The following is a 57,172-nucleotide window of genomic DNA, read 5'->3' as shown; positions in this document are numbered from 1 at the left end:
CTCACGAACATCGCTGTCACTCCGTAGCCCTTTACTAACTGGAAAGTTTACTTAATATTAGGCGGCAGTTACGCACCTCACTCCTCGGACCTTGGAGAAGCTCCTTGCTGGTTCGTCGAACTCTGACCAGATCCTCGGTGATCGCCGCCGCGCTCGTCGCGACCGCGGCCGCGATCGTCGGGCTCCCTTTGAACTCCGACGCCGCCGCCACCGACCACAGCGCCTGCCGTCCGGACGGCATGACGCCGACCGCCGGTGTCGACACGCCGTACTGCCTGGCGTACGACACCGACGGCCGCGAGACGCTCGGCGCCGACCACGGCAGGCGCATCATCGGCTACTTCACCGGCTGGCGCACCGGCGCCAACGGCCAGCCGTCCTACCTGGCCAAGGACATCCCCTGGCAGAAGATCACCCACATCAACTACGCGTTCGCGCACATCGACGGCCGGAACAAGGTTGCCGTCGACAACGCGGCCACCGGCTTGACCTGGCCCGGCGTGGCCGGCGCCGAGATGGACCCGGCGGTTTCGTACCAGGGCCACTTCAACCAGCTCACCAAGTTCAAGAAGCAGCACCCGGACGTCAAGACGCTGATCTCGATCGGCGGCTGGGCGGAGACCGGCGGCTACTTCGACGCGTCCGGCGCCCGCGTCGGCAGCGGCGGCTTCTACACGATGACCACCAACGCCGACGGCTCGGTCAACCAGGCCGGCATCAACACGTTCGCCGACTCCGCGGTCGACTTCATCCGGACGTACGGCTTCAACGGCGTCGACATCGACTACGAGTACCCGAGCTCGATGAAGGACGCCGGCCACCCCGACGACTTCGCGATCAGCAACGCGCGGCGGGCCGGCCTGAACCGCAGCTACAACGCGCTCATGAAGACCCTGCGCGAGAAGCTCGACGCCGCCTCGGCGCGGGACCAGAAGTACTACATGCTCACGATCGCGTCGCCGTCGTCGGGCTACCTGCTGCGCGGCATGGAGAACTTCAACTCGCTGCAGTACCTCGACTACGTCAACGTCATGTCGTACGACCTGCACGGCGCCTGGAACGAGTACGTCGGCCCGAACGCGGCCCTGTTCGACGACGGCAAGGACGCGGAACTGGCCGCGGCCAGTGTCTACTCGGCGCAGCAGTACGGCGGCATCGGCTACCTCAACACCGACTGGGCGGCCAAGTACATGCGTGGCGCCATGGCGGCCGGGCGGATCAACATCGGCGTGCCGTACTACACCCGCGGCCACAAGAACGTGAACGGCGGCACCAAAGGCCTGTGGGGCCGGGCACGCGCCACGGGCACGTGCCCGAAGGGCACCACGGCCTGCGGTGACGGTGCCCGCGGCATCGACAACCTGTGGCACGACCAGGAGGACGGCAAGGAGGTCGGCGCAGGCTCCAACCCGATGTGGCACGCCAAGAACCTGCAGAACGGGATCAACGGCAGCTACCTGGCCTCGTACGGGCTGACCCCGGCCACCGACCCCGAGGACAGACTGACCGGCACGTACACCCGGCACTACGACTCGACGCTCGTGGCGCCGTGGCTGTGGAACGCCGAGAAGAAGGTGTTCCTCTCCACCGAGGACGAGCAGTCCCTCGCGGCCAAGGCCGACTACGTGGTCGACCGCGGCCTCGGCGGCATCATGATCTGGGAACTGGCCGGCGACTACCGCCTCGACAGTGCCAAGGGCGAGTACGTCATGGGCGACACCCTCACCACCACGGTCTACGACAGGTTCAAGACCGCCGCGAAGTCGAACGTCGTCAAGGCCACCCGGGCGATGCCGGCCCAGCGCCTCGACGTCAAGATCGAGCTGGTCGAGTACGCCCTTGGTGACAACAACTACCCGATCAACCCGAAGATGCGGATCAGGAACAACTCCGCGGTCACCATCCCGGGCGGAGCCGAGTTCCAGTTCGACTACCCGGTCGCCGCGCCCGCCAACATGAGTGACCAGTCCGGCGGCAACACCAGAATCATCAGCAGCGACCACACCGGCAACAACATCGGCGGGCTCAAGGGCAGCTTCCACCGGGCGTCGTTCACGCTGCCCGGCTACCAGAGCATCCCGGCCGGCGGCACGATCGACATGGCGATCGTCTACCAACTGCCGATCTCCGGGCCGTCCAACTACACCCTGACGTTCGGCGGTACGTCGTACGCGCTGACGACCGACAACCCGCGCGGCGCCGGAGCCGGTCCCACCGGCTCGCCGTCGACGTCGGTCAGCCCCAGCGTCGCGGCCTGCACCGTCGCCGCCTGGAACCGGGCCTCGGTCTACACCGGCAGCCAGCAGGCCTCCCACAACGGCCGCAAGTGGACCGCCAAGTGGTGGACCCAGGGCGACGAGCCGGGCGTGGCCGCCGTCTGGGCCGACGCCGGAGCCTGCGGCGGGGGCTCACCGTCCGCGTCACCGTCGGCCTCGGTATCGCCGTCGGCCTCGGTATCGCCGTCGGCCTCGATCTCACCGTCGGCTTCGGTCTCACCCAGCGCCAGCGTCTCACCGAGCGTCCCGGTGACCTGCACGATCGCCGCCTGGAACCGGGCCTCGGTCTACACCGGCAGCCAGCAGGCCTCCCACAACGGCCGCAAGTGGACCGCCAAGTGGTGGACCCAGGGCGAGGAACCCGGAGTGGCCGCCGTCTGGGCCGACGCCGGAGCCTGCTGACCGTCCTTCACACCACCATCGGCTGGGCGCGGGCCTCCAGGTTCGCGCCCAGCCGCCAACATCACTCCGGGACCGCGGCGACCGTTCGCTCCACCGACAGCCGGATGATCACAGCCCGTCTCGCGTCCCCGGATCGCCGCCTCGGTATGGCGCGTCGATGCGCATCGCCGTCAAGGGCCGCCGGGCAGCTGTTCGGAGAAGATCGCCGCCGGCATCGCGCGGCGCGTGGACATCCCGATGATCGCGATGGGACAGATCGTCAAGGACGCGATCCGTGACCGCACACCGGCCGCCGGCAATGCCCACCGCCACATGCTCGCCGGTGCTGGTGGGCGTGGGTCACCACACAGCCCGGACAGGACGGTTCGTGTGGTGACCTACGGCCCGCGGATGGGCGTGGGTCACCACACAGCCCGCGCAGGGCGACTCGTGTGGTGACCTACGGCCCGCGGGCGGACGTGAATCACCACGCGGTCCGGGAATCACGGGTTCAGCGCGTCAGAATGGCGAAAGTCGAGCTGCGGCTCGCGGTTTCGCCATTCTGACGGCCGAGGCTCCGCAGGTCAGGGCCACATCCGAAGTGAATTTTGCATCTTTCCTGGTCATGGCGAAGCCCAAGAGACTCCGGCGTGATCGCTGGGAGACAGCGTGACCTGGGCCGACGTCCAGAGCCGTGCAGACCCCGCCTCCACCTACTCCGGGGCGCCCACTCGGGCCGGCAAGGTGCCGCCTGTGGCGGATTCACGAGCCGCAGCTGAGCCACCTCGAATGGGCCGCAGCTGAGCCACGAGACGGCGATGGCACCTTCGCGGCTCGGCTACGGCTGACGGACCTGGACTCCTGCTGACTGGTATGGGTCGTGGTAGCGGGCCGGGCCCTGCCGACGAATTTCGGGCTCGGGTGAACGGGACTCGGGCTGGTGTCGGGCCCGGGTCCTGGTGGCTCAGTCCTTGCGGGGAACGAGGGCGGACAGGATCTCGTAGACGGTGTGCGCGGCGGCGATACCGGTGATCTCGGCGTGGTCGTAGGCCGGGGCGACCTCGACCACGTCGGCGCCCACCAGGTTCAGCGAACCGAAACTGCGCAGCACCGCGAGCAACTCCCGGCTGGTCATGCCGCCCGCCTCCGGTGTGCCCGTGCCGGGTGCGAACGCCGGGTCGAGCACGTCGATGTCGATGGACAGGTAGACGGGGCGGTCGCCGACGCGGTCGCGGATGCGTTCGGCGATGCCTCGCGCGCCCAGGTCGTCGATCTCCACGCTCGGTACGACGTGGAAGCCCAGCTCACGGTCGTCGTGAAGGTCGCGACTGGAGTAGAGCGGGCCCCGGGTGCCGACGTGCAGGCAGCCGGACCGGTCGATCAGCCCTTCCTCCGACGCCCGCCGGAACGGGGTGCCGTGCGTGTGCGCGGCGCCGAAGTAGGTGTCCCAGGTGTCGAGGTGGGCGTCGAAGTGCACGACGGCGACCGGGCCGTGCTGTGCGGCGACGGCCCGTAGCAGTGGCAGCGCGATGGTGTGGTCGCCGCCGATCGTGATCAGGCGGCCGGCGCGTTCCAGGACGGCCCGCGCGCCGGCCTCGATCTGTGTGATGGCCTCGTCGATGGCGAACGGGTTGACCGCCAGGTCGCCCGCGTCGGCGACCTGCTGGCCGGCGAACGGCGACACGTCGGCGGCCGGGTTGTACGGCCTCAGCAGGCGCGACGACTCCCGTACGTGCGCGGGGCCGAACCGGGCGCCGGGACGGTAGGAGACGCCGGCGTCGAACGGGACGCCGAGGACCGCTACGTCGACGTCGGACACCTCGTCGATGCGGGGCAGCCGGGCGAACGTGGCCGGGCCGGCGAACCGGGGGACGACGGTCGCGTCGACCTGGCCGACGCGACCGTCGTGGATGATGCGGGGAACGGACATTGCTCCTACTCGTTGGTGGCGCGGGCGCTGACCCGGTGTGCGGAGGCGGCGTGGTCGTCGACGACCTCGGGCATCGGCTCGTCGGTGGTGGGTACGCCGCGCGGGCCGCCGGGGCCGAACACGTACCGCGGCTCCGGGAAGGCGAAGATCATCGCGAGGTAGACGACCGCGGCGGTCCCGATCGACACCGGCAGGCTGATGTCGACGCCGCCCGCGACGTTGCGGAACGGGCCCTCGATCAGCGGTGGGTAGTTGGCGAACAGCAGGCCGGCGATGGCGGCCGGGATCCAGGCGGCCATGCCCCGCCAGTTGACCCCGCCGGTGAACCAGTAGGCGCCGCCCGTGCGGCCCTGGTTGAACACCTGCAGGTCCTTCTCCCGGTAGTGGCCGCGCCGGACGAAATACCCGATCGTCATGATGACCATCCACGGGGTGGTGCAGATGACGATCGCGCCGACGAACGCGTTGACGCTGCCCAGCAGGTCGAACGCGAGGCGCCCGACGAGGATGAACACGAACGCCAGGCTGCCGATGAACAGCGACGCCCGCACCCGGCTCAGCCGCGGGAAGACCGAGGAGAAGTCGAGCCCGGTGCCGTAGAGCGAGGTGATGCCGGTGGACAGTCCGCCGAGGAACGCGACGACGATCAGCAGCAGGGCGTACCACGCGGGCGAGATGTTGATCAGCGCGACGATGTAGTCGGCCTCGCCCGCGACCAGGGTGGCGGTGAAGACGCCGAACAGGAACGGCACGAGCGTGGCGAGCTGGGCTGCGAAGGTGGCGGCGAGCAGGCGTACCGGCTTGGTGCCGGCCGGGATGTAACGGGACCAGTCGCCGAGGAACGCGCCGAACGAGATCGGGTTGCCCATCACGATCAGCGCGGAGAGCACGAACGTGGGCCAGAACGAGCCCAGGGCGTACGCCTCCGGGCCGGGGTTGTAACCGAGGTCGAGGGCACCGCTGTAGGCGAGGGCGCCGAGCAGGATCAGCGCGGTGTTGCCGAAGACCACGATCTTGTTGACCAGGAGCATGAACGAGTACCCGTAGATCACCACGACGATGACCAGGGCGCCGAGGATCGCGTAGACGACACCGCGCAGCAGGTCGGAGTCCTGCACGCCGGCCAGCCGGACCAGCGCGCCGACGACGGCGTCGCCGCTGACCCAGACCGAGATGGAGTAGAACGCGATGGCGGTGAGCAGGGACAGGAACGAGCCGACGATCCGGCCGCGGACGCCGAAGTGCGCGCCTGAGGCGACCGCGTTGTTGGTGCCGGTGAGTGGTCCGAACAGGCCCATCGGTGCGAGGAAGACCGATCCGACCAGGACGCCGAGGACGGTCGCGGCAATCGCCTCGGTGAGCGAGAGGCCGAGGAGTACGGGGAAGGTGCCCAGGATGACGGTGGCGAAGGTGTTCGCCCCGCCGAACTGGATGCGGAACAGGTCGAGGGGACGGGAGTGCCGGTGTGCCGCCGGGATGGTGTCGATGCCGTGCTGTTCGACCTCGGTGATCGCGGGCCGCTGTATGTCTGCCATGGCGCATGTCCTTCACGGAGGAACGCTGATGCGGGGAGAGTAGGCGTAAGTTTCACCACACGCAACGACTGTTGCTCATGGGGATACCGAAGGGAACAACATGCGTGTCCGCCGAATCGTCGATCTGTCCGTGCCGGTCGGCCCCGGGACACAGGTTTATCCAGGCGACCCTGAACCCCGGCTGAACGTGCATGCCACCGTGCCGAGGGACGGTTTCAACCTGCTGCACGTCGAGATGGGTTCGCAGACCGGCACGCACGTCGACGCGCCCTACCACTTCCGCGACGACGCGCCGCGCCTGCACGAACTCGACCTGTCGCTGTTCGCCGGTCCGGGCGTGGTCCTCGACGTCCGAGGACTGGCCGCCCGCACCCCCATCACCTGGGACATGATCGATCCGGCCGGGCTGGGTCCGGGCGTGATCGCGCTGATCTGCACCGGATGGTCGCGGTTCTACGGCACCGAGGCGTATTTCGACCACCCGTACCTGGACGCCGACGCCTGCAAACGGATGCTCGGCCTGGGCGTGCGGACGTTCTGTGTCGACGCCCTCAACATCGACGAGACGCCCTCCACGATCGGCTATCCGGTGCACCACCTGATCGCCGAGGCCGGCGGCGTGATCGGCGAGAACTTCCGCAACCTCGAGCTGATCGACTTCCCGGACCCCCTGATTTGCTCCCTGCCGATCGCCTTGGAGAATGCAGACGGGGCGCCGGTACGGGCGGTGGCGATGCAGTGGGAGGGCTGAGCATGGCTGGCCAGGTCCGGCGGGTGGCCCAGCCACCGGCCTCCGGCGCGGCGATCGGCGGCCGTCTGCGGGCCGCCCGGCAGGCCCGCGGCCTCACCCTGCAGCAGGTCGCCGACGCGACCACGCTCAATAAGGGCTTCATCAGCAGGCTGGAACGCGACGAGGTGTCCCCGTCGGTGGCGTCACTCGTGGCGATCTGCGAGGTGCTCGGCATCCGGGTCGGCGAGCTGTTCGAACCGCCGGCCACGTCCCTGGTCCGTGCCGGTGAGGGCCGTCCGATCAACTTCGGCGGCACCCGGGTCAGCGAGCTGCTGCTCACCCCAGGCACCCAGAACCATCTCCAGGTGATCCACTCGACCGTCGAGCCCGGTGGCGGCGGAGGCGACGAGCTGTACACCTTAGACTGCGAGGTCGAGTTCGTCTACGTGATCCGCGGCCGTCTGGAGCTGCGCCTCTCCGACGAGACCGTTCAGCTCGGGGCCGGCGACGCCTTCACCTTCCCCGGCCGCGAGCCGCACACCTGGTCGAACACCGCCGAAGCCGACGAGTGCGAGGTCGTCTGGGTGCTGGCCCCGGCGCCCTGACGGTCCCCGCCCGCGCACGGGGGTAGCCGACCCTTCGTTGACGCCTACCGGCTGCGGGCGAACCATCACCCCATGCGATCTCTCATGTACCACCGCAAACGTCGCACCATGGGCACGCCCCGATCGCCGGCCGGCCGCTGGTCCACCGGCGCCGCCGTGCTGGCCATCGGGTCCCTCGCCGGAGCGTTGACCGGGGTGGCTCCCGCGCAGGCCCGCGCGTTCGGGCTGGACCCCTCCTTCGGCACCGCCGGTACTGCCGGCACGGACTTCACCGGGTTCATCGACGAGGGTTTGGCCCTGCTGATGCAAAACGACAAGCCGGTCGTCGCCGGTTCGGCCGGGCGGCTCGTCGACGGAGTGGGTGTGACGGACTTCGGCCTCACCCGGTACACCGCCGACGGTGACCTCGATCCGGGCTTCGGCTCCGGCGGGAAGGTGACGACGGACTTCTTCGGATCATCCGACGACGCCTACGCGGTGGCCGGACAGCCGGACGGCTCCGTGGTGGCGGCCGGCCGAGCCTTCACCGACGACACCGGTGACGCCGACTTCGCCCTGGCCCGCTACCGGCGCGACGGCACTCTGGATCCCGCCTTCGGCAGCGGCGGGAAGGTCAGCACCGACTTCGGCGGTACGTCCGACACCGCGAAGGCCATGGTCCGGCAGCCCGACGGCAAGATCGTGGTCGCCGGGAACACCCAGAACTATCCGGTGAGCGACGACATCGCGCTGGCCCGCTACCGCGCCGACGGCACGCTCGACACCAGCTTCGGCTCCGGCGGCAGGGTGGTGACCAGGTTCGGTGGCAACAGCTCGGCGGCCGCTCTGGTGCTCCAGGCCGACGGCAAGCTCGTCGTCGCCGGCGAGACGTCGGCCGACGGCATAGACTTCGCCCTCGCCCGCTACCACCGTGACGGCACGTTGGACACGGGCTTCGGCGGTGACGGCATGGTGGTCACCGACTTCGGCGGAGCCGACCGCGCCTCCGCCCTGCTCGTCGACCGGCTCGGCCGGATCCTCGCCGTGGGAGGCAGCGGTTCGCCGCTGAGTTCCGCGGTCGCGCTCGCCCGCTACCGGGGTGACGGCAGTCTCGATCGCACCTTCGGGACCGACGGCCTGGTGACCACGGAGATGGACAACGCCGTCGGCGTCGCCGTCGTGGCACAGGGCACCAAGCTGCTGGTCGGAGCGGCCGGTGGCGCGTTCACCCTGGCGCGTTATCACCGTGACGGCACACTCGACCGGGGTTTCGGCACCGACGGCGTGCTGGCCACCTACTTCGGCTCCAGCAGCACCCAGCTCGCGGCACTGGCCCTGGATCGCCGCGGCCGGGTGGTGGCGGCGGGAACCACCGCCACCGATCCGTACTACTGGGGCGACTTCTTCGTCGCCCGCTACCGCTGATCGGCGGACGACGGGCGGCGAGGACGTCCGGCGGCGCCGGGCGATCCTGGAGTCGGCACTCACCACCGGCCCGCCTGAGCCACGATGGCGGGTCAGTGGGACTCGCGGGAGACCTGGTCGCCGCTGGCGCCGAGCAGGAAGTCGCAGTCGGCGCCGGTGTCGGCCTGGCCGACCGTGTCGACGTACAGGCGCTCCCAGCCGCGCAGCGGGGCAGCGTACGCCTTCGCCGCCTCCGGTGACGGCTCGCGGGCTGCCCACTCGTCGGCGGGAACGTCGGCGTCCAGGCGGCGGCTCGCGATGTCGAGGATGATCATGTCGCCGGTGCGGACCTTGGCGAGCGGACCACCGGCGGCCGCCTCGGGAACGACATGCAGGACCACTGTTCCGTACGCCGTGCCCGACATCCGCCCGTCGCAGATGCGGACCATGTCGCGTACGCCCTGTTCCAGCAGTTTCGCCGGCAGCGGCATGTTGGAGACCTCCGGCATGCCGGGATAGCCCTTCGGACCGCAGCCGCGCAGGACCAGCACCGAGTCGGCGGTGACGTCCAGATCCGGGTCGTCGAGGCGGGCGTTCAGGTCTTCGACGGAGTCGAAGACGACGGCCGGGCCGCGGTGCCGCAGCAGGTGGGGTGACGCGGCGGCGGGTTTGACGACCGCGCCGCCGGGTGCCAGGTTGCCGTAGAGCACGGCGATCCCGGCGTGCGGCTGCAGCGGTTCGGCGCGGGGCCGGATCACCTCGCGGTCGTACACGGCGGCGGTGTCCAGGTAGTCGGTCAGGGGGCGGCCGGTGACCGTGATCGCGGCCGGGTCCAGCAGGTCACGGACCTCGGCGAGCACCGCGTGCAGGCCGCCGGCGCGGTGCAGGTCGTCCATCAGGAAGCGGCCGGCCGGCAGCAGGTCGACCAGCAGCGGCACCCCGGCGCCGACGGTGTCGAAGTCGTCCTGGGTGAGTTCCACGCCGAGCCGGCCGGCGATCGCGAGCAGGTGCACGACGGCGTTGGTGGAGCCGCCCAGGGCGGCGAGCGCGACGATCGCGTTGCGGAACGAACCACGGGTCATCACGTCGCTGGGGCGGCGGCCCGCGTCGACCAGTTCGACGGCGAGCACGCCGGTGGCGTGGGCGGCCTCGAGCAGGCGGCTGTCCGGGGCCGGGGTGCCGGCGACGCCGGGCAGGGTCATGCCCAGCACCTCGGCGAGCAGGCCCATGGTCGAGGCCGTACCCATGGTGTTGCAGTGGCCCTTGCTTCTGATCATCGACGACTCGGAGCGCTGGAACTCGGCGTTGCTCAGGGTGCCGGCCCGGACCTCCTCGGACAGCTTCCACACGTCGGTGCCGCAGCCGAGCGGCACGCCGCGGAAGGTGCCGGTCAGCATCGGGCCGCCGGGCACCACCACGGCGGGCAGGTCGACCGAGGCGGCGCCCATCAGCAGCGCCGGGATGGTCTTGTCGCAGCCGCCGAGCAGGACCACGCCGTCGATCGGGTTGGCACGCAGCATCTCCTCGATCGCCATGGCGGCCATGTTGCGCCACAGCATCGCGGTGGGCCGGACCTGTGTCTCGCCGATCGACACGACCGGCAGGTTGTGCGGGATGCCGCCGGCGCGCTGGATGCCGGCGGCGACGCTGCGGCCGACCTCGTCGAGGTGGGCGTTGCAGGGCGTCAGGTCGGAGGCGGTGTTGGCGATGGCGATGTGCGGGCGTCCGTCGAACGCGTCGGCCGGCAGGCCGCGGCGCATCCAGGCCCGGTGGATGTAGCTGTTGCGGTCGTCGCCGCCATACCACTGCGCGCTGCGTCGTGGATTCATCCCCCACCTCCGCGACTCACCATGGCATCGATCAAGGTGACATGACAGTGGTTTCATTTATCGGAACATCGGTCTACGATCCGGAATCGTGACGCTGCAGGACGACGAGACGCCGGACCGGCTGGTCGGCGCCGAGCGGGTCCTGGCGGTGCTGGCCGAGCTGGCCCGGCGCCCCGACGGCATCGGGCTGGAGGAGATGGCCCGCGCGGTCGCCAGCGCCAAGCCGACGGTGCACCGGGCGCTCGCCTCGCTGCGCCGGGCCGGTTTCGCCCATCAGGACGGCTACGGCCGGTACGTACTGGGCGACGAGTTCCTGCGGCTGGCCTTCGCACATCACGAGCGGCGTCCCGACCACATCCGGGTGATGCCGATCCTGCGGGCGCTGTGCGACCGGTACGGCGAGACCGTCCACTACGCCACGCTGGACGGCCGCTGGGTGGTGTACCGGTCGAAGCTGGACCCGGCGGTCGGCGCGGTCCGGCTCAACTCGGTCGTCGGCGGCCGCAACCCGGCCCACTGCACGGCGGTCGGCAAGATGCTGCTCGCCGGCCTGCTGCACGACGAGCAGGCGGTCCGTGACTGGATCGGCGACCGGCCCCTGGACCGGCCGACCGAGCGGTCGGCGAGCGACGCCGGGGAGTTGCACGCCGCGCTCGAACAGGTGCGCGCCGACGGGTACGCCGTCGACGACCAGGAGAACGAGCCCGCGATCAACTGCTTCGCCGTCCCGGCCTACCTGACCTCGCCGACCGTGCCGAGCGGCGCGATCAGCATCAGTGGCCTCGTCTACCGCATGCCGGTCCGCAAGCTCGCCGACGACCTGCCGGCCATCCGCGCCATCGTGGCCGGCGCCACGGAGCTCCGATGATCACGCGATACACCGCCGAGCCGGCAAGCGACAGCGGCTACTTCCTCGGTGAGGGGCCGGTGTGGGATCCGGCGCGCGGGCGGCTGCTCTGGGTCGACATCATGGCGGGCCACGTTCACGAGGGCCGGCTCGGCGACCGCATCGAACCGGTACGGACCTGGTCGTTCGAGCAGAGCGTCGGCGCCGTGGCGGTCACGGAGGGCGGCGATCTGCTGGTCGCCGAACGCGAGACGCTCACCCGGGTGCATTGCGACGGCAGGCGAACACCCGTCGCGCGCGTGCTCCCGGAGGGCTCCCCCGGCCGGTTGAACGACGGTGCCGTCGACCCGTCCGGGCGGTTCCTGATCGGCAGTCTCGGCAACGAGCGGGAGGTGCTGGTCCGCTTCGAGGGCGGCGCCTGCACCACGATCGACGACGACCTGACGCTCTCCAACGGCCTGGCCTGGAGCCCGTCCGGCGACCGGTTCTACAGCGTGGACACGATGTCCCGCACGGTGTACGTGCGCGACTACCCCGCCGGCGAGCGCAGCACCCTGTTCACGGTCGCCGACGGCTATCCGGACGGGCTGTGCGTGGACGCCGCCGGGAACCTGTGGCTCGCCGTCTGGGGCGGCGGCCGGGTCGAGTGCCGCTCGGCGGCCGGTGAGCTGCTCGCGGTCGTCGAGGTGGACGCTCCGCACACCTCCAGCGTTGCCTTCGCCGGTCCCGGCCTGGACACGCTGGTGATCACCACCGCCACCCAGCACCTCTCCCCCGCCGATCTGGCGAAACATCCGCTGTCCGGCCGGCTGTTCACGGCCCGCGTCGCGGCGTCGGGGCTGCCCACCCCGTACTGGATTCCTGCACTTTAGACAGGTTCAAGCACCGCATCTCCGGTCTTGACCGGCCGCTTCCGCGCGCATAGATTCCTGTCAACGCTTCCGGAACAATTCCGAAACTTTCAGTCCTCGCCACAAGGAGTTCCCCCGTGGGTCGTCCCTGGCTCCTCCTCTCCGTCACCAGCGCCGCGGCGCTGCTGGGCGGGCAACTCGCCTTCGTCGGGTCCGCCACGGCGGTCCCCGACCTGGTCGCCGACCGGCCGTCCGCGGCCCCGGCCTATCCGGCCGACTCGCTGCGGGCGCTGGGCGCGCGCACGGGTCTCAAGATCGGCACCGCCGTCAACATGGACCAGCTGGGCAGCAACGAGAAGTACACGCAGATCACCGCCGAGCAGTTCTCCAGCGTCACCGCGGAGAACGTCATGAAGTGGGCCGAGGTGGAGGCCGTCCGCGGCACCTACACCTGGGAGAAGGCCGACCAGATGGTCGCCTTCGCGAAGAAGAACAAGCAGCTGGTACGCGGACACACGCTGCTCTGGCACAACCAGCTGCCGGCCTGGCTGTCCAGTGACGGCTACACCACCACCCTGTCCAACGACGAGGTGAAGGCCGTCCTGAAGAAGCACGTCTTCGCCCAGCTGCGCCACTTCAAGGGCGACGTCTGGCAGTGGGACGTGGTCAACGAGGCGTTCGACGACAACGGACAGCCCCGCGAGACCATCTGGTACAAGGCGTGGGGCGGCACCGGCTACATCGCCGACGTGTTCCGCTGGGCGCACCAGGCCGACCCGAAGGCACTGCTGTTCTACAACGACTACAACCTCGAGTTCACCGGCCCGAAGAGCAACGCGGTGTACGAGCTGGTCAAGTCGCTGAAGGCGCAGCGCGTGCCGATCCACGGCGTCGGCTTCCAGGGGCACCTGTCCACCCAGTACGGCTACCCCGACCTGCAGAGCAACCTGGAGCGCTTCGCCGCGCTGGGTCAGAAGGTCGCACTGACCGAGGTGGACGTCCGCACCTTCACCCAGGCCGACGCCGTCAACACGCCGGTGAACCCGCTCGCCTCGTACGCCCAGGAAAGTTATTGGTCCCGGAGCCTGAAGGCCTGCCTGGCCGTGCGCGCCTGCATCTCGTTCACGCCGTGGGGCTTCGGTGACTCCTACTCGTGGGTGCCGGGCTGGTTCGACGACCCGCAGGAGGGCGCCGCCCTGATCTACGACGAGCAGCTGAACCCCAAGAGCCAGTACTACGTCCTGCAGCAGGATCTGGCGCTGGCCGCCGGCGCTCCGCGCCGCTGAGCGGATGACCGGGCCGGCGCCCGTCCACCCCGCGCCGGCCCGGTTCCCATCCCCTCGAGTTCAGCCCTTGACCGCTCCCGCGGTGAGCCCTTCGGTCAGGAAGCGCTGACCGAAGGCGTACATGACCACCACCGGGATGCTGACCAGCAGCGACGCCGCCGCGAGCTGCCCCTGCGGCACCACGTCCCCGGCGATCATCGACTGCATCCCGACCGGCAGCGTCTTGTACTCGTCCTTGGTGATGAACACGAACGCGAACAGGAACTCGTTCCAGGCGTTGGTCAGCGTGAACAGCGCGACCGCCAGCAGGCCGGGTTTGGCCAGTGGCAGCACCACCCGGCGGAACGCCTGCACGCGGGTGCTGCCGTCGACGAGCGCCGCCTCCTCCAGGTCGACCGGGATCGACGCGAAGTAGCCGGTGAGCAGCCAGGTGGCGAACGGCAGCGTGAACGTCGGGTACGTGATCGCCAGCGACCACAGCGAGTCGGTGAGCCGCGTCTGGATGAGCAGCTGGTACAGCGGGATGAACAGCAGCGCACCCGGCATCACGTACGTGAGCAGCACCGTGACGGTGAAACCCTGCGCGCCGCGGAACTTCAGCCGGGCCAGCGCGTACCCGCCGAGCGCCGCGCAGAGCAGCGCCACCGTGGTGGACGCCGCCGACACCATGAGCGTGTTGAGATACCAGCGGCCGAACGGCTGGTTGGTGAAGAGGGCTCCGAACTGCTCGATCGTCCACGGCGTCGGCCACAGGTCGTTGTCGCGCATGACGACCTGTGTCTCCGATTTGAAGGCCGTCACGAAGATCCAGTACATCGGGCCCAGTACGAAAGCGAGCAGACCGGCCAGTGCCAGGCCGGAGCCCACGCGCGTCACCACCGCGGAGGCGTGCCGCCCCAGCGTCGAGACCACCCGGGCGAACCCGGCCACGATCAGCGCGATCACCGCGAGAACCACCGCGGCCTTCCAGAAGATCTGCGGCGACGCCCAGAACAGCAGGACGGTGAACAGGCCGGTGACGACCCAGGGCGCCGCCGTGCGCGACGGCCCGGTCCACCGTGGCGGCCTGCTGTCGGCGTCCTGACGCAGCAGGCGGACCAGCACGAACACCAGCCCGGCGATGATCGGCAGCATGACCAGGGTGACGGCCGCTCCGGCGCCGTACTGCAGCTGCAGGATCGCCTTCGAATAGGCCACCAGCACGTACGGCGCGGTGACGTCACCCGGGCCGCCCTGGGTGAGCAGCCAGATGAGGTCGAAGTTGTTGAACGTCCAGATCGACGACAGGGTGACCGTCACCGTGATCACGTGACGCAGTCCGGGCAGCGTGACGTGCCGGAACTGCTGCCAGGTGGAGGCGCCGTCGATGGTGGCGGCCTCGTAGTGCTCGGCCGGGATGGCCTTGAGCCCGGCGAGGAAGCAGACGGTGAAGAACGGGACCCCCTTCCACACGTTGACCAGGATCACCGACGGCATGGCCAGCGCCGGGTCGGACAGCCAGCCCGCCGGCCAGCTGTCGACCAGATGCAGGCTCGCCAGCAGCGGGCCGATCCCCGAGTCGGTGAGCAGGGTGTTGACGCTGCCGAAGATCGGGTCGAGCAGGGCGCGCCAGCTGAACGCGGTCACCACCGTCGGCACCACCCACGGCACCAGCAGCAGGCCGGTCAGCAGCGCCCGCCCACGACGCATCCGGTGCAGGAGCAGGGCCGCGGCCAGTCCCAGGACGACCTTGAAGATCTCGGCATAGGCGGTGAAGACGAAGGAGTTCTTCACGCCGGTACGGAACTGCTGGTCCCCGGGCAGCGACAGGTAGTTGTCGAGACCGACGAAGACACTCTCGGCCCCGTGGCGCTCGGTGGTGCTGGTGATCATCGACTGGACGATCGGCAGGAGCACCAGCACGCCGACCAGCACGGCGGTGGGCGCCAGGAACACCACCGCGAGACGCCAGTCGCGGCCGAGCCGCCGCTGGACCGGCGTGAGCGAGCCCGGTCCCGGCGGCGAGGGGGCCGTCGGCGCCGGGGCCGGTGGGGTCCGGACCGAACTCACTGCGGCAGCCCCTGCTGGGAGAAGATCTGCACCATCTTGGCGTGGGCGGCGGTGACCGCCTGCGCCGGAGCAGTCCCCTGCACGACCTGCTGCATCATGTCGGTGAGCACGTAGGCCGCGACCACGGCCTGCTGCCCTGCACTGGCCTTCTGCGGGAAGGACAGGCCGTTCTTGGTGGGCAGCGGCAGCGGCTGCTGGGACATGTTGCGCAGCATCGGGAACGCGGGGTCGCCACTGGCGAAGAACGGGTCGGCGTCCCAGACCTTCTCCCACGCCGGCATCGCCAGGCCCGGCGCCTCCTTCGCCACGCCGACCAGGGCGGGCGCGGTGACCAGGTACTGCGCCACGAGCTTGGCCAGGGCGGGGTTCTTCGCTCCCTTGAAGACCACGAAGCCCTGCGACTGGCCGAGCAGCAGCGACTTGTCGGTGGCCGGGCCGATGCAGTCGGAGAAGACGTGCGTGTTCCCGTACACCGGATTCTTCTTGGTCTTGGAATCGGCGTAGACGCTGAAGCTGTTGCGCGTGTAGCCCAGCACGCCGGCCAGCCAGTTCTCGTTGTTGCTGGTGTCGGTCCAGCTGTCGACGCCGGGCGGGAGCATCGGCTTGTACTTCGGGTTGGTGTAGATGTCGCCGAGGAACGTGACCGCCTGGACCGTCTCGGGCGTGTCGAAGGTGACCTTCTTGCCGTCGTTCGAGGCGATCGCGCCGCCGTAGGAGTTGATCAGCGCCTCGATCATGCCGTTGCCGTCACCGGAGCGGTTGACGGTCATGCCCCAGCCGAACCGCCGCTTGCCCGGGTCGGAGATCGACAGGCAGACGTCGCGCAGCTCCTCCCAGGTGTAGACGTCCTTCGGCGCGATTCCCTTCTCCTGCATCCAGTCCTTGCGCAGGAAGGATCCGATCCCGATGAAGTGGTACGGGATGGCGAACCACTTGCCGTCGAACACGCAGAAGTTCTTGGCCTCGGCGCAGGGCTCGCCGTACTTGGCGGTGAGCGCCGTGACGATGTCGGTCACGTCCTCCAGGTCACCGAGGGCGTGGAACTGCGCGACGAACCGCGAGTCGGTCATGAACGCCAGGTCACGGGCCACCCCGCCCTCGACCTCGGCGTGGATCTTGGCGACCACGTCGCCGGCGTCGGCCTGGACGAGGCTGTTCTCGATCTTCGTGCCGGTGGCGTCGGCGAACTTGCGGATCGAGGCGTCGAGCTGTTCGTTCGCCGCGGTGGAGTAGAGCTTCTGCGACAGCATGCCCATCGCGGAGCCCTTCATCGCCGCCGCGGCATCGATGAGATCCTGTGGAACCTCCGCCACCGCTTTGGGCGGCGAGCTGGAGTCGGCGCCGCACGCGGCCAGACCGGCCGCACCGAGCACCCCCACCCCCATCCCCAGGAATCCGCGCCGGGACCACACCGGATTCTGTTCCATCGCGCTCTCCCTTGTGTTCGAAATTTCGGACGTGGTTCGATATACCGAACCGAGTGGACGCGACGCTAGGACAGAACCGAGAGGGGTGTCAATGTTTTCCGGCCGGTTAACGGCGCTGCGCCTGATATCCCATCCGGGCGGACAAACCGGCCGCGCCGTCGCGCACCAGTTCGGTCCAGACGGGCTGCACCTGCGGGGTCCAGCGGATGATCGGCGCCGAGACGCTCATCGCGGCGACCATGGCTCCCGAATGGTCCCGGACGGCCGCGGCGACACAGCGCATGGCCGAGTCGGACTCACCCATGTCGACCGCGAGCCCCGCGGTCCGGACCTGCTCGAGATGCGCCCGCAGGCGCTCCGGGTCGGTGATGCTCTCCGGCGTCATGCCGGCGAGCGGACCTTTGGTCAGCACGGCGTCGAGCTCGGCCCGGCGCAGGCCGGACAGCAGGATCTTGCCGACCGCCGTGCAGTGGGCCGGGAGACGCCGCCCGACCGCCGACACCATCCGCACCGGGTGCGTACTGTCGACCTTGACCAGGTAGACGACGTCGGCCCCGTCGAGCACCGCCACGTGCACGGCCTCGTCACAGGCCGCGGCCACGTCCCGCGCGACGATCTGCGCCTCGCGGACCAGATCGAGCCGGCCGGCGAACGCGGCGCCGAGCTGGAACAGGGGCATGCCCAGGCGATAGCGCACCGGCTGGCCGGGCACGGGGATCAGGTACGACCGCTCGACGAGCGTGACGAGCAGCTCGTGCACGGTGGTGCGGGGCAGGTCGAGCCGCTCGATCACCTCGCGGGCCGACATCTCCGGCCGGTCCAGGAACAGTTCGAGGATGTCCAGAGCGCGGATGACCGCCGGTACCACACGAGCCACGTCGATTGTTCCTTTCGATCTCACGACAGGTTACTGGAGGGTCACATGCCGATCTCCCTACACCACCTGCGGGCCGGCGAGCGGTCACGCTGGGCAGTGTGCCAGGACGGCCGGTGGACCGGACTCGATCACACACTCGCCGAGCTGCTCGCGCTGCCGCTCGACCGGGCCCGCGCCGCGGTCGAGGCGGCCGCCGGGACGACCGGCCGGGACGTGAGCGCCGGAGAGTCGCTGCCACCGGTCGACCGGCAGGAGGTGTGGGCGGCCGGGGTGACGTACCGGCGCAGCCGGGACGGACGCAGGGAGGAGTCCGGGCACGGCTCGCTCTACGACGACGTCTACGACGGTGAGCGTCCCGAGATCTTCCTGAAGGCGACGCCGTGGCGCGTTGTCGGCGACGGGGACGCGGTGGGGATCCGCGCCGACTCCGGCTGGGACGTGCCCGAGGCCGAGGTGGGCCTGGTGCTCAACGCGGCCGGTGAGCTGTTCGGGTACACCCTCGGCAACGACATGAGCAGCCGGTCGATCGAGGGCGCGAACCCGCTGTACCTGCCGCAGGCCAAGATCTACGACCGGGCCTGCGCGCTGGGCCCGGCGATCGTGCCGAGCTGGACGGCGGGACCGGGGCCGTTCGAGATCGGGTTGCGGGTGCTCCGCGGTGACCGCGAGGTGCACACCGGCACGACGTCCACGTCGGCGATGACCCGCGATTTCGAGGACCTGGCCGGGTGGCTCTTCCGGGCGCTGAGCTTCCCGTCCGGGGTGATCCTGCTGACCGGCACCGGCATCGTGCCGGACGCCGCCTTCACCGTCTGCCCCGGCGACACGATCGAGATCACGTCCCCGGGACTCGGGACCCTGACCAACCACGTCGTCGCGGTCGGGACCGACGGCGTCACGCGATCCGGACGGCTGCCAGACCCGCGGTGATCAGCAGGCCGAGCCCGTTCGTCGCCCAGTGCAGGGCCGCGGCGGCGAGCAGGCTGCCGCTGCGCCGCCGCAGCTCGCACAGCAGCAGACCGGCCAGCGCCGTGAAGCCGACCGCCCCGGCCACCGCGAGGACCTGGCCGGTCAACCCGGTGCCGAGGACCGAACCGACCGCGTCGTTGGCGCGGTTCAGCCTCAGCGACGGCAGGATGTGCCAGAGACCGAACAGCACCGACGAGGTGAGGCTCGCCCAGACGGCGCCGCGGTGCCTGTTGACCAGACCCATCAGCACGCCCCGGAAGGCGACCTCCTCGAGCAGGACCGTGCCGAGCGGCACCACCACGAACGCGGTGACGAGGGCGGCGCTCAGGTGCAGGTGGTAGCGGACGTCGTGGAAGGCGGGCCGGGTCGCCGGGATCGCCGCGCCGATCGCGTAGACGACGGCAACGGCCGCCACGGCGCCGAGCGCGTACTTCAGGCCGGGCAGCAGGGTGTGGCGGGAGAGTCCCAGGTCGTGCCAGCTCAGTCCGGCGCGCCGTCCGAGCAGCACCAGGATCAGCGCGACCAGCGGGCCCGCGACCAGGCCGGTGCCCGACGGGCCGTACTTGTTGGCGATGTTGACGACCGTCAGGATCGCCACGACGGCACCGAGGACGAGGAGCAGGCGGCGGTGGGTCACGAGGAACAGACCCTACCCGGACGGCGGCCCGGAATCCGGATGATGGTGACGGCGTGTGAGGTTCGACTCGCTACGGAAAGAAACGAGCAAATCGCTCGGTGTTGGCTCGTCGGAGTTCGCGCAGGTCAAGGCCGATCAGTTCGCCGTCGCGCTTGACGACCCGGCCGTTGACGATCACGGTGCGTACGTCCCGTACACCCGCGGTGGTGACCACCGCACCGGTGACGCCGGTGTCACCCGGAAGGTGGGCGAACCCGTCGAGGAGCACGAGGTCGGCGGCCCGGCCCGGCTCGATCACTCCGGTCACGCCGCCGAGGCCGATGGCCCGGGCGCTGTCGGAGGTGATGGTCGTGAGCAGGTCGCCGGCCGGGTGCATGCTCCCGGTGTCCATCCGGTGGCTCCGCAGCGTGTCGCGCAACGGCTCGAACAGGTCCGAGGGCGCGTTCACCATGACGTCGGTGCCGAGCCCGGCACGCCCGCCGGCCGCCGCGAACGTGCTCCACGGTGACCGGCCGTGGCCCATGGTGGCCTCGACCACCGGCGTGACCGTCACCCCCGTGCCGGTCTCGGCCAGCAGCTTCGCCTCGCCGGGGGTCATGGCGTTGACGTGCACGACGTGCAGGTGCGGGCCGAGCAGCCCGGCGTCGCGGAACCGCCGGATCTGGTCGCCGCCGCCGGCTGCGTGCACGGTGGCGATGACACCCTCGTCACGGGCGAGGCGGATCTGCCGGGGCGGATCGGCGAAGACCGCGATCGCCGGGGTGACGAGCCCCGCGGTCGCCGGGATCGCTCCGTGGCCGAGGACCGCGCGGATGCCCGCCGTGGCGTAGGCGTCGAGGACCGCGTCGTTGTGCTCGGGCGACGAGATCACGTTGCTGAAGTCCAGGACGGTGGTGATGCCCGCGTCGAGGGCCTCGGCGGCACCGAGCAGGGTGGCGAGCCGGGCGTCCCCGGCGTCCAGAGCCGGCGCGATGCGGCCGAGCACCTCGTCGAGGTAGGCGGGCAGGGTCATGTCCGCGCCGAGACCGCGCAGCGCCGCCTGCCAGACGTGGCGGTGACCGTCGGCCAGGCCCGGCATCACCACCAGACCGGTCGCGTCGATCACCTCCGCGGCCCCGGCGCGCGGGAAGGAGCCGACGGCGGCGATCCGGCCGCCCTCGATCAGGATGTCGCGGCGAGCGCCGTCCAGGAAACGGCCACCGGTGACGAGAAGATCCATTTTCACTCCCAAGAAAGCTTTTCCAAAAGCTAAATGGAAAGCTTTCTCGGCGCAAGTAGGATGGCACGGTGGCCAGAGACGTGGTGGACGAGATCGCCGGAGCGTGGAGCGCCGAGCTGCCGGGGGTGGTCGGCGACGAGCTCGCCGTCAGCAAGCGGGCCGCCCGGGTGTCCGCCCTGCTCAACGCGCCGGTCGAGGCACGGCTGGCCCGGCTCGGGCTGACGAAGGCGGAGTACGACATCCTCGCCGTCCTGCGATCCGCCGGCGACCCCTACCGGCTGCGCCCGTCGGTGCTCACCCAGCGTCTCGCGCTGACCTCCGGCGGCACCAGCAACGTGCTGCGCCGGCTGACCGTGGCCGGGCTGATCGAACGCGACCCCGACCCGGCCGACGCACGCAGCTCCTGGGTACGCCTGTCCCCCACCGGGATAAACAAGGCCGAGGAGGCGGTCCGCGCCGCCAGCGCCGCCCAGTCGGCGCTGCTGCGCGACGTACCGCCCGGGGTGACCCGCGCCGCCATCGACAGTCTTCGCGACCTGCTGCTGGCCCTCGGCGACACCGCGGACTGAACCGGCCCGGGCGTCGCTGACACGCTCGGTCATTGATTCATCGCGGATTTGAACCGTCCACGCTACGTGTCCGTACCTTCCACGGGGAATCACATCGAGGGGTAACCGGGAGACAGGTGTGGAGCGGACAGGCGCCGGAGACGGCCAGCGCCCGAGACTGCGGATCGCCGGGTACGTGTCGGGGCACGCGGAACCGCTGGCCGACGAGGAACCCGCCCCGATCGCCGATCCCGGACCCACGCCGCGACCGCTGCCGATGCGGCTGCCGAACATCTCCGACTACTGGCCCGACACCCCGCAGCGGCTGCGCCGTACGTTCCGGCCGCCGGACGCCGACACCCCGCAACGCCGCCGCGGGCGTTCCGTGCTGCTGACCGGGCTGCTCGCGGGCCTGGTCATCACCGGAACCCTGCTGCTGACCCGCCAGCAGACCGAGCGGCCGCGCAACGACATCGCCGCGCCCCCACCGGTCGTCGCCACGACGGCCCCGGCGACGACCGAGGCCCCCGCGAGCGTCGCCCCCAGCGAGAGCCCCTCGACGGCGCCGACGACGAAGCCCGCGACCACCGCACCGCCACCACCACCGCCGCCCAAGCCACCGGCGGTCACCGAGGCCCGCTTCGAGCTGGTGACCGGCGTCACCGAACTGTCCGTCCGGACCGCCGACCTCGACGGCGCCGCGTTCCGGGTGACCACACCGAAGAACTCCGGCCTCGATGTGGACGCCGACTTCGACGACGGCACCCTGACCGTCAGCGCCGAACCGGACGGCTCCGGCTCCGGCAGCGGCCGCGTCGACGTGGTGCTCGGCAAGGACATCGTGTGGCGGCTGAAGATGGGCGCCGGCGTACACACCGCGTCATTCGACCTCGACGGTGGCGCGGTCCGTGACCTCGACCTGGTCGGCGGGGCACAGACCATCGACCTCGAGCTCGGCCGCCTCGCGGACACCCTGCCGATCCTGATGGCCGGTGGCGTGCACACCTGGCGCATCAGCACGTCCGGCAAGGTCCCGGTGAAGATCGCGCTGGGCAGCGGCGCGGGCGGGATCACCCTCTACGGCGACGACAAGGGCGGCGTGAGCGGCGGCGAGACGATCCGTCGCGGCGACTTCGGCGACGAGCCGGGCCTCGACATCGACGCCGAGGCGGGCATCGGCTTCCTCGACGTCGCCCGCGACTGAGAACCTGTAGCGTCCGGACCGTGACCACTGTCCTGGACGGCCTCCTGGTGGCCGATTTCAGCCGTGTCCTCGCCGGTCCGCTCGCCACCATGACCCTCGCCGACCTGGGCGCCACGGTCGTCAAGGTGGAACGCCCCGGCAGCGGCGACGACACCCGCAGCTGGGGTCCGCCCTGGACGGCAGGCTCATCGGCGTACTTCGACGGGCTCAACCGCGGCAAGTACAGCCTCGCCCTCGACCTGGCCCTCGACGACGACCGGGCCGCCGCCCGGGAACTGGCGGCCCGCGCCGACGTGCTGGTGCACAACCTGCGCCCCGCCGGGATGCGCGGGTTCGGGCTCGACTACGAGTCGGTCGCCGAGACCAACCCGGCCATCGTCTACTGCACGGTCACCGGATTCGGGCCCGGCACCGACCTGCCCGGATACGACTTCCTGGTGCAGGCGGTCGGCGGTCTCATGAGCATCACCGGCGACCCGGGCGGCGAACCCGCCAAGGCCGGGGTGGCCCTCGTCGACGTGCTCACCGCCAAGGACGCCACGATCGCCGTCCTTGCCGCGCTGCACCGCCGGTCCCGTACCGGCCAGGGCGACCACGTGCAGGTCAACCTGCTCTCCAGCCTGCTCGGCAGCCTCGTCAACCAGGCGTCGGCCTACCTGACGACCGGCGTGCCACCGGGCCGGATGGGCAACCGGCACCCGTCGATCGCCCCCTACGAGACACTGCGCTGCGCGGACGGTCCCATCGCGGTGGCCTGCGGCAACGACCGGCAGTTCGCGCGGCTCTGCGCCGAGCTCGGCGTGCCGGCGCTGGCCGGCGACGAGCGGTTCACCGACAACCCGTCGCGCGTCACCCACCGCGACGCCCTGGTCGCCGAGCTCGAGAGTGCGCTCGCCAAGGACACGGCAGCGAACTGGGAGCAGCGCCTGACCACGGCCGGAGTACCGGCCGGGCTGGTCGGCGACATCGGCGACGCCATCGGCCGGGCCGGCGCGTACGGCTTGAAACCGCTCATCACGCTGCTGTCCGGGTCCACCCAGATCCGCCATCCGATCACGTGGACCCGGGCGCCACTGGCGGAACCGGCCTCGCCGCCGGGCCTCGGCGAGCACTCCGCGGCCTTGCGCGCGTGGCTGGCCGATCCGTCCGGCACACCGCTGCCTCCGCCCGCGCCGGGCGGCCGTCCGGTCTAGAACTCGGTGACTCGGGGCGCCTGGCCGGGGCACGACGTGTCGATGGCGAGCTTGATGACCTCGTTCGCGGTGGCGTAGTCGATCGGCACCCCGTCGCGCGAACCCAGCGAACGGGTCGCGTCGACGACGTCCTCGCTCTTGGCGTCCTTGGCCAGCGCGTTGCAGATGACGTCGGCCATGGCCTGGACCTCGTCGTCGCTGCGGCCCTCGCCGAGCTCCGGCAGTTTCTCCCGGACCACGGCCACGAAGGCGTACACCGGCTCCCCGGGCTCCGTCGTGGCGGGTGTGTCCGCGGGCGTGGTGACCGCGGGCCGGGTGGCGGGCGCCGTGGCGTCCTGCTCCGGCACGTTCACGTTGACCGTGCATCCGCTCAGGGCGATGATCGCCGCCATCACGGTCACTGTCGGCCAGCGTCTCGGCATCGTGTTCCCATCTCAAGATCTTCGGTGGTCGGCGAGCCAGAGAGTAGACGACGTACGCCAGCGCGTGGCACAGCCGATCGACGATTTTCAGTGGACCCGTACGGTCGATCCATGGGGCTGAATGACGCGGTCCGCGAGCTGCTCGCCGTGGGCTGCCTCGCCGGGGCGGTCCTCGCCGCGCCGTGGTACATCGCCGCGACGAGGGGCGAGAGGTACGCCGTCACGGAGCTGGAAGTGCTGGTGTGGTCGCCGTGGGGGGACGAGACGTCCTGCGCGATCACCTGGCGGGACGTGCTGCGCATCAAGGGGGTGGGAGATCACCTGGCGCGACGCCGGGACCTGACCGGTCGCGGTGGTCGACGAGGCTGACCGTGGATCAGGACAGCGGCATGCGCCGGATCGCCTGGTGGGCGGCGAGCGCCACGCTGGTCACCACGGTCGCCAGCCGGACGGCGAAGAGCCGGGGCCGCGGCGGCCCGTGACGGTATGGTCCGTCGATGGAGATCGATCGCCACCTGGATTGGGACGGCTGTCTCAACGTCCGGGACCTCGGCGGGCTGCCGACCCGTGACGGCCGGGTCACCCGGCGCGGGGAGGTGGTGCGCGCCGACAGTCTGGACCGGCTCACGCCCGCCGGCTGGGCCGCCCTGCACGCGCACGGTGTCCGGACGGTCGTCGACCTGCGCGAGGCCGACGAGCGTGCCGACGGGATCGTCCGTCCCGCCGGGATCACCGTGGTGACCGTGCCGCTGGACGACAACGACGACAGCGACTTCTGGTACCGGTGCATCGACGACGACATCGACGGCACCCCGCTTTACTACCGGCCGTTCCTGGAGCGCAAGGCCGACCGCTGCGTGGCGGCGGTCCGTGCCGTTGCCCGGGCCGCGCCGGGCGGGGTCGTCGTGCACTGCGGGATCGGGCGTGATCGTACCGGCCTGGTGTCCCTTCTTCTGTTGTCCCTCGCACGTGTGACCCCGGAGGCCGTGGCCGCCGACTACGCGCTCAGCGGGGAGCGGCTGCAACGCTACTTCGCCGACGGCCGCCCGGAACGGGGCGACCCGGTGGTGGAACGCCTGGCCGAGCGCGGGACCACGATCGCGCTGGTGCTCGGCGAGCTGCTCGCCGGATTCGACACCGAGACCCGGCTCATCGAGGCCGGGCTCGGCGACGGCGACGTCACCGCGGTGCGATCCCGGCTCGTCGACGGTTCGCATGCGGAAATCGCGGGTACTGACATAGGCGTACATCCGTGATCTGGAGGTGTCGCGATGTCGTTCGACGACAAGGTGGACAACAAGGCCGAAGAGGTCGGTGGCAAGGTCAAGGAGGGCGTCGGCAAGGCCACCGACGACGAGCGTCTGGAGGCCGAGGGCAAGGCCGACCAACGCGCCTCGAACCTCAAGCAGGCCGGCGAGAAGATCAAGGACGTCTTCAAGTCCTGACAGACCCTGACACGGCCCGGCCACGGCAACCCGCCGTGGCCGGGCCGTCTCACTATGCTGTCCGGCATGCCGCTCCCCGTCGAACTGCAGAAACGCCTGGACACCCCGGAGTTCTGGCGCGCCTATCTGTTCCAGGAGAACCACCTGGAGGATTCGGACGAGGACTGGGACGACGAGGACGTCGAGGACGACACCGAGGACGAGCCGATCGTCGTGGAGATCCCGGTGGGTGGCGGCTACGCCCTGGTCCTCGACATCGGCGGCGAGTTCGACATGGTGGACCTGGGCATGCGCACGCCGGATTCGGCGGAGATCCTGGAGATCGGCTGGGACGACCAGGCGCACCGGCATCCCGACACGCTGCGCTGGGCCGAGCTGGACCTGATCGCCCGCGCCGCTGCGGTCGTCGATCCCACGCTGCGGCATCCGGGTCCGGTCCTGGCCCTGGCCGGCCGGTTCGTGATCCTCGGGCCCGCCGACGACCTGGACGCGATCACTCCGCTGATGGACGCCGCGTACGGCCCGCCGCCACCGGGCGCCGGCTTCTGGCCGCGCACCCGTGACTGGCTGGACCGGGCCGACGGCCGTCCGCACGGCATCGCCTGGCAGCGCAACCCGGACGGCGACTGGGCGGTCGACCAGGCCGGGACCGACAACCCCGGCCGCGACCTGTACAGCGTGCGCCGGTCCGGCAGCGCGTTCCCGTTCGCTGCCTGGCGGCACCTGCTGGCCGCCGCCGAGGCGACGCTCGCGGCGGTCCGCTGACCTGATCCTCGGACCGCTGCCGGCCGCCGGGTAATCTTCGCCTCCGGCAACGAAGGAGAGCTCGCACCGATGACCGATCAGGACCCCTTGCGCCCATCCGGCACCGTCTACGGGCGCGGCGGCCTCGACGTGCGCACCGACGAGCGGGCCGGGCTCCCCAAGGCCATGATCATCGGCGTCGGGGCGGGTGCCGTGGCAGTCCTCGGCCTCGGTTATGCGGCCTGGAGCAGCACCGGCGGCGCCGATTCCGAGCCGGCCGCGGCGGCGACCGCCCCCACCCCGGCGGGCACGCCACAGCCGGACCCCGCCGCCTCGAGCCCGGCGAAGGCGCAGCTCGCCGCCGGTTCCTGGCTGCTGTCCCCGCTCGGCGACCCGGACACCTACCTGACGGTCAACGGCGACAACGCCAAGATGTCACCGGCCGACCCGGCCACGCTGACCGTGCAGGCCGGGCTGGCCGACGACAACTGCTTCTCGTTCCGGCTCGAGGACGGCCGCTACCTGCGTCACTACGACTACCGGCTGCGCTTCGACGCCGCCGAGGACGCCGACCTGTTCCGCGCCGACGCCACGTTCTGCCAGGAGGCGGGCACCGGCGCCGGGACGGTCCGGCTGCGCTCCAAGAACTATCCGGAGTACCTGCTGCACCGCCGCGACGACGACTCGCTCTACATCGACAAGCCCGAGGGCTCCGGTTTCACGGCGGAGAGCTCCTTCATGGTGCAGGCCGCGTCCTGAGCACGCCGGGCTGGCTGCCGGAACGGGTGGCCGCGGCCGAGCGGGCGGCCGGCGGTGGTTTCGACCTGACCGCGTGCGTACGGGAGCCGATCCATCTGCTGGGCGGCGTCCAGTCGTACGGCGCCCTGATCGCCGTCCGGGCCGGGGTGATCGCGGTGACCAGCGCGAACGCCGAGCGGATGCTCGGTGTCACCGATCTGGCCGGCGCCCCGGCGACCGACCTGATCGACGCGGCGCAGCTGGCGGCGCTGGAGGGTCTGGCCGACGCGGACACCGGGCAGAGCGCCATGATGCCGGTGCAGACCATCGGCGGGATCCGATTCGACGTGACCGTGCACCGCTCCGGCGACATGCTGGTGCTGGAGTTCGAGCCCGCCGGGTCGCCCGCGGACTTCGCGACCATCTACACACCCATCCGGCAGGCCCTGACCCGCCTGCAGTCGGCCGGCACCGTGGTGGAGGCGTACCGGGCCGCGGTGCGCGAGGTCCGGGCGATCACCGGGTACGACCGGGTCGTCGCCTACCGGTTCGAGAGCCACGACGGGCCCGGCGAGGTCGTCGCCGAGGACGTGACCGACGAGTGGGAACCGTGGGTGGGCCTGTGGTTCCCGGCCACCGACATCCCGCCGCAGGCCCGCCTCCTCTATGAGCGCAACTGGATCCGGGTGATCGCCGACGTCGACGACACGACCGCCGGCCTGCTGCCACCGGTGCTCCCGGAGACCGGCGAGCCGCTGGACCTGTCGATGTCGGTGCTGCGGACGGTGTCGGAGTTCCACCTGGAGTACCTGCGCAACATCGGCGTCCGGTCGTCGATGTCGGTGTCCCTGCTGTCCGGCGGACGGTTGTGGGGCCTGATCGCCTGCCACGGCCGTGACGTCACCACGCTGGGCCCGCAGGTCCGGGCCGCCTGCGAGTTCTTCGGCGTGGCGCTGTCGCTGCATCTGGCCGCGCTGCGCGAACGCGACAGGGCGGCCGCCCGGGACCGGTCACGGCGGATGATCGCCCGCCTGCTGGAGGGCGCCTCCACGCGAGAACCCGGACCCTGGCCGGTGGATTCGGCCGGGCTGGCCGCGGTGATCGCGTGTGACGCGGTGCTGGTCACCGTCGGCGGGCAGGTCGTGGTCCACGGCATCGACCCGGGCCCGGAGGCGGTGGCCGCACTGCTGGCGGCGCTGCCGGACCTGCCGCCCGGCGAGTTGTGGCACAGCGACCGGCTCGGTGAGGACCTGCCCGCCCTGGCCGGCCTGTCCCCGCGAGTGGCCGGTGCCCTGGTGCTGCCGTCCGGCCCGGACCACGACCGGATCGTCTGGCTGCGTGGTGAGCGCACCGTTTCCCGGCGCTGGGCCGCCGACCCGGCCGAGCCGGTGAAGCTCGGCCCGCACGGCCGGCGGCTCACCCCGCGCGGGTCTACCGCCGTGTTCCTGGCATCGGTGCGGGGCCGCAGCCCTGCCTGGTCGGACAACGACGTGGTGATGGCAGCCGAGCTGGGCCGCGCCGTGGTCGGGATCGCGATGGCCAACGCCCGGCGGCTGTCGGCCCTGAACGTGGAACTGACACGCAGCAACGTGGATCTGGACTCGTTCGCGCACGCGGCCGCGCACGATCTGAAGGAACCGCTGCGAGGCATCGCGAACACGGCCACGTTCATCGCCGAGGACGCCGAGGGCCTGGACCCGGTGACGTCGCGCCGGCTGGCGTCGATCCAGCGGCTGGCCGGGCGGATGGACGAGCTGCTCAACGCGCTGCTCTACTATTCGCGGCTCGGGCGTACCGAACCGTTGCGGGAACCGCTCGACCTGCGGGCAGCGGTGACCCGGGCCCTCGATGTCGCCGGACCGCGGTTACGGGAGGCGGACGTCACGGTCGAGCTGCCCGAAGCGGGGGCCGCCGTGTCGGCGGACCCGGTGATGTTCGAACAGGTGCTGGTCAACCTGCTGGTGAACGCGGCCAAGTACGCCCGGCCGGACGGCCCGCGCAGCGTGACGGTGACCGGCGGACCGGACCTGGTCGTCCGCGACAACGGCATCGGCATGCCGGCGCACCTGCGCGAGCAGGCCTTCCAGCTGTTCCGGCGGCTGCATCCGGCGGCCGGCGGGCACGACGGATCCGGCGCCGGGCTGGCGATCGTACGCCGGATCGTCGAGCGGCACGGCGGTCAGGTCTGGGCCGAGGACTCCCCGGGCGGGGGCACCACCATCCGGGCGACGTTCCCGGACCGGGGCCGCGACCTCCAGTAGTCCAGGGTCTGGCTCAGCACGCTCTGGAACAGGGAGAAGTTGAGCGGCTTGAAGATGTAGCTGTCCGCCCCGGCGGCGTTGCAGGCGTCCGTCTCGGCCTGGTCCTCCGACGAGCTGAACACGACGATCGTCAGGTCGTCGAGGGTCCGGTCGGCCCGCGCCCGGCGGAGCACGTCGATCCCGCTCTCACCCGGCATGTTCAGGTCGAGCAGCATCAGCCACGGCCGTACCGGTCCCGGCTCCGCCAGACGCGCCAGCACCTCGGCCCCGGAACGGAAGAACTCCGGGCGCAGCCGCGGGTGGGAGCGGCTGATCGCCCGCTCGATCGCCTCGACGTCCTCGTCGGTGTCCTCGACCACGAAGATCAGGTCATTCATGCCGTTCGCCTCGTTCGCAGTTACCGGCCCGGATCGCCAGGACGGCGATGTCGTCGGTGCGTGCCCCGCCGAAGGCGGCGGAGGCGGCGGCCAGTTCCCGCACCAGTTCGTCGATCGGACGTCCCCGCAGGCGGTCCAGAGCCTCGTCGAGGGCGTGGTCCTCGAACATGACACCGTCCGGGCCGCGGCTCTCGGTCAGCCCGTCGGTGAAGATGATCAGGGTGTCGCCGGGCGCCAGGACCAGTCGTGACCCGGCGATCGACGGCAGGGCCAGCACACCCAGCGGCGCGCCGCCGCCGTCGCCCCGCTCCGGAGGACCGGCGTGCCGCAGCACGACCGGCGCCGGGTGCCCGGCCGAAACCCAGTCGACGACGACGCCACCGGCCGAGAGCCGCATCGAGGCCACCCCTGCCGTCACGAAGCGCCACGAGCCGTCCAGGCGCAGCCGCGCGTTCAGCCGGGTCATGGCCCTGGCCGGGGTGGCGCCCTCCTGCAGCAGGGCGGCCAGGGTGTGCCGGGCCATCCCGGTGAGGGCCGCGGCCTCGACGCCGCGGCCGCAGACGTCGCCGATCAGCGCGGCGGCGCTGCCGTCCGCGGCGGCCACCACGTCGTAGAAGTCGCCACCCACCTCGATGATCCGATCGCCGACCAGATAAGCGGCGGCCGCCTCCAGCCCGTCGATCTCGGGCAGCCGGGTCGGCAGCAGGTGCTGCTGCATCGTCACGACGTCACGGCGGCGACGTTCGTACCGGCTGCCGTTGTCGATGGCCAGCGCGGCCCGGGCGGCGAGATCGCGCAGGAACGCCACCGGGGGAATCGCCGCGTCGTCGCGGTCGAAGAGGAACACCATGACGCCCACCACCTCACCACGGGCCCGCAGCGGCTGGACGTCGGCGGCCCGGGTCGCCAGCAGCGCGGCGTCGGCCGGCAGCCCCACGCCCTTGAGCGCCCCGTCCACCAGCTCGGTGAGGTGGGCGGTCACCGCCGGGTCGCCGAGCAGGCCGGACAGCCGGCGCATGTCGACGTGCACGGAACTGCGCAGGTGCGGACGACCGTCCTCGACGACGTAGACAAGACAGCCCTCGGCGATGGCCGGGACCGCCATCCGCGGAATCCGCCGCAACGTCTGTGTGGTGTCGAGAACCGCGTCCATCTGCAGCGACGCCTCGGCGAGCAGTGCGTCGCGGGTCTGCTGGGCGTGCTCGGCGCGGCGCTGGCCGAGCTGGCGGATCGCCTCCCGCGTCACCTCGATCACCTGTCCGAGGCAGGTACGGATCACCGGCACGTCGGCGGTCTCGTCGACGGCCACGAGAATGGTGCCCGCGGCCTCACCGTCGAGATCGAACCGGTCCCGGAGGACCTGGGCGAAGCCGAGTCCGGCCAGGCCGGGCGGGGTCAGCCCGGCCGCGGCGGCGCGGGCCAGATCACGGCGCTCACCCTCCAGCGGCACACCGGTCCAGCGATACTCCAGGACGCTGTCGTCGGCGGCGTGCCGGAGGCCCCACACGGCGACGACACCGGGCAGCGCCTGCAGCGGCGGCAGGATCAGCTGGGCCAGGTCGTCGCGGGCGGTGATGTGACTGACGGAGCTCCACATCCGGTGCAGGGCAGCGGCCCACCCGGCATCGGATTCCCGCACCTGTCCCCTCCGATTCCCCGGTGCCCGCCACCGGCCAGCCAGTGCTCCTGTTCCCACCGGGGGCGGCAACGAACCGTCGCGATCACGTTACGGGCGGCGGCGCCTCGCCGGTGATGCGGGTGGGACCCGCCGGCCGCCGGAGGACTCCGCACGCCGGTGATGGCCGCCGCCGCGACGGCCGCGGCGGCGTCCGGTCGCGAGCAGGACCGCCACGAATCCCACGGCCACGGCGGGCACGGTGACGAGCAGGACGGGCGAGAGACCGGTGGTGGCCGAGGCAGGCGTGCGGGGTGCGGCCTGTGCGGACGCCTCCGGCGCGGTGGTCGTACGCCCGGAGCCCTTCCCCGCCTTCGACGGTGCCGGCGCGGCTGCCAGATCGTCTTTGATCACCGACCGGACCCACGGGGCGATGGCGTCGACCCGGGTGGCGATGTCCGGCCCCGTGTGCGGGCAGTCCGGGCCGCGGCTGACCACGCCGATCAGGGTCGCCGTGCCGCCGCTCTCGGTGAAGTAGGGCCCGCCGGAGTCGCGTTCGCACGGGCTGGTGTTGCTGCGCGGCGCGATCCCGGACAGCCCCATCTCGGTGGCGGCGACCGAGGTCACCTCGAAACGTCCGGTGCGCAGCCGGTCGGGCGTCTTCGTGGCGCCGGGGCTCGTGAAGCCGTACCCCACGAGTCTGGCCCTCTGCCCGTCGGCGGGTTTCGACCGGTTGAGCCGCAGCGGCGCGATCGCGGTGACGCCCCGGTCGAGGCGCACCAGGGCCACGTCGGCCTCGCCGTGCTGCACCACCTCGGCCACGTTCGCGGTGTACCCGGCCTTGCCGGTTAGATCGGCACGCCCGACGGTGACGATGTTGCGGGCGGCGACGGTGTGCGACACCCGGTTGCCGTCCAGGTCACGGAAGCAGTGCGCCGCGGTGATCACCCAGTGCGGCGAGATGAGCCCGCCCGAGCAGGAGCTGTCCCGCGTCCCGCCGTCGGCGGTGGGGATGCCCAACGTGGTGATCTTGACAGCGAACGGGTACCGGCCGTCCGGCACGACCTCGCCGTTCGCGATCGCCGACGCAGGCGGCGCCACCCCGCCCACCACTGCGATCAGGGCGGCCAGGACAGCGAGGATGTTGCATATCCGTCTCAACGGGTCCGGAGCGTAAACGATCGCCGCAACCCCGCGCATCTGTCGATCTCCCTCCCGCGGCCTACCTGACTTAACGGCTCCCGGCGTGCTGGCGGTTGCATCCCGGTCCGACGCGGCATGATGAAGGTGAGGACGGGAGATCAGATGAGCGACTGGAACGAGAAGGTTATCGAGGAGTTCCGGGCCAACGAGGGCCGCGTCGGCGGCCCGTTCGCCGGTGCGCCGATGGTGCTGGTCCACCACCGCGGCCGGCGCTCCGGCCGGGACATGGTGAGCCCGATGATGTACCTGCCGCATGACACCGACGACGACGTCATCTACGTGATCGCGTCCAAGGGCGGCGCGCCGGACCACCCCGGCTGGTACCACAACCTGACTTCGGCCGGCGCCGGGACCGTCGAACGCGGCACCGAGACCTATCCGGTGACCGTCCGCGACCTGGCCGGGGAGGAGCGCGACCGGATCTTCGCCGAGCAGGCCCGCCGGTACCCGGGGTTCGCCGGTTACGCGGAGAAGACCGCCGGAATCCGGACCATTCCGGTCCTCGAGTTGAGCCGCGCGTGACAGAACCGGATATTTTGTCCGCATGACGATCACCGATGACGATCTCACCCATCTGCGGCGCTGCGTCGACCTGGCGCGCGAGGCGCTGGCCGACGGTGACGAGCCGTTCGGTTCGGTGCTGGTCGGCGCGGACGGCAAGGTGCTGTTCGAGGACCGCAACCGGGTCCGTGACGGCGACCAGACCCGGCATCCCGAGTTCGAGATCTCGCGCTGGGCGGCACGTAACCTGACGCCCGGCGAGCGCGCCGCGGCGACCGTCTACACCTCCGGCGAGCACTGCCCCATGTGCGCGGCCAGCCACGGCTGGGTGGGTCTGGGCCGGATCGTCTACGCGGCCTCCGGCGCCCAGCTGGTCGCCTGGCTCACCGAGTGGGGTGTGCCGGCCGGGCCGGTCGCGCCGCTGCCGATCACCGCGGTCGTGCCCGGCGCGGTCACCGAGGGCCCGGTGCCGGTCTTCGAGGCTGAGCTGCGCGACCTGCACGGCGGACGTTTCCGCAGGTGAACACGCTGACCCCCAGGTTGCGGTCATGATGACTGCAGGGGGTGTGCGTCATGAGGATCACGAGATGCCTGGCGGCTGCGGTGCTGGCGGCGGCCGGTGCGGCGGCGCTGACCGGGTCGCCCGCGTGGGCGGACAATTCGTGCAGTGAGCCGCAGGAGATCGAGTTCGAGACGCCGGGGTACAACACCGATCTGCGGGTACGGATCTGCCTGTACCACGGGTCGCCGACGCGTGGTGCGTACGCGAACGTGTCGTGGGGCAACGGCGGCGACGCGACGGCCGACGGGCGGCGCAAGTTCGACGAGCTGGTGATCCATTACGAGCTGCGGCAGAACACCGGCGTGATGGCGCACGGGCAGTGTGACCTGGCGACCCGGGTGAACAGCGACGAGGACGACGTGTTCACGTGCGAGAGCGCGTACCGCGAGTCGTCGACCAAGGGCGGCTGGCACGCCATCGGCTACATCATCTACAACGTGGACCGGGACGGGGCCGGGCAGATGCGGATCGACCTGTCCGGCTCCCCCACCGTCGAGGACTGACTCAGCTCAGGTGCTCGTCGAGGAAGGCGGCCGTCTCGTCGGCGGCCCGGGTGACGTGTGGCTCGACGTCGTACAGGTCGATGTGCTGCCCGGCGTCCAGCCAGGTGATCCGCTTGGGTCCGGCCGCCTGCTCGTGCAGGGCCTCGGCGAGTCCGGGTGAGCAGTAGTCGTCCTTGCGGCCGTGAACCACGAGCAGCGGTGTCGCGCCCAGCAGCGGCGCGGCGCCGAGCGCGTCGAACGTCATCAGGGCGTGCAGCGAACCGTAGGTGACCCGGTTCTCCCAGGTCGCGGCCTCGGAACGGCCGGTGCCGTAGTAGGCGTACGGCTCGTCGCCGCCCATCGCCGCGGGCGCGCCACCGGCCGCGACCGCGGGCAGTTCCTCGTCCCAGCGCTCGATGAACGACGTCAGCGCACCGCGGTAGCCGTCCGGATCGCCGGCGGCGAACCGGGCGGGGCTGTTGTAGGCGCCCGCGATCCCGGCGACGGCCCGGATTCGCGGGTCGCCGGCCGCGGCCCGCACCGCGTACCCGCCGCCGAGACAGATCCCCACGGCGCCGATCCGGGCGGCGTCGACGGCCGGGTGCGCCGCCAGTGTGCTGACCGCGGCTCGCAGATCGGCGAGTTTGCCCTGGCTGTCCTCGTGCGCGCGCCGTCCGCCGCTGGCGCCGAACCCGCGGTGGTCGAATGCGAGGGTGGTGATGCCGCGCTCGTGCAGCCGGGTCGCGTACCCGCCGGTGACCTGTTCCTTGACCCCGGTGAACGGTCCGGTGAGCACGACCGCGGGAGCACCGTCCCCGGCCACGCGAAGGTCGCCGGCGAGGCTGATCCCGTCGGCGGAGAAGGTGATGTGTGTCAGCATGCCCCGACGCTAGGCTGAAGCCCGCTGACCGGACAGAAGGCACTTCGAGGTGCCCTTCGGGAGGACGCTGATGGCGCTGATCATTCCGGACGTGCTGGAGGAGAGCTGCGCCACCCGGCAGGCCCTCGAGCGGCTCGCGTCGAAGTGGCGGGTGCTGATCATCTACGCCCTGATGGCCGGGCCGCAGCGCCACGCCGAGTTGCGCCGCCGGGTCGCCGGCATCACCCAGAAGGTGCTGACCGCGACACTGCGCGACATGGAGAGCGACGGGCTCGTACAACGGCGGGTCCTCAAGGAGGACCCGCCGCAGCACGTCGAATATTCGCTCACGGCCCTGGGCAAGACCCTGCAGGAGCCGCTCGCCGCCATCTGTGACTGGGCGCTCGCCCGGTCAGCGGATCGGCGGTAGCCCGGGGCCGCCGGTCAGGCCGGTCAGACCCGGATACAACGACCCCGGCGCGTACGGCGGGATCTGCCCGTAGTGTCCGTAGATCTGCTCGTAGTAGGCCCGCTCACCGACCAGGTCGGGGTCGTATTTCGGTCCCCCGGCCACATGGTCCTTGGACGAGCCGACGTACACCGTGTCGGCGGTGAGCCGCACGATGGCCTCCACCGGGACGAACGAGGCCTGCGCCCCGAACCCGAGTATGCCGCCGTGCTCGACCCGCAGGAACCGCACATGGTTGGTCTCGGTCTCGATCAGCAGATCCGCGACGGTGCCGATCTTCTCGCCGCCGCTGTCGACGACCGAGCGGCCCCGGACGTCGTCGGCGGGGTCCGCCACCAGTTGCCTGGTGTCGCTCAGCGCCGCCAGCGTGCCGAAAGTCTCCTCCATCAACGCCACCTCCTCCATCGTTCGCATACCCGGCGAGGCGGACTTTCACTCCACGGAGGGTCAGCAGGGGGCGACCGTGACCACCGGGGTGTACCGCTCCTCGCTGGTCTCACCGTCGGAGGCGTTGAAGACGACCCGGCCGGAGCCGTGGGCGGGCCCGACCAGCCAGCGGTGGGTGCCGCCGGTGGCCGAGACGTACGGCCGGACCCCGTCGACCTCCCGCCACGACCATGCGGTGCCGGTCGACTGGTAGAGCAGATCGTTCTCGATCATGTAGTCGGCGCCGAACCCACCCTCGATCTCGAGCACGTCGAAGCCGGTGGCCGGGTTGCGGTCGGTGTCGATGAAGACGTGCAGGTAGCCGGCCTGCTCGGTGAACGTGGCCGTGAAGGTCACCCCGGCCGGGGCCGAGCAGGCCGAGTAGGCGGTGATCAGGCCGGCGGCGTCGGCCGCGGTCCGCGATGGCACCGGGGCGGCCGGGCGGTTGGTGCGGCGCGACGGCGCGGGCCGGAAGATCGATGAGAACGGCCCGGCCGGGGTCGCGCTCGGGGACGGCTTCTCGAACGAGGGCGGCAGGACGGGCGGAAACCCCTCGGCCACGGGCACACGCGGGATCGCCGGCTCACCGGGGCCGTCGACGACCCGGTGGATCAGGCCACCGGCGACGGCCGCGACGACGATCCCCGCGGTGAGCACCCACCAGAGCCGCCGGCTACCGCTCCGGACGCCCTCAACACCCACGGTAACTCCAAATTGTCTTAATTAATATTTGGTGTCCGGTGGCACCGTACACGGACAGTGCTCAGGGTCGATGTATGGGGCTCTGGGACCGCGCAACCGGACAGAGACCGTCACGCACCGTGTTGGCCATCACCGCTGGCGGGAGCGGGCCGAATCAACCGGTGAGCCCACGAGAACGCGGGTCACGTACACCGAAAGGGTCTGCTCTTGCGCCAGCTTCTTCGCCGCCTCGCCGTCGCCGCCCTCCTCGCCCCCGCCGCCGCCGGCGCCATGACGATGATCGCGTCCCCGGCCGAAGCCGCACCGGCGAAGGCTTCCGAGCAGGCGCTGCAGACCGAGGTCAACCGCCTGGTGAACATCGAGCGCTCCAGGGGCGGCTGCTCGGTCCTGAAGGTGAACGCCGCGCTCACCAAGGCCGCCCGCGGCCACAGCGCGTGGATGGCGCAGACCGGCAAGTTCTCGCACGTCGGCAAGGGTGGTTCGAGCTTCACGACGCGCAGCAAGGCGGCCGGCTACACCAAGGCGTCGGGTGAGAACATCGCGTGGGGTTACCGCACCGCGGCCACGGTCGTGGACGGCTGGATGAAGAGCCCCGGCCACCGCCGTAACATTCTGAACTGCAAGTCCAAGGCCGTCGGCGTCGGCGTCGTCCAAGCCGCGAACGGCACCCCGTACTACACCCAGAACTTCGGGTTCTGACGGTGAAGGCCCCAGCCTCGGCTGGGGCCTTCGTCGTGTCAGCGGGTGGGTTGCAGGGCGGACACCGCGCGCAGGATGTCCTCGACGCGGTCCTTGGCGTCGCCGAAGAGCATGGCGCTGTTGTCGCGGAAGAACAGCGGGTTCTGCACGCCGGCGTAGCCGGACGCCATCGACCGCTTGAAGACGATCACGTGCTCGGCCTCCCACACCTTGAGCACCGGCATCCCGGCGATCGGGCTCGACGGGTCGTCCATCGCTGCTGGGTTCACCGTGTCGTTCGCGCCGATCACGAGGACCACCGAGGTTCCGGCGAAGTCGTCGTTCACCTCATCCATTTCCAGGACGATGTCGTACGGCACGCGCGCCTCCGCGAGCAGCACGTTCATGTGTCCCGGCAACCGGCCGGCGACTGGGTGGATGCCGAACCGCACGGTCACCCCGCGCTCGCGCAGGGTGCGGGTCAGCTCGGCCACGCCGTACTGCGCCTGCGCGACCGCCATGCCGTACCCGGGCGTGATGATCACCGTGTCGGCCGCGGTGAGCAGCTCGGCCACGCCCTCGGCGTTGATCTCGCGGTGCTCGCCGTACTCCTTGTCCTCGGCCGGTCCCGCCTCGATGCCGAAGCCGCCGGCGATGACCGAGACGAACGACCGGTTCATGGCCTTGCACATGATGTACGACAGGTAGGCGCCGGACGATCCGACGAGCGCGCCGGTGACGATGAGCAGGTCGTTCTCCAGCAGGAACCCGGCGGCCGCGGCGGCCCAGCCGGAGTAGCTGTTGAGCATCGACACGACCACCGGCATGTCACCGCCGCCGATCGACGCGACCAGGTGCCAGCCCAGTGCCAGCGCCACGACCGTGACCACGATCAGCAGCCACAGCTGCGGGTCGATCACGAACCAGGCGGTGAGCACGGCGAACACGACGAGCGCGCCGACGTTGAGGAAATTCTTGCCGGGCAGCATCAGCGGGCTCGACCTGATCTTCGCGGAGAGCTTGAGGTACGCCACGATCGAGCCGGTGAACGTGACCGCGCCGATGAAGACCCCGATGAACACCTCGGCGCTGTGGATGCCGAGCATGTCCAGCGACTTCAGCGCGTTCGCCTCGGTGCCGTCCAGGTCCGCCTCGACGTGCAGGTAGCCGTTCCAGCCGACCAGCACCGCGGCCAGGCCGACGAAGCTGTGCAGCAGGGCGATCAGCTCCGGCATGCCGGTCATCTCGACCTTCGCGGCCCGCTGCAGCCCGATCGCCGCGCCGATCACGACGGCCACCACGAGCAGCACCAGATTCAGGGTGCCGATCTCGCCGTCGACGGCCAGCCCGATGGTCGCGACCAGGGCCAGCGCCATGCCGGCGACGCCGAAGGTGTTGCCGGACCTCGCGGTCTCGTGCTTGGACAGTCCGGCCAGCGCCAGGATGAAGAGCAGGGCCGCCACGATGTACGCGGCACTCGCCGCCGTTGCGATGGTCATGCTCAGCTCCTCGAGAACATGGCGAGCATGCGGCGGGTCACCGCGAAGCCACCGAAGACGTTGATGCTGGCCAGCAGGATCGCGGCGAAGCTGAGGCCGGTCACGACCGGGCCGCCGTGGCCGAGCTGGAGCAGGGCGCCGACGACGATGATCCCGGAGATCGCGTTGGTGACCGACATCAGCGGCGTGTGCAGGGCGTGGTGCACGTGCCCGATCACGTAGTAGCCGATCACGATGGCCAGCGCGAAGACGGTGAGGTGGCCGCGCAGCGCCGCGGGAGCAGCCGCGGTGAGCAGGAACAGCGCGGCGGCGCCGATACCGGTCACCAGCAGCGGGTTCATCGGCTTCTTCGCCGGTTTCGGCGCGGCCTCGGCGGGCTTCTCGGCGACGGCGGCCGGCGCGGCGGAGACCGAGACGGGCGGCGGCGGCCAGGTCAGCTCGCCGTCGCGGACCACGGTCATCGACCGCTGCACCACGTCGTCGAAGTCGAGGACCAGTTCGCCGTCCTTGCCGGGGGTCAGCAGCTTCATGAGGTTCACCAGGTTGGTGCCGTAGAGCTGGCTGGCCTGGGCGGGCAGGCGGCCCGGCAGATCGGTGTAGCCGAGGATCGTCACGCCGTTGGCGGTCACGACCACCTCACCGGCGACCGTGCCCTCGACGTTGCCGCCGTTGGCCGCGGCCATGTCGACGATCACGCTGCCGGCCCTCATCGCGGCGACCATCTCGGCGGTGATCAGCTTCGGGGCGGGGCGGCCCGGGATCAGTGCCGTGGTGATGACGATGTCGACCTCGCGGGCCTGATCGGCGTAGAGCCGTGCGGCCCGGTCGTTGTAGTCGTCGGACATCTCTTTGGCGTAGCCGGTGGACGAGACCTCCACGTCGGCGGCCTTGACCTCCAGGTACTCGCCACCCAGCGAGCGGACCTGGTCGGCCACCTCGGGGCGGGGGTCGGTCGCCCGTACGATCGCGCCCAGACTTCCGGCGGCGCCGATCGCGGCGAGCCCCGCGACGCCCGCGCCGGCGACGAGGACCTTGGCCGGCGGGACCTTGCCGGCGGCGGTGACCTGACCGGTGAAGAATCGTCCGAAGGCGTGCGCGGCCTCGACCACCGCGCGGTACCCGGCGATGTTGGCCATCGAGGACAGCACGTCCAGTGACTGGGCCCGGGATATCCGCGGGACCGCGTCCATCGACAGCGCCGTGATCGGCCGGCGGGCGAGATCCTCGACGAGCCCGGGGTCCAGACGCGGGTTGAGCATGCCGATCAGGGTGGTGCCCTCGGCCAGCTTGTCGAGCCGCTGTGCCGGTGGTGGGTTGATCGTGAACACCACGTCGGCGACCAGCGGGTCGCCGATGGAAGCGCCCGCCTCGGCGTAGGCCTCGTCGGAGAAGGAGGCCGCGGCACCGGCGCCGGGCTCCACCACTACCTGATATCCCAGTTTGGCCAACTGCTCCACGGTGGCGGGAGTGGCCGCCACGCGTCGCTCACCCGGATCCGGGTCCCTCAGTACACCGATGATCACCGTCGACTCCTCGGTAGATGTTGACCATGGAAACGGCGGGCCGAGGCCGCCGGTTCAATACGCCGGGTGATTGTTACTCACCAGTACGCCGATATCCAGAGGCGTCTCACCACCGTCTCTCGGCAACCTCACGGCCACCATCGCGCACCGTATCGGTGATCGTGACCGAGCGGAACGGTCCGAAGGTAACGATGAGCCCGCGGAACTGCGGGCCCCGTACAACGAAAGGGTTTGCTCTTGCGCCAGATTCTTCGCCGCCTCGCCGTCGCCGCCCTCCTCGCTCCCGCGGCCGCAGCAGCCGCCGCCACGATGATCGCGTCACCGGCCGATGCAGCTCCGGCGAAGGTCTCCGAGCAGGCCCTGCAGGACGAGGTCAACCGCCTCACCAACGTGGAGCGGACCAAGGCCGGATGCCCGGCTCTGGCCGTGAACGCGCAGCTCACCAAGGCTTCCCGCGAGCACAGCGCCTGGATGGCGCAGACCGGCACGTTCTCGCACGTCGGTGCCGGCGGCTCGGACTTCGTCAGCCGGGCCAAGGCCGCGGGCCACACGTCACCGGCCGGCGAGAACATCGGGTGGAATTACCACACCGCGGCCGCGGTCGTCGACGGCTGGATGAGCAGCCCGGGCCACCGTGCCAACGTGCTGAACTGCGCCTCGAAAACCGTCGGTGTCGGCGTCGCGTACTCCGCCAACGGCCAGCCGTACTACACCCAGAACTTCGGCTTCTGAGCCGGTGACCGCGACGCCCCAGCCGATCCCCCTGCGGCTGGGGCGTCGCCGTGTCCGCGCACCAGCGCGGCCAGGATCAGCAGCGCGCCGATCAGCGCCAGTGGACGGAACGGCAGGAACATGTAGCCGTCCCACACCGGGTCGTTCTCCGGGACCAGCGCGGTCGCGGTGACGGCCAGCGTCGCGGGGACGGCCAGCACCAGCCCGCTCCACATGAGCGGACCCCGCCGGGCCGGGACGAACCAGCCGGCCAGCAACCCGGCCAGCCAGCCCGCCGCGCTCAGCGGGACGGCCAGGGCCGGGCGATCGCGCTCGAACTGGATGCCCAGGCCACCGAACGTGCCGCCGGACAGCTGCGAGCCGCACGCCTCGACGTCGGCGGGCACGCATGCCACCGCCCCGTACGCGGTGAGGTAGAGACCGTCCCGCCGGGCCACGAAGCCGCCATCCCCATAAGGGCTGTCGCCCGTGGACCAGCCCGCGCGTTCGAATCCGGCCCGCGCACGGCCGGCGAGCGCTTCGAACCCGCCGGCGCCGACGTTGACGGTGACCACCGCGAATCCCGGCATGTAGTCGTCGCCGCCGAGGATCGGGCTCCCGTCGTACTGGTAGCCGAAGACGGCGTCGAACCGCTCGACGAACTCCGCCGACGGATCCGCCACGGCGGCCGCGACCAGCGCCCGGGCCTGCTGATCAGCCGGCAGGTCAGCGGGCGAACGCCAGCCGAGCCAGGCACCCGCCGAGGCGCCGAGGGCCGCGACCGTGAGCGCCATGAGGATTCTGCGGATCACAGAAATGGATCTTAACGAAGGCGCGCACACCGCTTGCCTCATTCGCCGCCGTCGCTCTATTCTCCTCAACAGGCAGGAGGAAAGCGCTTTCCTGCCGCTAGTGGCGGTCATCCCCTTAATCGGCCGCCGCGCCATCCCCTATGCGCGCACCCCGACCGCGCGCGAAGAAAACAGGTGAAGCGAGATGAGACGATCAGTCGCACTGCGACTCTCCGCTGTGGCCGGTGTCGCCGGCGTGGCCGGGGCGATCGCCCTGGGCCTCCCGCAGCCTGAGGCTTCGGCGGCCGCCGGTGGCGTCACCGGTTACGCCACCCAGAACGGCGGCACCACGGGCGGCGCGGGCGGCGCCACGGTCAAGGCCACCACCGGCACCGCGATCCACGCCGCACTGTGCAACCGGGCCGCCAGCAACACGCCGATCACCATCCAGGTCGAGGGCACGATCAACCACGGCAACACCACCAAGGTGTCCGGCGACAGCTGCAACACCGCCGCCGGCGTGATCGAGCTCAAGGACATCAGCAACGTCACGATCGTCGGTGTCGGCGGCGGCGCCACGTTCGACCAGCTGGGCATCCACATCCGGAACTCCAGCAACATCATCATCCAGAACGTGACGGTCAAGAACGTCAAGAAGAGCGGCAGCCCGACCTCCAACGGCGGCGACGCGATCGGCATGGAGAGCACGGTCCGCAACGTCTGGGTCGACCACGTCACCCTCGAGGCGTCCGGCGGCGAGTCGGAGGGCTTCGACGGCCTGTTCGACATGAAGGACGACGTCGAGTACGTGACGCTGTCCTACGCCATCCTGCGCAACTCGGGCCGTGGCGGCCTGATCGGCTCCAGCGAGAGCGACACCGGGAACAACTTCATCACGTTCCACCACAACAAGTACGAGAACATCGACTCGCGTACGCCATTGCTGCGTGGTGGCACCGCCCACATGTACAACAACCACTACCTCAAGTTGAACGAGTCCGGGATCAACTCGCGGGCCGGCGCCAAGGCGAAGGTGGACAACAACTACTTCCAGAACTCCAAGGACGTGCTCGGCACGTTCTACACCGACCAGCTCGGGTCGTGGCAGGTGTCGGGCAACATCTTCGACAACGTGACCTGGTCGGCGCCCGGCACCGACAACAGGCCGGCCGGCCCGAACGTCACCTCGAACACGACGGTGAGCATCCCCTACGCGTTCACCCTGGACGGAGCGTCCTGCGTGCCGTCGATCGTGGCCGCGACCGCCGGCGCCAACAAGGGCCTCGCCGTCTCGAACGGCAACTGCTCGGTGACCTCTTCGCCGTCGTCGTCGCCCACGTCGTCGCCGTCCTCGTCGCCGTCGTCGTCGCCGTCCACCTCGCCGTCGACCAGTCCGTCCCCCAGCCAGCCGTCCGGCACCAACCTGAGCATCGGCGCCGGCGCCGACGGCTCCAGCAAGGCGAGCGGCACCAGCTACGGCAACGTCCGCGACGGCAACCTGAGCACCATCTGGTCCCCGAGCGGCGCCACCGGCGACATCTCGATCAAGTGGGGCTCGGCCACCACCGTCTCGAAGATCAACATCCGCGAGGCGTCCGGCTCCTCGATCGGCAACTACCAGGTCCTCAACGGAGCCACCGGCGCGGTCCTGAAGTCCGGCACGGGCGGCGGCGTGATCACCTTCCCGGCCACCTCGACGACCAAGATCACGTTCAAGATCACCAGCTCTTCCGGTACGCCCAAGATCGCCGAGTTCGAGACCTACGCCTCCTGACGTCGCACCTCGAACTCACCGTCGCCCGGGCCGGCTCCACCGGCCCGGGCGACGGCCTTTCCACCCCGCGACCCACCACCGAACCGCCCGACCCGGTGCCGGCATTCCCACCGGCCCCGAAGCCGCCGCAGCAGGTCGCCACACACCCGACCGAACGCCCCGCGTGGTGACCTACGGTCCGCCGATGGACACAGGTCACCACCCAGCCAGACCGAACCGCCCGCGTGGTGACCTACGGCCCGCCGGCAGGCACAGATCACCACACACCCAGACCGAACCGCCCCGCGTGGTGACCTACGGTCCGCCGGCAGGCACACAACCGAACCGCCCCGCGTGGTGGTCTACGGTCCGCCGGTGGGCACAGATCACCACGCAACCAGGCCGAACACTCCGCGTGGTGACCTACGGCCCGCCGACGGGCACAGATCACCACGCAACCAGACCGAACCGCCCCGCGTGGTGACCTACGGCCCGCCGACGGGCACAGATCACCACGCAACCAGACCGAACCGCCCCGCGTGGTGACCTACGGCCCGCCGACGGGCAGAGATCACCACGCAACCAGACCGAACCGCCCCGCGTGGTGACCTACGGCCCGCCGGCGGGCAGAGATCACCACACTGGCGGATGGGAAAATGCTGCGGGCGGGCGCAACTCGAGGCCTGAGAGGACGGTCCGGCCACCGCTCAGGACGGCGCCAGGACGATGTCGAAGCGGACCCTGCTCCAGGAACGGGAACCGAGGTCACGGCCGTCCGGGGTAGGTGTCCCGGCGGGCTGAGGATGGAAGTCGCGCACCAGGGAGTCGCGGACGCCGAAGACGCTGTCGGCGGCGAGCCGCGAGTCACCGCGTACGAAGATGTGGGTCACCAGGGTTCGCAGCCCCGGCGCCTCGACCATGAAGTGCAGGTGGGACGCCCGCATCGGGGAGCGCCCGGTGGCGTCCAGGAGACGGCCGACCGGCCCGTCGTGCGGGATCGGGTACGGCGTCGGCGTGATCGCCCAGAACCGGTAGGCCCCGTCCGGGCCGGTGCGCAGCCGCCCGCGGGCGGCGACCCGTGAGTCGCCGTACTGGACATCGTAGAAGCCGTCGTCGTCGGCCTCCCACACCTCGATCCGGGCGTCCGGAACGGGCTGCCCGGAAGTGTCGGTGACGACGCCCTCGACCCAGCACGGCTCACCCGGCGCGCCACCGGCGATGTCGCCGCCGAGCGGGATCCGCGGCGCGTCCTCGACGAAGAACGGGCCGAACACGGTCGCCTCGGTGGCGTCCCGGTAGGCCTCGTTGTTGACGGTGACGGTCTGCATGGAGAGGCCGAGCACGTCGGAGAGCAGGATGAACTCCTGCCGCCGGTCGTCGGTGATGTGGCCGGTGGCGGTGAGGAACTCGATGGCCCGCTGCCATTCCGGCTCGGTCAGGCGCACCTCACGCACGAAGGCGTGCAGGTGCCGGGTGAGCGCCTGCATCAGCTCCTTGAGGCGGGGGTCGGGTGTGCCGTCGAACGAGGCGACGACCCGTTCGACGAGTTGCCGCTCACGGTCGTCCTGTTCGGTGCTCATCGTGGCTCCTCCCCCGCCCACGCGCGGCGCAGCAGGTCGGTCAGGTTGTCGGTGGTCACGGGGACCGGGTTGCCAGCCGGGACGACGGCCAGGATCGCGGCGGCCGCGGCCGGGATGTCGCCCTCACGGAACCCGTGGTCACGCAGGGCGCGCGGGGCGTCGACCTCGGCGCGCAGACGCGCGAGACCTCCCGGTCCGAAGGCGTCGGCGAGCCGGTCCGGGATGCCGGGGGCGTTCAATTCCATGACGTACGGGAGAACGACCGCGTGTGTCTGTGCGTGGGGCAGGTTGAACATGCCGCCGAGGACGTGGCAGATCTTGTGGTGCAGGCCGGAGCCCGCCGAGGCGAAGGCCACGGCGGCCAGGTGTGCACCGTACAGCGTCAGCTCCCGCCCTTGAAGGTCCCCGGGTTTCCGGACGATCGCGGGTAGCCCGCCGCTCAACGCTCGGACGCCCTCGACGGCGAGGGCCTGGTTGATGGGGTCGGCGCGCGGCGCCCACATCGAGTCGACGCAGTGGGCGAGCGCGTTGAGTCCGGAGGCGACGCTCAGGCCGACGGGCAGGGAGAGGGTCAGTTCCGCGTCGTACACGATGGTGCGCGGCAGGACCCGGTCGTCGGCGCCGGTGGTCTTGCGGCCGTTCTCGGTCAGGCCCCACACGTTGGTGGCCTCGGATCCGGCGTACGTGGTCGGCACCGCGACGATCGGCAGCCCGGAGGTGAGCGCGACGGCCTTGGCGAGTCCGGTGGACGAGCCGCCGCCGATGCTGACCAGCACGTCGGCGTCGTTGGCGGCGGCGAACGCACGGGCCCGAGCGGCGGCTTCGACGGGCACGTGCATGATCACGTCCCGGTGGCGCGGGGCGCCGGGCAGCAGGTCGGGAGCCGCGCCGCCGAACACCACGGGCCGCTCGCCGAACCGGGCGACCTCGGCGGCCAGATGGTCGGCGGCCGGGCCGAACACGACGCGCTGCGGCAGGGTCTCGTGCGTGAAACGCAGACTCATCGTGAACGGCCGAGGATGGCGGCGACGGCGTCGCGCAGGGCCTGCACCGGGTCGCCGGGCAGCCCCGTCGAACGCCAGCCGATGTGCTTGTCCGGGCGTACCAGAACGGCTCCCTCTTCCTCGACCTCGCGGATGCGCGCCCAGTCGTAGTACAGGTCGGTGACCTCGCGGCCGGGGCCGATGATCACAGCCCGCAGGGGTACGCCCAGTTCCGCCGACACCTTCTCGGCAGCCGCCGCCCACGATTCGCCGGCGATGCCCGTGAACAGGGTGAACCGGGTCATCGGGGCGAGGTCGAGGGTGGAGATCCTGGTCTTCGCGTCGCCGACCCACACGTGCGGCAGGCGGGAGCCCGGCACGGTCGACGGCTCGTAGTGCAGTTCCGGATCCTTCGTCGCCACCGGCCGGCTGCCGTCACCGGCGATGGCCGCGGAATCGTAGAACTGGCCCAGTTCGACACCGTGGGCGTTGAACTCGTAGTGCTTGAGCTCCATCGCCGCGACCAGCGCGGCCCGCTTGGCGGCGCCCGCGGGCGTGTTGGCCTTGCGTTCCTCGATCCGCGCGGTCATCTCCGCCTCGTCGTGGGCGTCCAGCAGGCCCAGTACCTCGAAGAACTGTACGAACTCGCGGCTCGACCGGTTGGCACGCAGCACGATCTGCTCGGCGACCGGGGCGCGTTCGGTGGTGTACGTGTCGAGCAGCGAGGGGCCGGCCTGGCCGCGCAGCACGGCCGCGAGCTTCCACGCCAGGTTGTAGGAGTCCTGGATCGAGGTGTTGGAGCCGAGGCCGTTGGACGGCGGGTGCCGGTGCACGGCGTCGCCGGCGCAGAACACGCGGCGGTCGTGCAGGCGGGTCGCGTACATCTCGTTGTTGCCCCAGAGCGACGTGCCGGTGATCTCGACGTCGATGCCGGGCAGGCCGAGCAGGCTGCGCACGATGGCCTTGGCGGCGGCCTCGTCGACGACCGGTGCGGGCTGCGTGATGTCGTATCCCCAGACGATCAGCCACTCGTTCCAGGGGCGGACCATCCGGACGAGGCCGGCGCCGATCCCGCCCACATTGGAGCCGGGCTGGATCACCCAATACAGGACCGAGGGGCGATTTCCGACGTACGGGGAGAGGTCGGCCTTGAAGGTTATGTTCATGGATCCGGCGATGTCCATCGCGCCCACCATCGGCAGACCGAGGTCCGCTGCCACCTGGGAGCGCGCGCCGTCCGCGCCGATCAGGTATTTCGCGCGGATCGTGAACTCGTGCCCGGTGACCCGGTCGCGCACCCGCACGTCGACGCCGTCGGCGTCCTGGACGTGCGACAGGTACTCGGTGGAGAAGAGCGTCCGGGTGCCGCGTTCGGTGGCGTTGCGCACCAGGATCGGCTCCAGGTAGTTCTGCGGGATGTCGACCGGCAGGCACGGTGAGGCGAGCTCGTAGTCGCCGCGGCGGCCCGGGTGGGTGCCCCAGGTCAGGATCCGGCCGATCTCCTCCCCGGCGATCGACGTGCAGAAGACGGTGTCGCCCATCAGGTGGTGCGCGGTCGCGTCGGCGAGCACCTGGTCCTCGATCCCGGCGTCACGGAAGACCTCCATGGCGCGCTGGTTGGTGATGTGGGCGCGGGGCGTGTTCGCCGTCCACCGGTATTTCGTGATCATGATGTTGGGGATGCCGAGGGTGGACAGCAGCAGTGCCGCGCCCGCGCCGGCCGGGCCGGATCCGACGATCAGGACATCAGTGGTCACCGTCATGAGGTCCATTTGCCGCCCGGCGCGGTGGCCGGGCAAGGTCCGGGCCGGGTTCACGGCGGAAATCAGACGGTGCGGCGGATTTTCGTACGTCGGTCGGCCGCATCCCGAAGTGCGCCCGGAACACCTGCGTGAAGTAGGAGGCCGAACCGAACCCGCAGGCGGCCGCGATCCCGGCGACCCCGGCCCGCGAACCCCCGGTAAGCAGCCGGTGGGCCAGTTCCAGGCGGCGGGTCAGGACGAACCGCGGCAGGCTCTCCCCGGTGGAGGCGAACGCGCGTGACAGGTGCCGCTCGCTGATGCCGATACCGGCGGCGACCCGGGCCGCGGTCAGGCCCGGATCGGTGAGGTGGTCCTCGACGAACGCGCGGGCGTTGGCCAGGTGCACGGTGACCGGGTCGGCGACCGTGCGGCCGGTCAGGTCGGCGACCAGATGCAGCAGCGTCCGCTCGTCGACGGGTCCCCCCTCGGGACGCAGCGCCCGCCCGGCCGAACGGGCCAGCGCCCGGGAGGTGGGGCGCGCCATCGGCGCCGGCACCGACTCCACGCCGGTGAGGTCGCGGAACACCGCGCGGGGCACCTTGATCGCGAGTTCTTCGAGGCCGTGGGAGAAGCCGCGCATGAACGGCCGGTCGGCGTCGCAGATCAGCGCCTGGCCCGGCTTGAGGGTCAGCACGCCGCCCTCGTGGTAGAAGAACGCCTCGCCGACCAGGGTCAGGTACACCGCGATGGCGTCGGCGGGATTGCGGCGCACGACCTCGGCGGGCCGCTCGACGACGTGCGAGGTTCCGCGGACGCGGGCCAGCTGCACCCGGTCGAGGTGCAGGTTCAGCTCGGTGCCGTCGAACGGCGCATCGCCGAGCAGACGGCACCGCAGCCCGATCAGCGCGTCACGGTTGTGGTCCTCCCACAGTTCGACCCGCCGCGCCACGGGCAGCTCCGCCGTGCTGAACCGCCGCACCCGGCCGGCGGTCGCTGTGTCCTCGGTCACGGACCCAGTCTCCGGCCCGGTCCCCCGTGCGACAAGCGGCCGGGCCGGGACGGCTGGGGTCACTCGAAGAACTTGAGGCCGAAGCCGGTACTGGTGGTGGCGCCGGGGACGTTGGCGCGCCGGTACGTGACGTTGCCCCACCAGACGGCGGTCCCGGTGTACCAGTAGCGGTTCGCCCACGAGTAGGGCGTGCCCTTCGCGACCGCGTGGTACATGGTCGCGAAGCGGTTGCCGGACGGCGGGCTGGTGGCGATGTCGCCGCGCTCGAGCACGAACGTGTGATGACCGGGGCCGTCGGCGTACAGCGTCGGGTCCCAGCCGGCCATCAGTTCGGAGGCGTGGGAGCCGAACTGGCAGCCGTTGCTCTTGTACCAGTCCCAGACGTACGACGGGTCACCGCCGGAGCGCAGCCGCAGGTCGGCGATGCAGTAGCGGCTGCTCCAGCTGCCGTTGACGGAGTACACGATGTGCAGCTGGCCGTTCGGATCGAGGATCGGTTCGGGCGCCTCGTTGATGTAGGGGTTGCCGACCACCCGCTCCCACGACTCGCGGGGCTGGGAGATCACGTACCGGGCACCGGTGGTCGTGGTGGGGCTGCTCATCCGGGCCAGGTAGAGGTTCTGTTCGACGTTGGTGGTGCCGGCCCAGCCGGACCAGACGAACCAGCGCTGCCCCTGGTAGGTGAACGGCACCCCGTCGATGGCCCACCTGTCGTCGGGCAGTGCCACCTTCGTCGCCGCCGAGTAGCCGGTGTCGGGGCTGGCCGAGCTGATGTGGTACATCCGGTGGGCGGCGCCGGTCCCGGCCGCGAAGTAGATCCGGTAGAGGCCGTCGTGGTGGACGATCTCGGGCGCCCAGACCTCGCCGAGGCCGCCGGTGTCGCGCCAGACCTGCCGCTTCGGGGCGGTGGCGATGCCCTCCAGCGTGGACGCGGTGCGTACGGCCACCCCGCCGTCGACCGATTTCGCGGAGACGTACAACCCGTTGACCTTGATGACGCTGGGGTCGGCGCCGCCGAGTGTCGTGCGGGCGGCCGAGGACGGTTGCCCGACGGCGAGGGCGCCTATGACGGTGACGCAGAGCAGGGCGGCGAGCAGGCGGGAGCGCGGCACGGGGGTTTCCTCCTTCGACGCACATAAATGAAGGAAACTTTACAACTGTTTCGCCGGGTCAGCCCTTCGTCTCGATCTCCGCGCGCATGTCGGGAAAATCGCCCTTCACGTCTACCGCGGTCTCGTAGAAGTAGAGGATCATGCCGACGCTCCCCTCGTCGGCCCAGCCACAGATCGCCACGTCCTCCTTGCCGATGACGGCGCTGCCGCACTGGGCCACCCCGCCGAGGGAGCCGGTGCTGGCCGGGCTGACCCCGGTGAGCTGGCTCTCGCCGCTGAACGACTGGAACACCGTGTCGAGCATCCGCTGCGGGTCGTCGATGTCCACCTCGGCCGCCAGCGCGGTGACCAGCTTCTTGTCGGCCAGGGAGCCGTAGACGGCGCCGAACGCGTTGGCCGCGCCGGGGTAGCCCTCCAGCACACCCTCCAGGTCGGCGGTGAGCGACTCCAGTTCCTCGGCCTCGATCTTGGGCTGCCCGTTCAGGGTGTCCGGCTCACTGATGCTGATCTCGTCCTCGGCGGCCGTCGCCGTCGGGGTCGGGCTGGTGGTGGTGCCCTTGCCCTGCGTGCTCCCGGTCCCGCTGCCGCCGGAGAGTTTCGAACCGATCAGGTACAGCGCCGTGCCGCCCCCGACCAGCAGGACCAGCGCGATCCCCACCGAGACCAGCGTGATCGCCACGGTCCGTGACCCGGAAGCCGGCGGAGGCGGCGGTGGAGCCGTCGGATAGCGCGGCTGCCCGTAGCCCGGCTGCGCGTAGCCGGGCTGCGCGTAGCCCGGTTGCCCGTGAGCGGGTTGCCCTTGGCCCGGCTGCCCGTGAGCGGGTTGCCCTTGGCCCGGCTGCCCGTGAGCGGGCTGCCCGTAGCCCGGGTGGCCGAAGCTCACTTCCGTGTGCTGCGGGGAGTCGTAGGGATCGACGGGCGGCGGGAGCGGGTCGCCGGGCGGTGGCGGCGGGGGGTATGTCATCGACGCTCCAGTAGTCGGATTGTCGGTGGATAGTACCGACGTCACGACGACCGGCCCTTGCCCGAACGGGCCGACGTGGGTCGCGCCACGACCGGGCGGAACCGGGGTATCGACAAAACTCGCTGGTTGGACGTAGGGTGCACGTTCGAATGGGAGCGCTCCCATTCCTCCTGTCCCCCGAATCCCCCGGGAGTGCCCCATGCGCCGTGTCCTCTTCGCCCTGCTCACCGGCGGTGCCCTGCTCACCGCCTCCGCCTGCGGCACCGCACCAGGTGGCGCCGGCTCGAACCCGGCTCCCGGCACCAGCACGGCGGCGAGTACCTCGGCGGTCGGCACCGCCTGCGAGGCCCTCGCCAAGGTCTACGACAAGAACATGGCGTCGTACGCCCAGGCTCTCACCTCCCTGACCGCCGACCCGAAGGCGGTCGCCAAGGCACAGCAGAGCCTGGCCGCCTTCGCCTCCGACGTGCAGGAGGCCACCGGCACGAGCCCCGACGCCGCGATGAAGACCGCCGGTCAGGAGACCGCCAAGCTGATGCGCGACAAGTCCGCCGACGCCAAGTTCTTCGGCGCGATCAAGACGCCCGACGACGTCTCCAAGGCGATGAGCCAGACCCTCACCGCGTGGCTGGCCCCGGTCCAGAGCAAGTGCGCCTGACGGCCGGGAAGCGAGCCTAGGCCGCCGCACCGCGCAGCACCGCGTCGACGAGGGTCTCGGCGAACCGCTCCTCCGGCACCGACGGGGTCATCCGCATCATCGACTGCACCATGCCCGGGGCGGAGAGCATCAGCTGGGTCAGCTCGACGTCGAGGTCGGCACGCAGCTCACCGGTCGCGATGCCGCGCCGCAGCACCTGGCGGGTCACCTCGCGGCGGGGCTCGACGAACTCGTGGTAGAGCCGGGCCAGCTCGGTGTCGCGGTACAGCTCGGGCAGCAGGCAGGCGGTGACTTTGCTGTAGCGCTGGGCACGCGGTGTGCGGTTCGCCTTGATCAGGGCGATCAGATCGTCGCGTACCGAGACACCGGCCGGCTCGGGCAGCGGGCCCTTCATCGACCGGACCGCGTCGATGAGCAGGGCCTCCTTGTTCGGCCAGCGGCGGTAGATCGTCGCCTTGCCGACCCCGGCCTTGGCGGCGACCGCCTCGATCGAGATAGCGGCGGCACTCTGCCCGTCGCTGAGCAACCCCAGCACGGCGTCGAGGATGGTCTCGTCGGCCTGGGCGTTGCGGGGCCGGCCAGGAGCCTTGCGCTCCTGGCCGGCCGTCGTGCTGCTGCTCATGTCGTTCATTGTTACCGGGCGGTTTACGCGTCGGCCAGTTGCAGGTCCGGATCCTGGGCCACGGCGGGCGCCGAGGTCCCGGCGGAGCTCTTGCCGGGCAGCCAGAGCACCGCCACCAGGACTCCGAGCAGGGCGAACACGGTCGAACCGACGGCCGCGTAGTGCATCGCGGTGACGAACGCCGCATTCGCGCCGTCCAGCAGGGCGGTGGCGGCCGGACCGGCCTGACCGGCGACGGCGTAGGCGCCGGCGATCGACTCGCTCGCCAGGTCGGCGGTGGCGTCCGGGAGCCCGGCCGGCGGGGTGAGGTGCCCGCGGTAGACGGAGGAGACGACCGCGCCGAGGACGGCCACGCCGAGCGCGCCGCCGAGCTGGCGGATCGTGTTGCTGACGGCCGAACCGACGCCCGCCTTCTCCCGCGGCAGCGCCGCCATGATCGCCTCGGTGGCCGGCGGCATCACGTTGGCCATGCCGACGCCCTGGATGAAGAACGCGACGGCGACCAGCGCGATCGGGGTGTCCACGTCGATGAACAGCCAGAGACCGAGGGCGGCCGAGACCAGCAGCAGACCCACGGTGCTGACCGCCTTCGGGCCGAACCGCTTGACCATCGAGGAGCTGGCCGGGGCGAAGATGATCTGGCCGAGCGCGAACGGGACGAACAGCGCGCCCGAGGCGAGCGGCCCGTACCCTCGTACCATCTGAAGGTAGAAGGCGCCGAAGAACATCGAGCCCATCGCCGCGAAGAAGACCAGGCCGATGATGCCGGTCGAGGCGGAGAACTGCCGGTTGGTGAACAGCCGCACATCCAGCGACGGGAACTTGATCCGGCGCTCGTAGAGCACGAACCCGACCATGACCAGGAGTCCGGCGGTCAGGGTGGACCAGGCCGCGGTCTCGCCGAAGCCGTCCTCGCCGCCCTTGATCACGCCGTAGGTGACCAGGGTCAGGCCGACGATCGACAGCAGGACACCGATCACGTCGATGCGGTTCGGCTTCGGGTCACGCGACTCCGGCACCAGGATCGCCACCAGCGTCACGCCGGCCACCACGATGGGCACGTTGATCAGGAAGACCGAACCCCACCAGAAGTGCTCCAGCAGTACGCCTCCGAGCACCGGGCCGATCGCGACGGCCAGGCCGACCGCACCGGCCCAGACGCCGATGGCGCGCGGGCGCTCCCGCGGGTCGAAGACGTTGGCGATGATCGAGAGGGTGGCCGGCATGACGGCGGCGGCGCCGAGGCCCATCAGCGCACGGGCCGCGATCAGCTGGTCCGGTGAGGAGGAGTACGCCGAGATCAGCGACGCGATACCGAAGACGGTCAGGCCCGCGATCAGGCTGAGGCGGCGGCCGAGGCGATCGGCCAGGATGCCGGCGGTGAAGAGCAGACCCGCGAAGACCAGGGTGTACGAGTTGATCGCCCACTCGAGTTCACTCTGTGTCGCGCCGAGCCCGCGAACCGGGTCGGCGATGGTGCTCATCGCGACGTTGAGCACCGTGTTGTCGAGCACGACCACCAGCAGGCTGATGACGAGCACGCCGAGGATGGCCCAGCGCCGGGGATGCCCGGTCTGGGGTTGAACTTGGGTGTCCATGTGCGGGTGCCCCCGAATAGTTTCGAAACGGAACCGTTCCGTTTCACAACGCACGTTAGACCTCCGCCGCCCAATAACGGAACGAGCTCGTATCGAAAGTGTCGCCGGTCACGGGCGGGAATAGGCAGGGCGGCGCCGGGCGCGCGTGCGGACTTACGATCGAACTGTTCCCCCGATCGGGAGGTTCGATGCCTTCACACCGACGGCGGCCCCGCCACGGATGGCGACCTGCTCGAGCCGCGATCGCCGCGGCCACACTCCTGGTGACACTCGCGTGCGGCGCGGCCGGCGATCCGGGACCGGCGCCCACCACACCGGCCGCGTGGCCGTCCACCGGCACCGGCACGGCCGAGGTCGGCGGCCGGCAGGTCACCGTGCACGTCCCGGACTCCTACGACCCGGCACGGCCCGCGCCGCTGGTCGTCCTGCTGCACGGATACTCGTCCGACGCCGCCGAGCAGGAGTCGTACCTCCGGTTCACCCCCGAGTCGGATCGGCGCGGCTTCGTCTACGCCTACCCGGACGGGACCGTCGACGACCGGGGCAACCGCTTCTGGAACGCCACGGACGCCTGCTGCGCGTTCTCCGGCGCGCGACCCGACGACTCGGCCTACCTCAGCGACCTCATCACGGCACTGCGTGACACGTACAAGATCGACCGGGTCTATCTGATCGGCCACTCCAACGGCGGCTTCATGGCCTTCCGGATGGCGTGCGACCATGCCGGCCAGGTCACCGCGATCGCTTCCCTCAACGGTGCCACCTGGAACGACGACACACAGTGCCGGCCGTCCGAGCCGGTCGGGGTGCTCGCCATCCACAGCACCGACGACGACACCATCGCCTTCGCCGGCGGCACCAACGGCGGCCACACCTACCCGTCGGCGGCCGGCACGATCGCCCGGTGGAGAGACCACAATCGCTGCACCGGCGCCGGGAGCGACGAACCCGCACTCGACGTCGTCGCCGATGTGCCCGCGGCGGAGACCTCGGTACGCACCTACGCCTGCGCCGACGGCTCCGCGGTGCGGTCGTGGACCGTCAACGGCGGCAGTCACATCCCGGGCGTCGGACCCGGCTTCGCCCCGGCCGTCATCGACTTCCTGCTCGCCCAGACCTGATAACCGCGCGGCCAATCACTCAGGTCGGGGCCACCGTTTCCGATACCCCCGGCATGGGTGAAGCCGGAGGGCTGGGAGTGCTGTCGCCGTTCGTCGGCGGAACCTACTACGGCAGTCTCGTGGCCGGCGTCGCCGCGGGAGCCGAGTTCCACGGCCGGCGGCTGCTCGCGGTGCAGACCCTGGACGCGGCGGCCCACCTGGCCGTCACCGGCGGCGACCCGGCATTCGACACCCCGATCGCCTGGGACCATGTGAGCGGCTTCGTCGCCCTGGCCGACTCGGTCCACCCCGACTACCTGAACCGGCTGACACGGGCCGGCAAACCCGTGGTGCTGGTCGGCCACACCCTCGAGGGGCTGGACGTCCCGGCCGTGCTGCCCGACAACAGCGCCGGCATCCGCGCCGTGGTCACCCACCTGATCCGTGACCACGGGTGCCGCCGGATCGCCTTCACCGGCTTCCTTGCCGTGACCGACGTCCGGGAACGCTACGACGCCTACCTCGAGGTGCTCGCCGAACACGGACTGGAGCCGGGTCTGCTACTGCCGGCCACCACCAACATCGAGAACGGCATCGGCTGGGACACCGGCGACCTGCTCGGCCGGGACCGCCCCGACGCCCTGGTCGCGGCCACCGACCGCAACGCCATCGGCGCGATACAGGTGCTCGAGGCGGGCGGGCTGCGCTGCCCCGGCGACATCCTGGTGACCGGCTTCGACGACATCGACGAGGTGAGCCTGCTCAACGCCGAGCTCGCCAGCGTCAACCAGCCGCTCGACGCGATGGGCCGGCGCGCGGTGGATCTGCTGATCCGGCAGCTCGGCGGCGTGGCCGTACCGCCGGGTCCGCACCTGCTGCCGACCCGGTTCGTACCGCGCAGCTCGTGCGGGTGCACCGGCTACGCCGAGCGGCTCCCGGAGCTCGGCGTGGACGACGGGTTACGGCGTCTGGGCGTACGCCTGGCCGAGGTCCTGCCCTCGGCCGAGGCCGACACGGCCGCCATGGGACTGCGGGCCGCCGGCCACGCCGCCGCGATCACCGCCGAGGCCCTGGCCGCCGCGGCGACCGGCGACTCGTCGCGGATCGGGTCCGCGGCCGTCGAGCTGGAGGCGTTGCTGGCCGCCAGCATCGACCCGGACGCGGTGCGGGTGATCTCCCGCGCGGTCCAGGAGTACGCGGTCGCCATGCCGGTGACCGGCGTGCCGGCCGCCACATTCGTCGGCTGCGGCGTCCAGGCCATCATGCTGTCGCTGGGGCGTGCCCGCAGTCGCGCCCAGCTCGCCGACAAGCTGCACCTGCGTTCGCTGATCAGCGCCACCTATGCGCTCAACCAGGCACTGCTGCACCGCCGCGACACCGAGCCCAGGGATCCGTCGTGGCTCGGGCTGACGCCGGCGACGGCCGGATCGATCGCGTTGCGCGGATCCGACGGCGCGCTGGTCCGCACGCGGGGCTGGCGCCGCCGCCCCGGTCCGGTGATCCCCGCCGGGCCGACGACGGTCACGGCGTTCCCGCCGGTCGAGTTGCTGGACGCGGCACTACCCGGCGAGACGGTGTTCGTCGTGAAGGCCAAGGTCGGCGACAGCGACCGGGGCTGGCTCGCCCTCGTCGACGCCGTGGAGAACCGGGTCGAGGACGGCCGGGAGATGGTCAACCAGTGCGCCGCGCTGCTCACCATCGCCCTCGATCTGCGCGACCAGGAACAACTGCTGATGCGGGAGGCACAGTCGGACCGGCTCACCGGCCTGCCCAACCGGACGTCGTTCGTGTCGTCGCTGGAGGCCGCGATCACGCGCCGCCGGACGGAAGGGCGGCCGTCGGTCCTGCTTTTCCTCGACCTCGACGGTTTCAAGCAGGTCAACGACTCGCTGGGCCATCACACCGGTGACCGTCTGCTGGTCGGGGTCGCCGACCGGCTGCGGCAGTGCCTGCGCGCCGAGGACGTCGTCGGCAGGTTCGGCGGTGACGAGTTCCTGGTCCTGCTCGACGACATCACGCCGGGCCCCGGCCTGGACGCCCTGGTCGAGCGCATCACCGCGGCGATCTGCCGGCCGTACCACCTGGGCGAGCACGTCGCCCGGGTCGGCGTGAGCATCGGCACGGCCGCGTGCGGCGCCGACACGGGCGTCGAGCAGCTCCTGCAGGAGGCCGACCAGTCGATGTACCGGGTCAAGGCCACCCGCCGCGGCAAAGGTTCCCCGCGGATCGCCGTCCCTGCCGCCTGAAACCCCTGCCGCCTGAAACCG

At 70.9% G+C, this 57,172-nt stretch carries 55 protein-coding genes (1 of these 55 only partly in view); 29 read left to right on the top strand and 26 right to left on the bottom strand.

What is annotated here, in order from left to right; translation table 11 throughout:
- Together CLV67_RS11690 and CLV67_RS11685 are read left to right on the top strand one after the other, a co-directional pair.
- Nucleotides 1-27, top strand: the end of a protein-coding gene (locus CLV67_RS11690) for a cellulose-binding domain-containing protein (RefSeq protein WP_106317381.1). Its footprint begins 1,401 nt before the window's first position; the window shows 27 of its 1,428 coding nt (coding positions 1,402-1,428); its start codon lies beyond the left edge, outside the window; it ends in the stop codon at nt 25-27.
- Between the two features lie 77 nt (nt 28-104).
- A complete protein-coding gene (locus tag CLV67_RS11685) occupies nt 105-2,678 on the top strand; it encodes a chitinase C-terminal domain-containing protein (RefSeq protein ID WP_249037945.1) in 2,574 nt (857 codons plus the stop codon).
- A gap of 943 nt (nt 2,679-3,621) precedes the next feature.
- On the opposite strand, the gene speB is transcribed toward CLV67_RS11685, so the two are convergent.
- Both speB and CLV67_RS11675 read right to left on the bottom strand, forming a co-directional pair.
- Entirely contained in the window at nt 3,622-4,587 is a 966-nt protein-coding gene (speB, locus tag CLV67_RS11680) for an agmatinase (RefSeq protein ID WP_106317379.1), read from the bottom strand.
- Between the two features lie 5 nt (nt 4,588-4,592).
- On the bottom strand, nt 4,593-6,122 hold the full coding sequence (locus CLV67_RS11675; RefSeq protein ID WP_106317377.1) for a purine-cytosine permease family protein: 1,530 nt from the start codon (nt 6,120-6,122) through the stop codon (nt 4,593-4,595).
- A 100-nt stretch (nt 6,123-6,222) separates the two neighbouring features.
- On the opposite strand from CLV67_RS11675, the gene CLV67_RS11670 reads away from it, so the two are divergent.
- From CLV67_RS11670 to CLV67_RS11660, 3 genes are all read left to right on the top strand, one after another.
- A complete protein-coding gene (locus CLV67_RS11670; protein ID WP_106317375.1) occupies nt 6,223-6,873 on the top strand; it encodes a cyclase family protein in 651 nt (216 codons plus the stop codon).
- 2 nt (nt 6,874-6,875) lie between these two features.
- A complete protein-coding gene (locus tag CLV67_RS11665) occupies nt 6,876-7,457 on the top strand; it encodes a helix-turn-helix domain-containing protein (protein WP_106317373.1) in 582 nt (193 codons plus the stop codon).
- A gap of 72 nt (nt 7,458-7,529) precedes the next feature.
- A complete protein-coding gene (locus CLV67_RS11660; RefSeq protein WP_106317371.1) occupies nt 7,530-8,861 on the top strand; it encodes an NHL repeat-containing protein in 1,332 nt (443 codons plus the stop codon).
- A gap of 92 nt (nt 8,862-8,953) precedes the next feature.
- Here the strand turns inward: CLV67_RS11660 and CLV67_RS11655 are convergent, their stop codons facing one another.
- The gene (locus tag CLV67_RS11655) at nt 8,954-10,669 is read right to left on the bottom strand and encodes an IlvD/Edd family dehydratase (protein ID WP_106317369.1); all 1,716 of its coding nucleotides are present in this window, start codon (nt 10,667-10,669) and stop codon (nt 8,954-8,956) included.
- 88 nt (nt 10,670-10,757) lie between these two features.
- Between CLV67_RS11655 and CLV67_RS11650 the strand changes: the two genes are divergently transcribed.
- The 3 genes from CLV67_RS11650 (at nt 10,758) to CLV67_RS11640 (ending at nt 13,653) form a co-directional block, all read left to right on the top strand.
- Entirely contained in the window at nt 10,758-11,537 is a 780-nt protein-coding gene (locus CLV67_RS11650; protein ID WP_239166062.1) for an IclR family transcriptional regulator, read from the top strand.
- Nucleotides 11,534-12,388, top strand: coding sequence for an SMP-30/gluconolactonase/LRE family protein (locus CLV67_RS11645; RefSeq protein WP_106317367.1), 855 nt, complete (start codon nt 11,534-11,536; stop codon nt 12,386-12,388). Before CLV67_RS11650 ends, CLV67_RS11645 begins: the two co-directional genes overlap by 4 nt.
- Nucleotides 12,389-12,504: 116 nt before the next feature.
- Nucleotides 12,505-13,653, top strand: coding sequence for an endo-1,4-beta-xylanase (locus CLV67_RS11640; RefSeq protein ID WP_106317365.1), 1,149 nt, complete (start codon nt 12,505-12,507; stop codon nt 13,651-13,653).
- 60 nt (nt 13,654-13,713) lie between these two features.
- Here the strand turns inward: CLV67_RS11640 and CLV67_RS11635 are convergent, their stop codons facing one another.
- From CLV67_RS11635 to CLV67_RS11625, 3 genes are all read right to left on the bottom strand, one after another.
- On the bottom strand, nt 13,714-15,702 hold the full coding sequence (locus CLV67_RS11635) for an ABC transporter permease (RefSeq protein ID WP_106317363.1): 1,989 nt from the start codon (nt 15,700-15,702) through the stop codon (nt 13,714-13,716).
- Nucleotides 15,699-17,129: an extracellular solute-binding protein gene (locus CLV67_RS11630; protein ID WP_106317361.1), complete on the bottom strand. Its 1,431-nt coding sequence runs from the start codon at nt 17,127-17,129 to the stop codon at nt 15,699-15,701. Before CLV67_RS11630 ends, CLV67_RS11635 begins: the two co-directional genes overlap by 4 nt.
- A 106-nt stretch (nt 17,130-17,235) precedes the next feature.
- A complete protein-coding gene (locus CLV67_RS11625) occupies nt 17,236-18,006 on the bottom strand; it encodes an IclR family transcriptional regulator (RefSeq protein ID WP_106317359.1) in 771 nt (256 codons plus the stop codon).
- A 45-nt stretch (nt 18,007-18,051) separates the two neighbouring features.
- On the opposite strand from CLV67_RS11625, the gene CLV67_RS11620 reads away from it, so the two are divergent.
- Nucleotides 18,052-18,936: a fumarylacetoacetate hydrolase family protein gene (locus CLV67_RS11620; protein ID WP_106317357.1), complete on the top strand. Its 885-nt coding sequence runs from the start codon at nt 18,052-18,054 to the stop codon at nt 18,934-18,936.
- On the opposite strand, the gene CLV67_RS11615 is transcribed toward CLV67_RS11620, so the two are convergent.
- Together CLV67_RS11615 and CLV67_RS11610 are read right to left on the bottom strand one after the other, a co-directional pair.
- On the bottom strand, nt 18,902-19,612 hold the full coding sequence (locus CLV67_RS11615) for a CPBP family intramembrane glutamic endopeptidase (RefSeq protein ID WP_239166061.1): 711 nt from the start codon (nt 19,610-19,612) through the stop codon (nt 18,902-18,904). The genes CLV67_RS11620 and CLV67_RS11615 overlap by 35 nt on opposite strands.
- Before the next feature lie 70 nt (nt 19,613-19,682).
- Nucleotides 19,683-20,831 (bottom strand): amidohydrolase family protein, encoded by a 1,149-nt coding sequence (locus tag CLV67_RS11610; protein WP_106317353.1) that lies wholly within the window; start codon nt 20,829-20,831, stop codon nt 19,683-19,685.
- Between the two features lie 68 nt (nt 20,832-20,899).
- Between CLV67_RS11610 and CLV67_RS11605 the strand changes: the two genes are divergently transcribed.
- From CLV67_RS11605 to CLV67_RS11595, 3 genes are all read left to right on the top strand, one after another.
- On the top strand, nt 20,900-21,400 hold the full coding sequence (locus CLV67_RS11605; protein WP_106317351.1) for a MarR family winged helix-turn-helix transcriptional regulator: 501 nt from the start codon (nt 20,900-20,902) through the stop codon (nt 21,398-21,400).
- Between the two features lie 118 nt (nt 21,401-21,518).
- Nucleotides 21,519-22,583 (top strand): hypothetical protein, encoded by a 1,065-nt coding sequence (locus tag CLV67_RS11600; RefSeq protein WP_106317350.1) that lies wholly within the window; start codon nt 21,519-21,521, stop codon nt 22,581-22,583.
- Nucleotides 22,584-22,603: 20 nt separating this feature from the next.
- Nucleotides 22,604-23,776, top strand: coding sequence for a CaiB/BaiF CoA transferase family protein (locus CLV67_RS11595; protein WP_106317348.1), 1,173 nt, complete (start codon nt 22,604-22,606; stop codon nt 23,774-23,776).
- Here CLV67_RS11595 and CLV67_RS11590 read toward each other — a convergent pair.
- Nucleotides 23,773-24,198 (bottom strand): DUF732 domain-containing protein, encoded by a 426-nt coding sequence (locus CLV67_RS11590; protein ID WP_106317346.1) that lies wholly within the window; start codon nt 24,196-24,198, stop codon nt 23,773-23,775. The genes CLV67_RS11595 and CLV67_RS11590 overlap by 4 nt on opposite strands.
- Before the next feature lie 111 nt (nt 24,199-24,309).
- Between CLV67_RS11590 and CLV67_RS11585 the strand changes: the two genes are divergently transcribed.
- The 6 genes from CLV67_RS11585 (at nt 24,310) to CLV67_RS11560 (ending at nt 29,386) form a co-directional block, all read left to right on the top strand.
- A complete protein-coding gene (locus tag CLV67_RS11585) occupies nt 24,310-24,567 on the top strand; it encodes a hypothetical protein (RefSeq protein WP_106317344.1) in 258 nt (85 codons plus the stop codon).
- A gap of 128 nt (nt 24,568-24,695) precedes the next feature.
- A complete protein-coding gene (locus CLV67_RS11580; RefSeq protein ID WP_106317342.1) occupies nt 24,696-25,454 on the top strand; it encodes a tyrosine-protein phosphatase in 759 nt (252 codons plus the stop codon).
- A 15-nt stretch (nt 25,455-25,469) separates the two neighbouring features.
- Nucleotides 25,470-25,643: a CsbD family protein gene (locus CLV67_RS11575; RefSeq protein WP_106317340.1), complete on the top strand. Its 174-nt coding sequence runs from the start codon at nt 25,470-25,472 to the stop codon at nt 25,641-25,643.
- A 66-nt stretch (nt 25,644-25,709) separates the two neighbouring features.
- Nucleotides 25,710-26,408 (top strand): hypothetical protein, encoded by a 699-nt coding sequence (locus CLV67_RS11570; RefSeq protein ID WP_146169058.1) that lies wholly within the window; start codon nt 25,710-25,712, stop codon nt 26,406-26,408.
- 69 nt (nt 26,409-26,477) lie between these two features.
- Nucleotides 26,478-27,146: an AbfB domain-containing protein gene (locus CLV67_RS11565; protein WP_106317336.1), complete on the top strand. Its 669-nt coding sequence runs from the start codon at nt 26,478-26,480 to the stop codon at nt 27,144-27,146.
- Nucleotides 27,147-27,172: 26 nt separating this feature from the next.
- The gene (locus CLV67_RS11560) at nt 27,173-29,386 is read left to right on the top strand and encodes an ATP-binding protein (protein WP_203736885.1); all 2,214 of its coding nucleotides are present in this window, start codon (nt 27,173-27,175) and stop codon (nt 29,384-29,386) included.
- Here the strand turns inward: CLV67_RS11560 and CLV67_RS11555 are convergent.
- The 3 genes from CLV67_RS11555 to CLV67_RS11545 form a co-directional block, all read right to left on the bottom strand.
- Nucleotides 29,305-29,763, bottom strand: a complete 459-nt coding sequence (locus CLV67_RS11555; RefSeq protein ID WP_106317332.1) for a response regulator — start codon at nt 29,761-29,763, stop codon at nt 29,305-29,307. The two genes, CLV67_RS11560 and CLV67_RS11555, sit on opposite strands and share 82 nt — an antisense overlap.
- The gene (locus CLV67_RS11550; protein WP_146169057.1) at nt 29,756-31,402 is read right to left on the bottom strand and encodes a PP2C family protein-serine/threonine phosphatase; all 1,647 of its coding nucleotides are present in this window, start codon (nt 31,400-31,402) and stop codon (nt 29,756-29,758) included. The genes CLV67_RS11555 and CLV67_RS11550 overlap by 8 nt, the downstream gene beginning before the upstream one ends.
- An 87-nt stretch (nt 31,403-31,489) precedes the next feature.
- Nucleotides 31,490-32,539: a S1 family peptidase gene (locus CLV67_RS11545; RefSeq protein ID WP_239166060.1), complete on the bottom strand. Its 1,050-nt coding sequence runs from the start codon at nt 32,537-32,539 to the stop codon at nt 31,490-31,492.
- 144 nt (nt 32,540-32,683) lie between these two features.
- Here CLV67_RS11545 and CLV67_RS11540 point away from each other — a divergent pair, with 144 nt between their 5' ends.
- Genes CLV67_RS11540 through CLV67_RS11530 form a run of 3 tightly spaced genes read left to right on the top strand, consistent with a single transcriptional unit; the run spans nt 32,684 to nt 34,147 of the window.
- Entirely contained in the window at nt 32,684-33,103 is a 420-nt protein-coding gene (locus CLV67_RS11540) for a nitroreductase family deazaflavin-dependent oxidoreductase (protein ID WP_106317326.1), read from the top strand.
- A gap of 22 nt (nt 33,104-33,125) precedes the next feature.
- Entirely contained in the window at nt 33,126-33,605 is a 480-nt protein-coding gene (locus CLV67_RS11535) for a nucleoside deaminase (protein WP_106317324.1), read from the top strand.
- 50 nt (nt 33,606-33,655) lie between these two features.
- The gene (locus CLV67_RS11530) at nt 33,656-34,147 is read left to right on the top strand and encodes a hypothetical protein (RefSeq protein ID WP_106317322.1); all 492 of its coding nucleotides are present in this window, start codon (nt 33,656-33,658) and stop codon (nt 34,145-34,147) included.
- Nucleotide 34,148: 1 nt separating this feature from the next.
- Here the strand turns inward: CLV67_RS11530 and CLV67_RS11525 are convergent, their stop codons facing one another.
- Nucleotides 34,149-35,006: an alpha/beta hydrolase gene (locus CLV67_RS11525; RefSeq protein WP_106317320.1), complete on the bottom strand. Its 858-nt coding sequence runs from the start codon at nt 35,004-35,006 to the stop codon at nt 34,149-34,151.
- Between the two features lie 70 nt (nt 35,007-35,076).
- Between CLV67_RS11525 and CLV67_RS11520 the strand changes: the two genes are divergently transcribed.
- Complete coding sequence (locus tag CLV67_RS11520) at nt 35,077-35,415, top strand: winged helix-turn-helix transcriptional regulator (protein ID WP_106317318.1); 339 nt, start codon at nt 35,077-35,079, stop codon at nt 35,413-35,415.
- Here CLV67_RS11520 and CLV67_RS11515 read toward each other — a convergent pair.
- Both CLV67_RS11515 and CLV67_RS11510 read right to left on the bottom strand, forming a co-directional pair.
- Nucleotides 35,398-35,841: a PRC-barrel domain-containing protein gene (locus CLV67_RS11515; RefSeq protein ID WP_106318148.1), complete on the bottom strand. Its 444-nt coding sequence runs from the start codon at nt 35,839-35,841 to the stop codon at nt 35,398-35,400. The genes CLV67_RS11520 and CLV67_RS11515 overlap by 18 nt on opposite strands.
- A gap of 60 nt (nt 35,842-35,901) precedes the next feature.
- Nucleotides 35,902-36,582: a hypothetical protein gene (locus tag CLV67_RS11510; RefSeq protein ID WP_106317316.1), complete on the bottom strand. Its 681-nt coding sequence runs from the start codon at nt 36,580-36,582 to the stop codon at nt 35,902-35,904.
- A 207-nt stretch (nt 36,583-36,789) separates the two neighbouring features.
- On the opposite strand from CLV67_RS11510, the gene CLV67_RS11505 reads away from it, so the two are divergent.
- Nucleotides 36,790-37,281: a CAP domain-containing protein gene (locus CLV67_RS11505; protein ID WP_239166059.1), complete on the top strand. Its 492-nt coding sequence runs from the start codon at nt 36,790-36,792 to the stop codon at nt 37,279-37,281.
- Between the two features lie 38 nt (nt 37,282-37,319).
- On the opposite strand, the gene pntB is transcribed toward CLV67_RS11505, so the two are convergent.
- Together pntB and CLV67_RS11495 are read right to left on the bottom strand one after the other, a co-directional pair.
- The gene (gene pntB, locus CLV67_RS11500) at nt 37,320-38,759 is read right to left on the bottom strand and encodes a Re/Si-specific NAD(P)(+) transhydrogenase subunit beta (protein ID WP_106317314.1); all 1,440 of its coding nucleotides are present in this window, start codon (nt 38,757-38,759) and stop codon (nt 37,320-37,322) included.
- Between the two features lie 2 nt (nt 38,760-38,761).
- Complete coding sequence (locus tag CLV67_RS11495) at nt 38,762-40,282, bottom strand: Re/Si-specific NAD(P)(+) transhydrogenase subunit alpha (protein ID WP_106317312.1); 1,521 nt, start codon at nt 40,280-40,282, stop codon at nt 38,762-38,764.
- A gap of 237 nt (nt 40,283-40,519) precedes the next feature.
- On the opposite strand from CLV67_RS11495, the gene CLV67_RS11490 reads away from it, so the two are divergent.
- Nucleotides 40,520-41,014 (top strand): CAP domain-containing protein, encoded by a 495-nt coding sequence (locus tag CLV67_RS11490; protein ID WP_239166058.1) that lies wholly within the window; start codon nt 40,520-40,522, stop codon nt 41,012-41,014.
- On the opposite strand, the gene CLV67_RS11485 is transcribed toward CLV67_RS11490, so the two are convergent.
- Nucleotides 40,990-41,805, bottom strand: a complete 816-nt coding sequence (locus CLV67_RS11485) for a hypothetical protein (protein ID WP_146169056.1) — start codon at nt 41,803-41,805, stop codon at nt 40,990-40,992. The genes CLV67_RS11490 and CLV67_RS11485 overlap by 25 nt on opposite strands.
- Between CLV67_RS11485 and CLV67_RS51010 the strand changes: the two genes are divergently transcribed.
- Nucleotides 41,786-41,983, top strand: coding sequence for a hypothetical protein (locus tag CLV67_RS51010; RefSeq protein WP_146169055.1), 198 nt, complete (start codon nt 41,786-41,788; stop codon nt 41,981-41,983). The two genes, CLV67_RS11485 and CLV67_RS51010, sit on opposite strands and share 20 nt — an antisense overlap.
- A gap of 6 nt (nt 41,984-41,989) precedes the next feature.
- Nucleotides 41,990-43,558 carry a pectate lyase family protein gene (locus CLV67_RS11480; protein ID WP_106317308.1) on the top strand — a complete coding sequence of 523 codons (1,569 nt, stop codon included), beginning with the start codon at nt 41,990-41,992 and terminating at the stop codon, nt 43,556-43,558.
- A gap of 686 nt (nt 43,559-44,244) precedes the next feature.
- Here the strand turns inward: CLV67_RS11480 and CLV67_RS11475 are convergent.
- From CLV67_RS11475 to CLV67_RS11450, 6 genes are read right to left on the bottom strand one after another with little or no spacing between them, the layout of a single operon-like run.
- Nucleotides 44,245-45,117 (bottom strand): intradiol ring-cleavage dioxygenase, encoded by an 873-nt coding sequence (locus tag CLV67_RS11475; RefSeq protein ID WP_106317306.1) that lies wholly within the window; start codon nt 45,115-45,117, stop codon nt 44,245-44,247.
- On the bottom strand, nt 45,114-46,121 hold the full coding sequence (locus CLV67_RS11470) for a maleylacetate reductase (protein WP_106317305.1): 1,008 nt from the start codon (nt 46,119-46,121) through the stop codon (nt 45,114-45,116). Before CLV67_RS11470 ends, CLV67_RS11475 begins: the two co-directional genes overlap by 4 nt.
- Entirely contained in the window at nt 46,118-47,857 is a 1,740-nt protein-coding gene (locus tag CLV67_RS11465) for an FAD-dependent oxidoreductase (protein ID WP_249037944.1), read from the bottom strand. The genes CLV67_RS11470 and CLV67_RS11465 overlap by 4 nt, the downstream gene beginning before the upstream one ends.
- Complete coding sequence (locus tag CLV67_RS11460) at nt 47,847-48,851, bottom strand: helix-turn-helix domain-containing protein (protein WP_203736884.1); 1,005 nt, start codon at nt 48,849-48,851, stop codon at nt 47,847-47,849. Before CLV67_RS11460 ends, CLV67_RS11465 begins: the two co-directional genes overlap by 11 nt.
- A 59-nt stretch (nt 48,852-48,910) precedes the next feature.
- Nucleotides 48,911-49,963, bottom strand: coding sequence for a glycoside hydrolase family 43 protein (locus tag CLV67_RS11455; RefSeq protein WP_106317301.1), 1,053 nt, complete (start codon nt 49,961-49,963; stop codon nt 48,911-48,913).
- A 58-nt stretch (nt 49,964-50,021) separates the two neighbouring features.
- Complete coding sequence (locus tag CLV67_RS11450) at nt 50,022-50,642, bottom strand: hypothetical protein (protein ID WP_106317299.1); 621 nt, start codon at nt 50,640-50,642, stop codon at nt 50,022-50,024.
- Nucleotides 50,643-51,126: 484 nt separating this feature from the next.
- On the opposite strand from CLV67_RS11450, the gene CLV67_RS11445 reads away from it, so the two are divergent.
- Nucleotides 51,127-51,585, top strand: coding sequence for a hypothetical protein (locus CLV67_RS11445; protein WP_106317297.1), 459 nt, complete (start codon nt 51,127-51,129; stop codon nt 51,583-51,585).
- A gap of 16 nt (nt 51,586-51,601) precedes the next feature.
- On the opposite strand, the gene CLV67_RS11440 is transcribed toward CLV67_RS11445, so the two are convergent.
- Both CLV67_RS11440 and CLV67_RS11435 read right to left on the bottom strand, forming a co-directional pair.
- Nucleotides 51,602-52,216 (bottom strand): TetR/AcrR family transcriptional regulator, encoded by a 615-nt coding sequence (locus CLV67_RS11440; RefSeq protein ID WP_106317295.1) that lies wholly within the window; start codon nt 52,214-52,216, stop codon nt 51,602-51,604.
- A 14-nt stretch (nt 52,217-52,230) separates the two neighbouring features.
- Nucleotides 52,231-53,805, bottom strand: a complete 1,575-nt coding sequence (locus tag CLV67_RS11435) for an MFS transporter (protein ID WP_106317293.1) — start codon at nt 53,803-53,805, stop codon at nt 52,231-52,233.
- 263 nt (nt 53,806-54,068) lie between these two features.
- Between CLV67_RS11435 and CLV67_RS11430 the strand changes: the two genes are divergently transcribed.
- Both CLV67_RS11430 and CLV67_RS11425 read left to right on the top strand, forming a co-directional pair.
- Entirely contained in the window at nt 54,069-54,926 is an 858-nt protein-coding gene (locus CLV67_RS11430) for a CE1 family esterase (RefSeq protein WP_170153810.1), read from the top strand.
- A gap of 53 nt (nt 54,927-54,979) precedes the next feature.
- Nucleotides 54,980-57,151, top strand: coding sequence for a substrate-binding and GGDEF domain-containing protein (locus tag CLV67_RS11425; protein WP_106317289.1), 2,172 nt, complete (start codon nt 54,980-54,982; stop codon nt 57,149-57,151).
- Nucleotides 57,152-57,172 lie beyond the last annotated feature (21 nt).

This window comes from Actinoplanes italicus (assembly GCF_003001815.1).
GTDB classification, from domain to species: domain Bacteria; phylum Actinomycetota; class Actinomycetes; order Mycobacteriales; family Micromonosporaceae; genus Actinoplanes; species Actinoplanes italicus.
The sequence above is the reverse complement of the archived record's forward strand: the minus strand, read 5'-3'. Positions and strand labels throughout refer to the sequence as shown.

Coding starts and splice junctions, on each gene's coding strand:
- speB (WP_106317379.1), bottom strand. CDS start 4,587: ATGTCCGTTCCCCGCATCATCCACGACGGTCGCGTCGGCCAGGTCGAC.
- CLV67_RS11675 (WP_106317377.1), bottom strand. CDS start 6,122: ATGGCAGACATACAGCGGCCCGCGATCACCGAGGTCGAACAGCACGGC.
- CLV67_RS11670 (WP_106317375.1), top strand. CDS start 6,223: ATGCGTGTCCGCCGAATCGTCGATCTGTCCGTGCCGGTCGGCCCCGGG.
- CLV67_RS11665 (WP_106317373.1), top strand. CDS start 6,876: ATGGCTGGCCAGGTCCGGCGGGTGGCCCAGCCACCGGCCTCCGGCGCG.
- CLV67_RS11660 (WP_106317371.1), top strand. CDS start 7,530: ATGCGATCTCTCATGTACCACCGCAAACGTCGCACCATGGGCACGCCC.
- CLV67_RS11655 (WP_106317369.1), bottom strand. CDS start 10,669: ATGAATCCACGACGCAGCGCGCAGTGGTATGGCGGCGACGACCGCAAC.
- CLV67_RS11645 (WP_106317367.1), top strand. CDS start 11,534: ATGATCACGCGATACACCGCCGAGCCGGCAAGCGACAGCGGCTACTTC.
- CLV67_RS11630 (WP_106317361.1), bottom strand. CDS start 17,129: ATGGAACAGAATCCGGTGTGGTCCCGGCGCGGATTCCTGGGGATGGGG.
- CLV67_RS11620 (WP_106317357.1), top strand. CDS start 18,052: ATGCCGATCTCCCTACACCACCTGCGGGCCGGCGAGCGGTCACGCTGG.
- CLV67_RS11610 (WP_106317353.1), bottom strand. CDS start 20,831: ATGGATCTTCTCGTCACCGGTGGCCGTTTCCTGGACGGCGCTCGCCGC.
- CLV67_RS11590 (WP_106317346.1), bottom strand. CDS start 24,198: ATGCCGAGACGCTGGCCGACAGTGACCGTGATGGCGGCGATCATCGCC.
- CLV67_RS11585 (WP_106317344.1), top strand. CDS start 24,310: ATGGGGCTGAATGACGCGGTCCGCGAGCTGCTCGCCGTGGGCTGCCTC.
- CLV67_RS11580 (WP_106317342.1), top strand. CDS start 24,696: ATGGAGATCGATCGCCACCTGGATTGGGACGGCTGTCTCAACGTCCGG.
- CLV67_RS11575 (WP_106317340.1), top strand. CDS start 25,470: ATGTCGTTCGACGACAAGGTGGACAACAAGGCCGAAGAGGTCGGTGGC.
- CLV67_RS11570 (WP_146169058.1), top strand. CDS start 25,710: ATGCCGCTCCCCGTCGAACTGCAGAAACGCCTGGACACCCCGGAGTTC.
- CLV67_RS11565 (WP_106317336.1), top strand. CDS start 26,478: ATGACCGATCAGGACCCCTTGCGCCCATCCGGCACCGTCTACGGGCGC.
- CLV67_RS11555 (WP_106317332.1), bottom strand. CDS start 29,763: ATGAATGACCTGATCTTCGTGGTCGAGGACACCGACGAGGACGTCGAG.
- CLV67_RS11540 (WP_106317326.1), top strand. CDS start 32,684: ATGAGCGACTGGAACGAGAAGGTTATCGAGGAGTTCCGGGCCAACGAG.
- CLV67_RS11535 (WP_106317324.1), top strand. CDS start 33,126: ATGACGATCACCGATGACGATCTCACCCATCTGCGGCGCTGCGTCGAC.
- CLV67_RS11530 (WP_106317322.1), top strand. CDS start 33,656: ATGAGGATCACGAGATGCCTGGCGGCTGCGGTGCTGGCGGCGGCCGGT.
- CLV67_RS11525 (WP_106317320.1), bottom strand. CDS start 35,006: ATGCTGACACACATCACCTTCTCCGCCGACGGGATCAGCCTCGCCGGC.
- CLV67_RS11520 (WP_106317318.1), top strand. CDS start 35,077: ATGGCGCTGATCATTCCGGACGTGCTGGAGGAGAGCTGCGCCACCCGG.
- CLV67_RS11515 (WP_106318148.1), bottom strand. CDS start 35,841: ATGGAGGAGACTTTCGGCACGCTGGCGGCGCTGAGCGACACCAGGCAA.
- pntB (WP_106317314.1), bottom strand. CDS start 38,759: ATGACCATCGCAACGGCGGCGAGTGCCGCGTACATCGTGGCGGCCCTG.
- CLV67_RS51010 (WP_146169055.1), top strand. CDS start 41,786: ATGAGGATTCTGCGGATCACAGAAATGGATCTTAACGAAGGCGCGCAC.
- CLV67_RS11480 (WP_106317308.1), top strand. CDS start 41,990: ATGAGACGATCAGTCGCACTGCGACTCTCCGCTGTGGCCGGTGTCGCC.
- CLV67_RS11475 (WP_106317306.1), bottom strand. CDS start 45,117: ATGAGCACCGAACAGGACGACCGTGAGCGGCAACTCGTCGAACGGGTC.
- CLV67_RS11470 (WP_106317305.1), bottom strand. CDS start 46,121: ATGAGTCTGCGTTTCACGCACGAGACCCTGCCGCAGCGCGTCGTGTTC.
- CLV67_RS11445 (WP_106317297.1), top strand. CDS start 51,127: ATGCGCCGTGTCCTCTTCGCCCTGCTCACCGGCGGTGCCCTGCTCACC.
- CLV67_RS11440 (WP_106317295.1), bottom strand. CDS start 52,216: ATGAACGACATGAGCAGCAGCACGACGGCCGGCCAGGAGCGCAAGGCT.
- CLV67_RS11435 (WP_106317293.1), bottom strand. CDS start 53,805: ATGGACACCCAAGTTCAACCCCAGACCGGGCATCCCCGGCGCTGGGCC.
- CLV67_RS11425 (WP_106317289.1), top strand. CDS start 54,980: ATGGGTGAAGCCGGAGGGCTGGGAGTGCTGTCGCCGTTCGTCGGCGGA.